Origin of the sequence: Stappia indica, from assembly GCF_009789575.1 — a bacterium.
GTDB classification, from domain to species: Bacteria; Pseudomonadota; Alphaproteobacteria; order Rhizobiales; family Stappiaceae; genus Stappia; species Stappia indica_A.
Window position 1 is genome coordinate 2,447,958 of record NZ_CP046908.1, and the last position, 56,394, is coordinate 2,504,351.

Sequence of the window (56,394 nt, forward strand, 5' to 3'; positions counted from 1 at the left end):
CGGGGGCACCGGCGCATTCGGGTCCGGCGTGCCGTCGGCAGCCTCGGCCTCGTCGCTGCTGCCCCCTGAGAACAGCCGGCTGAAGAACCCGCCGGACGTCTTCTTCTCGGTCGCAGCGAAGGCCGTCTGCTGCGTGGCAGCCTCGGTCGTCGCCGTGGCTGCTGTCGCCGTAGCTTCTCGGGCCGTTGCAGCGGCAGGCGCCGCCGTGGTCGCGGCCACCGCGACGGGCTGGCTGGTGCCGGCCGCCGGGGTCGTCTCGCCCGGCGTCTCTGCCGTCTCGCCGGCCTTGTCCGCCTCGCTGTTGCCGAAGAGCGCGGCGATCTGCGCGCGCCGGCGCTCGGCCCGCTCCTCTGCCGCGGCGATCTCGATGATCTTCTGCTCGTCCTTGCGCTGCTTCTGCGCGACTGCGACCTCGATGGCGTCGGGAATGTCGTATTCCGGGCACTTGGCGGTGGCGCGGAACGGTACGCCCTCCACCAGCGGCACCGCGTCGAAGACATAGCGCTTCTCGCAGACGGCGATCTTCGGCGGCTGCTTGGTCACCTCGAAATGGTCGTAGCCGCTCTTCAGCATCCGCCAGAAGTCATAATGCTCGGACTTGCGGTGCTTGGCCATGTTCTCCGCGGTCATGCGGAAGGGAAAGGCCTGCACCTGGAACGAGCGCTGGCCGCCCTTGAAGCTCTCGCGCGCCAGGCCGTAGATGTCCTGCACCTGCTGGTCGGTCATCGCGTAGCACCCGCGCGAGGAGCAGGCGCCATGCACCATCAGATGCGTGCCGGTGCGGTTGTGCGAGCGGTCGTACTGGTTGGGATAGCCGAGGTTGAACGCCAGGTGATAGCTGGAATTCGGGTTCATCAATGCCGGGGTGATCTCGTAGAAGCCTTCCGGCGCCTGGCGGTCGCCTTCCTTGACCTTCGGACCCAGCTCGCCGGACCACTTGCAGATCTCGAACGTCTCCAGCAGCGCATATCGGCCGTTGCGCGTCTGCTTCCACACTTCAAGGGTGGATTCTTCCTTGAAGATGCGCAGCATGATCGGGCTGGTCGTCGACATGTCGAGGCCCGGCATCTTCTGCCGGATGCTGGCGCTGATCTCGCGCAGGTGCTTCGGCCCGGAGGTGATCATCTCGTCGGCCTGGCAACCGGCGAGCGCGCCGGCAAGCGCCAGCGCCACAAGCGTCCTGCGGGTGTTTGTGCGAAGCCGTGCGATCCCCTGCACCATCATGCCTGTCTGCCTAAAACCCTGCCGAAACTGAGCCCGAACCCTGCCCGAAACCTGTCAGGGACCCTGTTCGAAATCCCTGCCCCGCGACCGTCATGCCTGCCTGCCATGCCGCCACTATCGGTCGGCGCGGCCCGCACTTCCAGTCACTTGGGAGTTACCCCGCCAGCGGTCCTGCCCTCAGCGGCGGCCGGAAACACAACGGTTCCAGCGCCGCCCTGCGGACGGATTTCACAATGCTCGCGTCTTGCTGACGCAAGATTCTGGCGTTTTGGCGGCAGAGCGCGATCGAAGCCCCTGGCGGGCTTACAGCGACCGGCCGATGGCCAGGAACTTGTCGCGGCGATGGGCGCGGATCTCGGCGCCGCTCATCCCGTCGAACCGGGCGAGCGCCTTGTCGATGGCCCCGCCCGCACGGTCGATGACGATGGCCTTGGCCCGGTGCGCGCCGCCCAGCGGCTCCTCGACGATCTCGTCGATCACCTTGAGCTGGATCAGGTCCTGCGCGGTGATCTTCATGTTGGTGGCCGCGTCCTGCGCCCTGGCGCTGTCGCGCCACAGGATCGAGGCGCCGGCCTCCGGCGAGATCACGCTGTAGATCGCGTGCTCCAGCATGGCGACGTGGTTGGCGGTGGCGATGGCGATGGCACCGCCCGAGCCGCCTTCGCCGATGATCAGGGCAAGGTTCGCCGTCCCCAGCGCCAGGCAGGCATCGGTCGAGCGGGCGATCGCCTCGGCCTGGCCGCGCTCCTCGGCGCCGATGCCCGGATAGGCGCCGGCAGTGTCGACGAAGGAAATCACCGGCAGCGAGAACCGCTCGGCCATCTGCATGATGCGCACCGCCTTGCGGTAGCCCTCGGGCCGCGCCATGCCGAAATTGTGCTTGAGCCGCGACTGGGTGTCGGCGCCCTTCTCCTGGCCCAGGATCGCCACCGAGCGGCCGCGGAACCGGCCGATGCCGGCGATGATCGCCGCGTCCTCGGCATAGCTGCGGTCGCCGGCCAGCGGCGTGAAGTCCTCGATCAGCCCGGTGATGTAGTCCGCCGCATGCGGACGGTCCGGATGGCGCGCCACCAGCGTCTTCTGCCAGGGCGTCAGCCGCGAATAGAGGTCGCGCAGCGTCTGCTCGGCCTTCTTTTCCAGCCGTTCGATCTCGCCCGATATCTCGACCGCCTCGCCCGAACCCGCGACCGACCGCAACTCGTGGACCTTGCCCTGCAGGTCGGCGACGGGTTTTTCGAACTCGAGGAAGCTGTGCATCGGTTTACCGGTCCAGAAAGTCTGCGGCGCGGCCTCATGCCGGCGCCGGGTCATTTGCGGCGCGACACTGGCGAGGGAGGCTGCCGCTGTCAAGTTGCCCGCCGCGTCGACATGGCGTGCGCGAGGCGAAAATGCAAGCGCCGGCGGGAGCGATCCGCGCCGGCGCTTGTGAAATCGGGGGCGTCAGAAGCAGTTTTCGCTTCAGCGGGCGGCCTGGTCCTGGCCGGCCTTGAAGTCGAGCTGGCGCGGTTCCACCACCAGCGTGCCGCTGTTGGTGCCCATCTCTATGCGGTAGGGCACGAAGACGCGGCCGGAGCCGAGAGGAGCGAGCCAGGCTTCCATGCGGCGGTTTTCGGCCATGTACTTCACCGACTTGGTGGAGGGGCGATGGCCGGCGACCGGGATCCAGCGCGCCGAGCACACCACCACCTTGCCGTCGTAGCCCTTGCCCGAGACCTCGCGGATTTCCTTGAAGCCGAGCTGGATGTCGAAGCGCGTCCAGCCGTCGAACACCGGGATGCGGCGGTCGCAGACCGAGGCGTCCGGCTGGCCCTTGGCCGCCTTCACCGGCATCAGGATGGCGCTGAGCGGGTCGACGACGTTGCGCGTGTGCTTCTTGGTGACCTCGATCCGCTCCGGATTGGGCTTGAACTTCGGCGTCACGCGCATCGAGCGCACCTTGCCCGAGCCCTGCGCCAGGTCGACGAAGAAGTCGCGGTCGGCCGCACGCGAGGCCATCTTGTAGCTCGACGGCACCACCTTCTTCCCCGACACCCAGCCGGAGGCCTCCGCCCCGCCCTTGCCGGCGGAAAACAGCGTGCCGATGCCGGCCGGCTCCATGCCGACCTTTGCGGAATAGGCGTTGGCCTGCAGCACCAGCGACAGCGAGCCGCGGGCGATCTTGAAGCCGGAGACGGAGATATCGTAGACGCCGCCGAGCCGTGCGGTCTCGGCGCTGGCCGGAACGGACGCCAACGGGGCGGCCAGCATGGCGGCGGCGGCAAAGCCGGCGGGAAGCAGGCGGCGGGCCTGTGACCTTGCAGACGAAAGGAAGAGCCTGGACATCGGAACCTCACACTCCGCGCGGCCGCGGCCGGCCGGACAACACACTCGACTTCCGGCCCTGCCTGCGCACCCGCTTCGGGCGGCCCGTCGCCGATGCACGCGCGCCCTCGAGCTTGAGGACGCGGCGGGCCCGGTGGACCGAAGGAACCGACCCGACAAGACCGACCCGAAGAGCCGAAAAGGGACCCCGGGGGGACGCAAAGCATTTTCCCGCGAGAGGATGGCCTGCGGCCTGAAACCCTGCGGGACGGCGAACCGTTCGTGCTGGCATTCTCGCGAAACACGGTAACCGCATGGTTAACGGACTGCAAATGTCGTCGAGGCCTCTTCCGGCGATGGGCGCGCCGCGTTGCGCCCGCGCCACTCTTGCGGTATCGGGACTTGCGTCCTTGGTCGCCGGCGCGCGGACGGTCCGCCGCTTTCGCGCGATTTCGCGTGCAAGACGCCTTGACGGCGCGTCGCTCGCCCCGTATAGCAAGCCGACTTTTCGACCATTGCCGGACAATGGGCGCCGGGCCGTGCGGGTCCGCGAACGCCCCGGCAATCTCCAGCAGGGGCATCCGCCCCGTCTTGAAACGATCGGGGCTCGCTCCGAGAAGAAAGAAAAAGGTGTCCCATGGCACGCCGTTGCGAACTCACCGGCAAGGACGTGATGACCGGTAACAACGTCAGCCACGCCAACAACAAGTCGCGCCGCCGGTTCCTGCCGAACCTGTGCAACGTGTCGCTGATTTCCGACGCGCTGGGCGAGACCTACAAGCTGCGCATCTCCGCGCATGCGCTGCGCTCGGTCGAGCATCGCGGCGGCCTCGACGCCTTCCTCATGAAGGCTGCCGAGAGCGACCTGTCGCCGAAGGCCCGCATCCTGCGCACCGAGATCCGGCGCCGCCTGGCCGCTTCGGCTGCCGCGGCCTGATACGGCCCGTCTTCGCAACCGTCCGGCAGGCTCGCCCCGCCGGACGCGGCGCGATCATCGACGAACGAGCTTGCAGGAGGCGCCATGGCGCCTCTTTTCGCGTTTTCCGGTCGCGGTTCCGGCATCGGCCGGGCCGTACCGCACCCGGCCGGCACGCGGCCGAAGGTCAGGACCCATCGACATGACGCAGACCCGCTTCGCACCGGCACCCTTCACCCTTTCGCAGGCCGTCCCGGCGGTCCTTGCCATGGCGGTCGTCGTCGTCGCCTCCAACATCCTGGTCCAGTATCCGCTGGAAGCGACGCTGGGCGGGCTGAACCTTGCCGACCTGCTGACCTGGGGCGCCTTCACCTATCCGGCCGCCTTCCTCGTCACCGATCTCACCAACCGCCGCTTCGGCCCGAGCGCCGCACGCAAGGTCGTGCTGGTCGGCTTCGCGCTGGCCGTGCTGCTGTCGATCTGGCTTGCGACCCCGCGCATCGCGGTCGCCTCCGGCTCGGCCTTCCTGATGGCCCACCTGCTGGACATTGCCGTCTTCGACCGGCTGCGCCGCTTCACCTGGTGGCTGGCCCCGGCCGTCTCCTCGACGCTGGCCTCGATCCTCGACACGGTGCTGTTCTTCGGCCTCGCCTTCTCGCTCGCGGCGACCCCGCTGCTCGGCTATGGCGACGAGTTCGCCACCTCGTCCGCGCCCTTCCTCGGCGTCTTTTCCCTGGAACTGCCGCGCTGGCTGTCCTGGGCCGCCGGCGATTTCACGGTGAAGCTGCTGGTCGCCGCCGCCCTGCTCCTGCCCTACCGGCTGATGCTCGCGGTCCTGCTGCCTGCGCCGGCCGGCGGCAACGCCAACCGCGCCTGATCCAGCCCAGCTCAGCCAAACAAAAAGCGCGCCCTCCGGCGCGCTTTTTCGTTTTCGGGGTACTGTTCAGGACGCTCTTTCGGAGCAGCCTCTCTCCCGGCCCTCTCCTGCGTCTTCCCGGGCAAGGCGCAGCCGCGACCCGGGACCGGCCAGCCGACAGCCTCTCCGCAGCGCTCATCCGCCTGTGGAGATCCTCAAAGCGCTGATCTTACAGCGCCGGGGCGGGCAGCCCCCGGCGGGCACAGGCCGCCTGCACGGTGTTGGCCAGCAGGCAGGCGATGGTCATCGGCCCGACGCCGCCCGGCACCGGGGTGATCGCCCCGGCGACCTTCACCGCCTCGTCGAAGGCGACGTCGCCGACGAGCCGCGTCTTGCCCTCGCCGCGCTCGGGCGCCGGCACCCGGTTGATGCCGACATCGATCACCGTCGCCCCCGGCTTCACCCAGTCGCCGCGCACCATCTGCGGCCGGCCGACGGCCGCGACCAGAATATCGGCGCGCCGGCACAGGTCGGCGATGTCGCGCGTGCGCGAATGCGCCATGGTCACCGTGCAATTGGCGTTCTGCAGCAGCAGCGCAACCGGCTTGCCGACCAGGATCGAGCGGCCGAGCACCACCGCGTCGAGGCCGGAGAGATCCCCGCCATGCGCCTCGCTCGCCAGCATCACGCAGCCCTTCGGCGTGCAGGGTACCAGGCCCGGCCGGCCGAGCACGATCCGCCCGGCATTGGTCGGGTGCAGCCCGTCGACATCCTTGGCCGGGTCGATGGCCAGCACCACCTTGTCCGTGTCGATCTGCGCCGGCAGCGGCATCTGCACCAGGATGCCGTCGACCTCCGGGTCCGCATTGAGCCGCGCCACCAGATCCAGCAGCTCCGCCTCGGGCGTCTCCGCCGGCAGCCGGTGCTCGATCGAGCGCATGCCGCATTCCTCGGTCTGGCGCACCTTGTTGGCGACATAGACCTGGCTCGCCGGGTCCTCGCCGACCAGCACCACCGCAAGGCCGGGCATCACGCCGTGACCGGCCTTCAGCGCGGAAACGGCCTCGCGCACATCGCCGCGCAGGCGCGCCGCCCGCGCCTTGCCGTCGATCAGCTTTGCAGTCATGGAACCTCCGGAAGACACCGCCAAAGTAAAGTTGGGTTACTCTAGCCGCCCGCTGCCGGCGATGTCGGCAAGGCGAGCGGCAATCGCTTGCGCATCCGCGTCATCGCGGGCGCCAAGGAGAAACGTCTTGAGCCGCGCCGTCGCGCCCGCGGTCAGCCGCACGTCGCGCTTCGCAAGGCCGAGTTCGGCGGCCAGCACGCTGGCGACGGCCGCATTGGCCGCGCCCTTGTCGGCGACCGCCCGCACCCGCACGCAGAGCACGGCCCGCCCGTCGGACAGCCGCGTCACCCCGTCGATGCCGTCGCGCGCGGCGCGCGGCGTTGCCCGCACCGCAAGGCGCACCCCGTCCCGCGTCACGCTCCACGCCGTCTCCGCATCGCCGGTCATCGCGGCCGGGCCGGCCAAGGCGTCAGAAGACGTTGGGATAGACGTAATAGGCCAGCACCCGCTGCAGCAGGAAGATGCCGAGCAGCAGGATGATCGGCGACAGGTCGAGCCCGCCCATCGACGGCACATAGCGGCGGATCGGCCGCAGCAAGGGTTCGGTCAGGTTGTAGAGCACCTGCCCGATCATCGCGACGAACTGGTTGCGCGAGTTGATCACGTTGAAGGCATAGAGCCAGGAGAAGATCGCGCTGGCGATGATCACCCACGTATAGAGATTGAGGATGAGGAAGATCACGTCGAGGATGGCACGCATGGGCGGCGGGTCTCCGGCTTGGACCGTCGGGGGGCTTGGACAAACGGGCGATTTCCCCTCATGTAGCCGCCGCGCGCGCCCGCCGCAAGGCTCCAGAGACCCGCATCCCGGCCCGCAAGCCGGGCTTGTCTACAGGCTGTCCTCACGCACCGGGGAAATGCTTGACAGGGGCACCTGCCCTCTCCTAAATGCCGCTCACGCTCGAAGAGCGGGGCCGTAGCTCAGATGGGAGAGCGCTGCAATCGCACTGCAGAGGTCAGGGGTTCGATTCCCCTCGGCTCCACCAATTTTCCCCTTCCGTTGAAAACATTGGCCGAAAGCGCCCGCCTCGGGCCTTCGCGATGACCGGCAAGGTCGCCGCGCGGGCATAATCTCCTGCGCCGCGAACGGCTTGGGGACAAGGCCGGGGCAGCCTCTCGCCTTGCATCGCGGCGCAGTGTCCACCGCCCCTTCCGCCGATCCCTAAAATTGCAACGATCCGGTTCAGCCGATGTTCATCCGCCCTCTCCTACTGGGAGGCGACAGGATGACACCCGATGCCCGCTCTCGACTTTCAGACCCTTTATATCCTGATCTTCCTCAACTCGCTGGCCGTGACCGCGGTCTGGGCGGGGTTTGCCTGGATGTACCGCCCGCACACCGCCGCCCGGCACTGGCTCGCCGGTACGCTTCTGTCGCTGGTGGGCGGGCTCGTGCTGGCGACCCAGGGCAATGCGGGCGCGCTGGTGCCCGCCGTCCTCGGCAACACGATCATCCTTTTCGGTTTCGCGCAGTTCTGGATCGGCTTGCGGCGCTTTTCCCGGCAAGACGGCGGACAGGTGCTCGCCGTTGCCTTTTCCCTCGCCGCCGCGGTCGTGATGATCGCCCTGCACGACAGCGGCCGCGGCCGCGCCATCGTCTATGCCTCGGGCCAGTCCGCCGTGATGCTGGCCTGCCTTGTCCAGCTGCTGCGCAACCGGGTCTCGGGCATCGGCGCGGTGATTGCCGCCACCGCCTTCGCCGTGGCGCTTGCCGGCCAGACCCTCATCGTCGCCTCGAACGGGGCGGTGCTCGCGGGCGCGCTGGACTACGAGGTCTATTACGCGCTCGCCTCCTATGCCCTGCTCTGCACGGTGTTCAGCGCCACCGTCTGGAACCTCGGCTTTGCGCTGATGGCCGTCGACAGTCTGCACCGGCAACTGAAGAGCCTTTCGGAAACCGACGCGCTGACGGGCCTTGCCAACCGCCGGGCCTTCGCGGCCCGCATGGACCGGTTGCAGCAACAGGCGAACGAGCGCCCCTGGTGCCTGGTGCTGATCGATCTCAACGACTTCAAGCCCCTCAACGACCGCTTCGGCCATCTGGCCGGCGACCGGGCGCTGGCGCATTTCGCGCAAGTTCTGCTCTCCTGCGCAAGGCCCGGCGACCTGGTCGCGCGTCTCGGCGGCGACGAGTTCGCCCTGCTGCTTCCCGCTGCGCCCCTTGCCGAGGCCGGCACGCTGGCCCAGGCGATCCGCCGGAAGGTGGCCTCGTCGCCGCTGGCCGTGGACGGCGAGACCGTGCCGATGTCCGCCGCCATCGGCCTTGCGGGGTCCGGCGAGGAGCCCGCCAGCGGCGACCGGCTGTTCTCCCTCGCCGACGCGCGGCTTTACGAGGACAAGACGGCGTCGAAGGCGCAGCGCCCGCGCTCGGCTCCGCCGCGGCTCCAGCTCGCCACGCAGGGCTAGGTCGTGAACTCATAATTCTGACGAGAAACGGTATGCCCGAACCCGATCGGATACAAGGAGCAAGGCCGCAGGAAACCATTAGGTTTTCAAGGGCTTGCGACGCTGTTGCCGGCGGGTTCCGGCATACCCGAAGGGCGCCGTTCGAGCTTCGATCTGCGGCGTCGGATCGCTCGGCCGGGGGACTGCCCCGGCCATCGCGCTCCTCCTAGCATATCATTGCCCGACCGGACGCCGTTTCCGGCACAATTATGAGTCCACGACCTAGGTCGTGGACTCATAATTGTGCCGGGCGAGGCTGAGATCGTCCTTCTTCAGCATCAGATAGCGGTACATGACCGAGGAGAAATTCTGGTTGTCCGCGCCCGACGTCATGACGCCGGCAAGAAGGTCCAGATAGTCCTGCGCCCAGCGCGCGGCCCAGCTATCGGTGTCTTCGTCCGGCAAGGCGTCCGCCATGCGCCGCACATCGACCCGCACGTCCGTGCCCGACCGCAGGGCCTGCATCCAGTAGATCGGCACCCCCAGCGCCTGGGCGACCTTCGGCACCGTGTCGAGCAGCGTGCAGCGCACACCGAACAGGCTGCCGGCCGCCTCGCTCCTGAAGCCTGCCTTCGTGTTGGCCTCGGCCGGAAAATCGGGGGTGGAGAAGACGCTCATCCCGCCTTTCAGGCATTTGACGATCCGTGCCGCAGCCAGTCGGTCTGTCGGTAGGATGATCTCGTAATTGCTGTTCAGGTCCTCGTGACGGGTCACCGAGCTCACCAGGAACGCGGTGTTCTGAAAATAACTCCCGCGAAAAATCAGGTTGCCGATACCCAGATGCGTTCCGACGATCAGCGTGGGAACGCGCGACCTCATGCGCTCCTCCAGCTCGGCGAAGGCATCGCTGCGCTCGAATGCGAGCCGGGCATCGCGGCACACATTGCGCGGGCCGATGACCCGGTGGAGGTAAGTCGCGTACTGCGCGCGTGCGAGCCACGCCGCCCGGTCGGCGCGCGCCTCGCCCTGCAGCTGCCATGCAATCAGCCCGGCGGCCGAGGGCGTGCCCGGTTCGGACTGCCCGGCTTCCGCCGCCGCGAACAGATCGTGCAGGTCCTCGCCGCTCAAGGGTCGGTATCGGGGATAGGATGACGGAGCCAGCCTGGTCGGATCGTCCTCGTGGCGCAGAAAGTACCGTGCAAGCCTCGTGGCGTTGGACACGTCCGGGCTCTGCAAGGCCGCATGGCGCGCGATCCACTCGCGAAGCCCGGTCAGGCGATCCACGAGGGGGATGTAGCGCGCCATCCAGATCCAATGCTCGGCAGGCAGCGCGCCGGAGCAGATCTGCTCGATGAGAAACGCCGCCCCGCCCTCGGCATCGCCGAACACGAAGAACAGTTCGTGACGCAGCTTCAATGCCGCGACATCGGCCGGGTTATGCGAAAGGACAGTCTCGGTCGCCGCCAGCGACCTTGCGAACTCTTCCGTCTCGAACTGTGCCCGTGCCTTGAGCGCCAGCAGCTGGATATCGCGGGGCGACTGGCCGCAGGCGCGCCCGGTGCGCGTCAGCAGCTCGGCCCAGGCGCTCGTTCCCATGGCGACCTGCGCCCGCAGGACGCCCAGCGTAAAGTCGGGAAGGCGATGCTCTGCCTCGGCCAGCAGGTGCTCGAGCCTTGCCATCACCGCGCGCGACGGCGCCGTCCCGAAGCCCCACCGCCCCGCGGCCGCCACCAGTCTCCTGACATGGTCCAGAAGCGAGGGGGCGTGCCTTGCATCCTCGATCAGGAGGTCCGTGGAGGTCTCGATGTCACTGAGCGTCAGCGCAAGATGGGCGAGCGCCCGCCTGACCGCGGTGTGGTCTCTCAAGGCGTCCGGCAACCCTGCGGCAAAGGCCTCCGCCTCCTCGATGCGCTCCGTGCTGACGAGGCCGTTCACGACCAGCGCCGCGGCTTCCGGGGATCCGGCGTTCCGGTTCCAATAGGCCAGCATCCGCGCATGGGCGTCGTCGGCACGGCCCTCGTTTCGCAGGAGGCGGATCTCCAGCCGCTGCAGCGCCGGGCTCAAGCCCTCCCCTTTCGCGATCTGCTCGTCGAGCCGGCCCCGCGCATGGTCGAAGTGGCGCAGGTCCAGGTCCAGCCCGATCCACAGGTCGGCATGCGGGTGACGCGAGGCGGCAAGGGCTGCCTGCGCGCCCGTCATGTCGCCCGCCTGCATCAAGGTCGTGACCTTCTGGCGAACGATGCCGTCGTCGTCCGGCCAGCGGGCCAGGCCCTCGTCGCAGAGCCGGAGGGCCGCGGTATGATCGAGGGCGAACCGTTCCAGCTGTATCGCCTGCACCACGGCCTCGCGGCTGCCCGGCGCCTCCTTCAGGGCCGCCCGCACGGCCTCCAGCGCGGCCCGTATCTCGCCCCTGTCGGTGAGACAGCGCGACGCCTCAACGCGCAATCTCGCCCGCGCCTGCGGCTGGAGAGCGTCCGGCCGTGCCAGGATCCGCTCGATGATGCCGCGCGCGCCCAGCGGATCGCCGGCATGGCGCAGCGCCACCGCATGACGCAGCTGCGCCTGCCACTCGTCCGGATGCCGTTCCGACAGTGCCGCGCCGGCGGCGGCGGCCGCGGCGAAGTCCTTCATCCGCGTCAGGATTTCGACCCGGGCATAGAGCGCCGGCTTGTGCGACGGCGCGGCGACGAGGACCTCCTCGGTCAGCACCAGGCTCTCGGCATGCTCGCCGTTCCAGTGCAGCGACACCGCCAACTCGTGCTTGATCGGAAGGTTGTCCGGATGGCGCCGCAAAGCCTCGGAGAGGTGACGGATGCTCTCGTCCACGCGCCGGCCCTGCCGCAATGCCTCGCCCTTTTTTGCGAGCGCGGCGGGATCGCCGGGAAAGCGCGCCAGCATCTGCCGGGCCGCCTCCAGCGCGGCATCGAAATCCCGCGCCTGCATCAAGGTGTCGACCCTCGCGTAGAGCGCCGGCTTGTGGGCCGGCTCGGCCGCGAGGATCTCCTCCACCAGCGCCAGGCTTTGCGCATGCTCGCCCTGCCAGCGCAGGGACAGCGCCAGCTCGTACCTGATCGCGAGGCCGCCGGGATGGCGCAGCATGGCCTTTGAAAGATACCGGACGCTCTCGTCCACGCGCCGGCCCTGCCGCAGCGCGGCCCCCTGTCTGGCGACCGCCGCCGGATCGTCGGGCTCCGGCCTTGCGGCGTCTGGCATGTCTGACATGGAACGACTTCTTGATTGTGCTGCGCCGGCTCAGACTGCTGCCGACTTCTCGATCAAGGTGGTCTCGATCACCACCGCGGACAGGCCCGAGGTCATGAACACCGCCAGGGCATCCTCGACCGAGTGGACGATGGGCTTGCCCATGATGTTGAAGCTGGTGTTGAGGACGATCGGAACGCCGGTCCGCTCGCCGAAGCGTCGCACCACCCCATGCATCCAGGGCGCACTGTTTGGTGTGACGGTCTGCAACCGCCCGGTGCCGTCGGCATGGACGACCGCCGGGACCAGCATCTGCCTGTCCTCGCGCCAGCGAAGTGTCACCGACATGTAGGGCGCGGGCTGCGGGTTGTCGAACCAGTCCGCGACCTCCTCTTCGCAGACCACCGGCGCGAAGGGGCGGTAGGGCTCGCGCCCCTTTACCAGCCGGTTGATCCGGTCCTTCATGTCGGCCGGGCGCGGATCGGCCAGGATGGAGCGGTTGCCGAGCGCACGCGGACCGAACTCCGCCCGCCCGCGCATGACACCGACGATCTTTCCCTCCGCCAGCAGTTCGGCAACCCGGTCCTCGCCATCCGCCGAGATATCGCTCACCCGCGCGATGCCGCCGAGAGTGTCCAGCCTCGACAGCGCAGCCGTGGCGGCGACCGACCCCAGATACGGCGTCGCCGGCAGCAGGGGCACGCAGGTTGTCTTCGCCGTTTCCATCCAGCTCAGCAGCGCCGCACCGACCGCATTGCCGTCGTCGGCGGGCGCGGGCGGCACGAACAGCCGGTCGTAGCCCATGCGCCCGGCGATGGTGCCGTTATAGGACGAGTTGAGCGCGCAGCCGCCGCCGAGGATCAGGTTTCCCTCCGCCCCGTCCGCGCTCTCCGACAGGATCCGGTCGGCGAGGATCGCGTAGGCGGCCTGCCCGCTCGCGGCAAGGTCCGCCGCGCTCATCAAGGGTTCGCCCGCCGGGCGAGCGAAGGTCCTGATCCTCTCCGCAAGGGCCGGAAGCGCGTCCTTGTCGACGAAGCGCAGGCGCCCGCGATCGACCTCCAGCAGCGACAGGAACGCGTCGCGGATCTCCGGCCTCACCGTCCCGTAGGCGGCAAGCCCCATCACCTTCCACTCTTCGCCGAGCCGCCAGTCGAACCCGCACAGCTGCGTCAGCCAGGCATACAGCGTGCCGAGGCTCCCGGGCCCCCAGGAGCGCCAGCGGCGCTTGATCCGTCGCTCGCGCAGGTCGAACATCGACACGGCCCCGGCCTCGCCCTCGCCGTCGATGACCAGGCAGGACGCGGTGTCGACCGGGGCGAAGGCGCAGGCCATCACCGCGTGGCACAGGTGATGGTCGTAGCGGCGCACCTCGGGCATCTGCTGCACCAGGCCAAGCCGCAGCAGCGAGGCGCCCGCATGCGTGTTGATCCCTGCATGCAGCTCCCGCAGCCACAGGGCATCGGTCACGGGCAGCAGGTCGCCCATCAGCTCGACCGGCAGGTCGGCCTTGGTCTTCTTCCAGCTGGCAGCCACCGCCAGCGTGTCGGAGCCGGCATCGAAGCCGATCTGGCTCAAGGCGGATTCAAGATGCGGCACATGGTCGGGAGCGATGCCCCAGGCCCTCTTGTCCTGCAGGAAGCGTTCGGTCGCCTCGGCGAAGACGAGCTGCCCGTCGGCATCGACGATCGCCAGCGCCGGGTCGTGCCCGGACGTCGAAAGCCCGAGGTGAAACAGTGCCATCAGGCTGCCATGCGATCCGCTATCGACCGTGCGAAGTCGCCGAGCGTGTCGTGCTGAAAGATCTCCGCAGGATCGACCTCCACCTCGAAGCGGTCCTCGACCTCGCCGCAGACGAGAACCGCGTCGATCGACTGCAGGCCGAGATCCGACAGGGACATGTCCATGCGGATCTGGTCGGCCGAGGTCTTGGTCCGCTGGGCAACCTGTTCGCGAAGGAAGGAGAACAGCTGGGATTCGCTGGCGTCAGTCATTTTCGGGCTCTGTTCTGCTGAAGATGCACGGAAGCGTGCTGAGGGCGACGGTTTCCGACATGGGGTGATAGCGGTGCGCCTGGACATCGAGCGCAAGGTTGGGGAAGCGACGGAAAATTGCGGGAATGGCCGCCTTGAGGACCATCACGGAGAGCGTTGCACCGACACAGCGGTGCAGGCCCTTGCCGAACGATACATGCCCCTTGCCGGCCGGAGACTGCCGGTTCAACACATGCACGTTCAGCCGCGCCGTGTCACCGGCTTTCATCGCCAGATCCCCGAGGGACAGGTCGGTGCGCGCCACGCGATAGATGAATTTCGGACCGCTGCAGCGCGCGATCAGCTCGTCGATATTCGCCTCCACCCACGCCTGCCCGCTCGCCGCGCTGCGGTCTTCTGGTGGGCGCGAGAGGATCGACAGCAGCGCGTTCGACAGCGTGTGCGAAAGGTTGAAGCTGGCCCCATACAGCACCAGCACCACGGCCTTGAGGTCCGCCTCGTCGAAACCCGCCGGCGCATCGGCAACCAGATGCTCCAGCAGCGACGGCGGCCCTTCGGAGGCGGCAGGCACCTGCATCAGCGACAGCGCCTCGGTGAAGACCGCCTGGACGCGTCGCAGCTTGCGCATCGAAAGCCAGGGCTCCAGGACGTCCTGCAGCTGCGGCGCGATGGCGTCGAACCGCGCCTGGTCTCGGCAGGAGATGCCGAGAATGCGCGTCATCACGCTCCGGCGGAGCGGATCGGAATAGCCCGACACCAGGTCCGGCCGCGCCATTGCCGACAGTTCCTGCAGCGCCTTGTCCAGCGCCGCATCGACGACGCTCCGCCAGGGCTGCAACTGCGCGGCGCCCAGGAAGCGCATCAGGACCTGCTTCAGCACCTCGTGCCGTGGCCCGTCCATGAAGAACAGGGCGTTGCGCGCGATCCGCGTCGCCTCGTCCAGGTCCTCGCCGCTCGCCTGCGACAGCAGCGTCAGATGGCTTTCCATCGGCGGGGGCGCGAAGGCGTCGTTGTCCTTCAGGATCCGGTGGGCGCTGCCCATGTCCCGGATGTCGCAAAGGCGCGCGCTCACCCGCCGCGAGGTCTTGTCGAGGGAGCACGGCAGCGCCGTGGGGGCCTGCATCATGGGCGTGACCACGAACCGGCATTCGTCGGTCTTGAGGGTGATGTCGGGAAAGGTCCGCGCCAGGATCGGGATCGCCGTCTCGATCAGCATCTCGCTGAGGAACACGCCGGGGCATCTGTGCGCGCCGCTGCCGAAGCTCATATGGCTCTGGCGCGTCCCCCTGTCCGCGCGCAGGCTGTCCGCGCGCAGGCAGGCGTTCGCCGCCACGATGTCGACCACGGCGGACTGCCCCTTGTGATAGGGGCAGCCGGCGACGTCCGTCGCCTCGTTCGCCACCCGGACCAGGGTGCGGGTCGACTGGTAGAGGCCCAGCAGCTTCTGGGTCTCCTGCGCGCCCCACGCGGGCCCTCCCGCATCGGCCCAAAGCTGCGCCGGCCCGCTGAGCAATCCGTGCAGGGCGAAGGCCAGCGATTGCGTTGCCGAATTGGAGCCGGCCAGCAGGCCGACGACGAAATACTCCGGCTCCAGCCCGTCCGGCAGGTCGCCCCGGCGGCGACGCAGACAGGCCAGCAGGCTTTCGGGCGCCGAGCCCTCGCCCGCCCCGGTCTGCGGGCAGGTCGAGACCAGCAGGCGCGCCGCCTGGTTCAGCGCCCTCAGGGTCGGCAGCGACAGATAGGGTTCCGTCAGGCGCTGCGCGGTTTCAGCGGCTTGAAAATGCTCCGGCGTCGGCGGCAGGTCGAGGCCGAGGATCCGCGGCATGACCTTGAGAAACAGCGGGATCGTGACATCCCGCACGAGATCCGGGTCGCTCGCGTTTTTCAGCTCCTCGCAGACGCTGCGGCACGCCTCTTCCATCATCGGCCGCCACGGCGCCAGGCCCGACTGGCTGAAGAACGGGGCGATGACCCGGCGCACCCTGAGATGGGCCTCGCCGCTCATCGCCACCAGCGTGTTGGCCGACAGCCGGCGCAACGCATCCAGATCCACGCCGCCGCGCTCGGCGATTTCGTCGAGATAGCGGTCGATGCGCGGCAGCTCCAGGTCGCGCAGCACGGCGACGGCCATCGCCGGCGTCTTCACGAAGCTGTCGGGATCCGACCAGACATGCCGGCTCACGATGCGGCCCCCGCGACGTGTGCCTTGTCGAGGCAGATGGCTGCGCCGTGCAGGCAGGCGAGATCGCGCGCCGCCTGCTGACGCCTGATCTTGCCGCTGCTGGTGCGCGGCAGCGTGCCGCGGGGAAGCAGGGCGATGCGCTCCAGCCAGACGCCGGAACTCGCCGCAACCGACTTGCGGATGCGCGCGGCGAGCAAGGCAGGATCGTCCATCGGCGCGGCCCCGGCCCGCAATTCGATCAGCAGTTCGGCATGGCCGGGCGCCAGGCCGTCGCTCGCGAACGCCGCCGCCCCGGACGGGCTGAGGTCGCCGTGTTCGCGCGCCGCCAGCCATTCGACTTCCGCCGAGGCGACATTGCGGCCGTTGACGATGATGACGTCCTTCGCGCGCCCGGTGATGTGGAGATACGCGCCGGAAATGCCGCCGAGGTCTCCCGTCCTCAGCCACCTTGTGCCGTCGGGGTCCGTGGCGAAATCCTCAGTCTCCTCGGCGTCGCGGCCAAGATACCGCTCGCAGACCGAGGGGCCTTTCAGCCAGATCTCGCCGGTCGCGCCGTCGGGCAGCGCCCGGCCCGTCTGCGGATCGGCGATCCGGATGTGTTCGCGCGTTGCCTGCGACAGCAGGCAGCCCTCGAACCCGGCCCACGGCTCGGGAACCGTGTCCTTGTCGCGCAAGGGGCCCGCTTCGCCGGCCGCGAACAGCGTGCATTCCGCCATCCCATAGCAGGCGAACACCGCCTCCCTCGCAAGGCCGCTCGCCGCAAAGCGCTGGTGAAAGCGGTCCAGCAATCCGCTCGGAACCGGCTCGGCGCCGCAGAACGCCCTCTCCCATGAGCTGAGGTCGAGCCCGCGCGCCTCGTCCTCGGATATCCGGTTCAGGCATTCGAGAAAGGCGAAGGTCGGACCGCCGCTGAAGGTGCCGTGCCAGGTCGAGATCGCCTCCAGCCAGGCGGCCGGGCGGCGGATCATGTCGAACGGGCTCATCTGCACCGAATGCGCGCCCGACAGCAGCGGATAGAGGATGCAGCCCATCAGCCCCATGTCGTGATAGTGCGGCAGCCAGTTGACGATGACGCTGTCGGCGTTCATGCCCCAGAGCGAGCGGATCATCCCGCAATTGGCGCGGATCTGGTCGGCCGTCACCGGCACCGCCTTGGGAAAGCGGGTCGAGCCGGACGTATGCTGGATCACCGGGAAGGCGCACGGCCCCCCGGCAGCAAAGGCTTGCCGCACTGGAACAGGGTCGTCGACGGCCAGAACCGGGCAGGCCGGCTCCCCGTCCCGTTCTGCCGACCCGCCGGCCAGCTGCTCCGCCACCATGGCGCGGTTGTTCGTGGTGCAAAGGACTGCCCGCGCGCCGCAGGTCCGCGCGATGCGCGCCAGCCGGCCCGGCGGATCGGCAGCGCGCGGCGGGGCGATCGGCACCAGGGTTCCGCCGCCGAGCAATGTTGCCACCAGCGTCAGGAGAAAGTCCTCGCCGGCCGGCAGCGCCGCAATCAGCACATGCGGCCCCTCGCCGAGGCAGCGATCCCAGAGCGCCTGCACGTCCCTCGCGCGCGCCGCGAGTTGCGCGCCGTCGAACGTCCTGTACTGGCCGCGCCGTCCCAGGACCGTGATCAGCGGCGCGTCATGGCGCTGCTCGAGCACCGCCGCGATCTCGCGTTGAAGGCTTGTTTCGCTCACGCGCCTGTCCATCGGATTGCTTGGTCTTGCCGTCGCGGGCCTCAGGCCGGTTGCGCGAGGGCTTGCTCGCTGCCCAGGTGGACCTGCCTGGTGCCCTGCTGCGACAGCCGGTGAAGCGAGGTGAACGAATTGAGGAAGATGGCGAGTGCGGACGACAGGTCCCGCGCAATTTCGGGACGCTGGTGCGACAGGTCGTTGACGGCGTCGATGACGCGTCGCCCGCGCCGGTCCCTTGCGGCCTGCCGGAACAGCTTCAGCACTCCGGAAGCGCCCTTGCCGGGCGTCACCATGTGGTCGCTCGCCCGCAGGTGCTCCGGCGGCGGCGCCAGCAATGCGGCGAGATGCTCGAAACGCTTGATCGCATTGTCGGGATCGTGCAGCGCCTCGACCAGCCAGATGGCGCCTTCGGCCAGTTGGCGGCGGGTCATCTGCCGCGGCTCGATATTCGTCCACAGATTGCCGCCGGGGAAGCTGCTCTGCTTGCCGTCCGCAACCAGCCGGCCTTCGGCCGCCATCTGGTCGTAGAGCGGGGTGGCGACCGGCGCGACCAGCACCGACACCCGCAAGTTCACGACCGGCAAGGCCATGCCGAATTCGAACTGGCGCTCGAAACATCCCAGGTCGTCCTGGTCGAAGCCGACCATCATGCCGCCGGTAATCGTCAGCCCGCCGGCGACGATGCGGCTGATCTCGGTCACGAGGTCCCGGCGCATGTTCTGGCGCTTCTTGACCTCCTTGAGGGCGTCCTCGTTGCTGGTCTCGATGCCGACGAAGATGTCGCGCAATCCCGCCTTGTTGCACAGCTCGATGAGTTCCGCGTCCCGCGACAGGTCGATCGAGGCCTGGGTGGCGAACTGGACCGGCTGGCGGCCGTCGCGCCCGTTCCAGCCGGCAAGCCCTTCCAGCAGAACGCGGGACTTCTTGCGGTTGACCGTGAAGTTGTCGTCGGAAAGATTGATGCTGCGATAGCCGAGATCGTAGAGCACCTGCGCTTCCGCGAGCACCTTCTCGATCGGCTTGTGCCGCTGCACGCGCCCCAGATACTGGATCACGTCGCAGAAGCTGCATTCGAACGGACAGCCGCGGCTCGTCTGGATCACGCCGCTGATCGCGCGGTCGTTGCGGTAGAGATCCCAGCGCGGCACCGGCGAACGCCCCAGATCGGCCTGGCCGCACAGGTAGCGCGGCTTCAGGGTATCGGCCAGCAGATCGCGGCTCAGCTCGCTCGCCACGGTCTCGAACTCGCCGATGATCAGGCTGTCCGCCTCCCCGTCGAAGTCGCCGGGCGCCAGCGACACATGCGGGCCGCCCATGACCACGCGCCGTCCCTTGGCGCGGAACCTGCGGGCGATCTCGATGCCGCGGGACGCCTGGGCAACGTTCATGCTGATGGCGACGACGTCGGACGGATCGTCGAAATCGACATCCTCGGTCATCTCGTCGCACAGCCGGATGTTGAAATCGCCCTCCAGCAGCGCGGCGACGGTGGTGATCCCCGCCGAGGCCAGCAGGGCATAGCGTTCGTCGATGTTCAGGACCTTGTCGGCCACGAGCGCTTCATCGCCGAAGCTCGGCAACGGAGCGATGAGATAAATGTCCATCTGTATCCTGATCCTCGCCGCCCCCTTGAGTGGCGCGGCACACCATACACAACTCGCTCGGGCTTCGTCAGGGGGGCGGCCATGTTTTTCGCGGCCCGTCCCTTCCGTGCGCCGCCCTATCCCGTTGGCCTTGCAGCGCTTCTTCGCCCTCACGAGGCCGAGAGCAGGATGACGCCCGCGATCAGCACCGCGCAGCCGGCGAGCCGCCAGGGGCCGACGCTTTCGCGCAGGATCACCATGCCCATCAGGGCGCCGACCATCATCGACATCTCCCGCAAGGGCGCGACGAGGCTGAGCGGCGCGCCCTCGCTCAGGGCGGCGAGCACCAGGATATAGGACGCCGGCGCCAGCAGCCCGACCCCGACCGCCGTCCACCAGTGCCCGCGCATCGCCGCCATCGCCTGGCGCGGGCGCGCCAGCACCACGGGCAGCAGCATCAGGAAGCGCAACAGGTTCGACACCCATTCCAGCACCACCGGCGCGATGCCGAGCGACTTCACCGCCACCGCGTCGACCACCGTGTAGCCGGCTATGAACCCGCCGGTGACCGTGCCCCAGCGCAGGCCCGCCTGGCCGCCGGGGCGGGTGAAGGCGGCGATCTTCCCTTGCGTCGAGATCAGCAGGATGCCGGCGACCACCAGCAGCAGACCCGCGACCCCCGTGCCGGTCGGCACCTCGCCCAGCAGCACGAAGGCCCCGAGGCTGGAGAGCATCGGCCCCGTCCCGCGCGCCACCGGATAGACGACCGACAGGTCGGCCACCTGGTAGCCGCGCTGCAGGCAGAGGCTATAGGCGAGATGGATCAGGCTGCTCAGCACGATGAAGGCGGCGCCCATCGCCGTCCAGGCGATGCCGCCCTCGATCAGCAGGTAGATCACCCAGGGCGCATAGGCGATGCAGGCGACGACGTTATAGGCGAAGACGAAGGCCGCGCCGGCATGGGCCGCCCGTTTCGCCAACAGGTTCCAGGTGGCATGGATGAAGGATGCGAGAACGACGAGAAGCAGAGAGGCAAGCGTCATTGAGACCCCCTTGCGCGGTGCGCGGTTGATCTCGACGTCTCCTCCCCTGGGCTTTTGTCCCTTGGGTGCAGCCGGGAAACTCCCCCGGTTTCTGCAACGCTCGGTCCTGCGGCGATCTGCCCGGATCCCGGGTGTGGTGGATTTGAAATACGCCTCATTCTGGCAGCCCCCTCCAGGGCGTATTTCAAATTCGAAAACCACACCGGAAAACTAAACCTGCTCGTCACCCTTTTGAATCTGAAGTTCGTACAGAGCATGCCGCGAAATGTGACGAACTTCAGATTCGGGTGACGAGTTGCCACTCGGTCGATGGCCCATCCTAGCCGGGGCCTGTCCGCCATCGCAACCCGGCTAAGCAGTTTGCCACCGGAAGATGCGCAACCCTTGCAGGAAAATTCCGGCTGGCTGCACCGGCGACCTCTCGTATATGAAGACGGGAAGTCTGGTGGGCAACGGAAGCGGGAGAGACCTATTGGGCGCGGACGGCGGACACCCAAGTGAGCCGTGCATCTGGTTGGTGCAGGGATCTACCGCGCTGGAAAACATGCGTGGTTGGCGGTCCCGTGAAACACTCGAAAATGACGGAAGAACGCCGGAGCCGATCCTGAAAGCGATGCGGCAGACCGGTGTCGGCTGGTTCCTGCCGCGGGAGAGCTTTCCGACAGACAATTATCCGCTCCCGAACAGCCATCCGTCTGCACACGAACAGCCTGTGCCACAGATCTTTTCCAACGGCTTCATTTTCCTGGCAGGCGAAAGCGCCGAGGTGGTGCGGAGCTTCGACATGGGCAAGGGCGCGCTCTATCCCGCGCGCCTGTGGCATCCGGACGGCAAGACCTTGATGCCGGGGGAATTCTTCTATCTCAGTCAGGGCAACAAGAAGGACGCCCTCCTGCTGGAGAAGAGCGTGAACCTGCGGCAACAACCTGGCACAGGTCGCTGGCACGTATCGATGGCACGTCCCCAAAAGCCGCTGGCTGTTTTCTCCGAGGCGGCGCTCGAAGGCCCAGATCTTTGGTGGGACGAGTGCATTGCCAGCGATTTCTTCATCAGCGACCGGCTGAAGCGCGCGCTCGACAGTCGCGGCCTGTCGGAAGACTGGCACCTCACGCGCTGCCCGGTCGTCTTCGACTGAGACTGCGCCGCTCGGACGGCGGTGCCCCCCAAAAAAAACGCGCGCGAACCAGACAGCCCGCGCGCGCCAGTCGCCATCCCCGCCGGAAGGGCCGGCGGAAGCTGCTTACATCTTGCAGTCCTGGGCCAGGCTGTCCTTGTAGTCCGAGACGACCTTGCGCACGAAGGACGTGGCGTATTTGCCGTCGTCCCGCTTCACCACCGTCAGCATGTGGAAGTCCTGGATCGGATAGTGGTTGGTGTTGAAGGAGAACTTGCCGCGCACCGAGGCGAATTCGGCCGCCTCCAGCGCCTTGCGCATGGCCTCCTTGTCGTCCGTGTTGCCGCCGGTCTTCTCCAGCGCGCTGGCGATCAGCAGCGCCGCGTCATAGGACTGGGCGGCATAGGAGCCCGGCACATAGCCGTATTTCTCCTCGAAGGCGGCGACGAAGGCCTTGTTGGTCTCGTTGTCGAGATCCGGCGCCCAGGAGCCGGCGGACAGGAAGCCGACCGCCGCGTCCTGCTGGCCCGGCAGCGTGGATTCGTCCGTGGTGAAGACCGAGAGGAACTTCATCTTGTCGGACAGGCCCGCCGCGTCGAACTGCTTGACCAGCCGCACGCCCATGCCGCCCGGCATGAAGGCGAACAGCGCGTCGGCGCCCGAGGTGGAGATGCGGGCGATCTCTGCCGAGAAGTCCTGATGGCCGAGCGGGGTATAGACCTCGTCCGCCAGCGTGCCGGCAAAGCCCTGCTTGAAGCCCGCGACATTGTCCTTGCCGGCCTGGTAGTTCGGCACCATGGCGAAGACGTTCTTGAAGCCTTCCTCCGTCGCGATCATGCCGCTGACTTCGGCCGGCTGGTTGTTCTGGTAGGAGGTGACGAAGAAATACGGGTTGCAGTTGCGCCCGGCGAAGGTCGACGGGCCGGCATTCGGGCTGATCAGGAAGGTCTCGGCCTCCACCACCGGCTTGAAGATCGCCTGCAGCATGTTCGAGAACACGGTGCCGACGACGAAGTCGACCTGCTCGCGCTCCAGCAGCGAACGCGCCTTGAGCAGCGCCACGTCCGGCTTCAGCTCGTCGTCCTCGACGATCAGGCTGACTGGCTGGCCGCCGAGCTGCCCGCCGTTCTGCTCCAGCGCCAGCTGGAAGCCGTCGACGATCTGCTGGCCGAGCGCGGCCGGCGGGCCCGACAGCGTCACCACCATGCCGATCTTGATGTCCTCGGCCAGTGCCGCCGAGCTCATCAACGCGCCCAGCGCGACGCCCGCGGCAAGGCCGGTCAGTTTACGCGTCCACGTGCAAGTCATGGTCATTCCCCTCTTTTCGCCCCTTTGTCGGGGTCGATTTGCCTCTGGCGGCATCAAGGCGCGCAGCGCCCCTGCCTGCCGTATCGTCCTGCCGGCCTCCCGTCCGCCGGTCTTCTTCTGTCGTCTCTTCTTGTCGTGTGTCTTCTTGTCGGTTCTGTCTCGTGCCTCAGCCCGCCTTGCGCGCGGCAAAGCCAGCCATCTTGGCATATCCTTCGACGATTGCCTTACGGTCCTCGTAAGACAGCACATGGTCGATATTGTCGAAGCGGCGCGGGCTCAGCCGCTCCACCTCGTCGATCACCCGCTCCGGTCCGCCGCGCCGGTTGGTGCGCACCACCTCCGCCGTCTTCGGCAACCGCTCTTCCTCGTAGCGGTACAGCGCCTCGCGCGGATGCTCGGCCGCCGCCATGTGGTCGGCAAGGCACCGTGCATCGAGGATCGCCTGCGCCGCCCCGTTGGAGCCGACCGGATACATCGGGTGCGCGGCATCGCCGAGCAGCGTCACCCGGCCATGGGTCCAGCGCGGCAGCGGGTCGCGGTCCGCCATCGGATATTCGAAGATCGTGCCGCTGGCGCGCACCAGCGCCTCCACGTCGAAACCGGGAACCGTGAAGCGCCGCGCATAAGGCAACACCCGCGACAGCGGCGCCTGGCGCGACCAGCTCTCGGGCGGCGGCGGCGACACCGAGCCGTCGGCAACGCGCACATTGACCACCCAGTTCATCAGCTGCCGGCCGTCCTTCGCCGGGGCGATGGGGTAGAGCACCAGCTTGGCGCCGAGACCGCCGGCGATCGCCATGGTCTCGCCGTCCTCCCAGACCGGCCATTCGGCCGCCCCGCGCCACATCACGACGCCGGCCCAGCTCGGCGGGCCCTCGTTCGGGTAGAAGCGCTTGCGCCCCACGCTGTGGATGCCGTCGGCGCAGATCAGCACCTCGCCGCGCAGCGTGCGCGAGGTCACGCCCTCCGCCGCATCGGTGAAATGCGCCGTGACGCCGGCCTCGTCCTGCACGAAGCCGGACAGCCGCAGCCCGGTCAGCACCGCATCCTTGCCCATCCGCTCCACGGCCGCATCATAAAGCACCTTCTGCAGCCGGCCGCGATGGATCGAGAATTGCGGGAATGTGTGGCCGGCATGCAGGCCGCGCAGCTCGCGCCACACTTCCTGCCCCTGCCGGGTCAGGTAGCGCAGCTCGCGCGTCCTCAGGCCCACCTCGTCCAGCCGGTCCAGCAGTCCCAGCCCTGCCAGCTCGGCGATGGAATGCGGCAGCGTGTTGATGCCGACGCCCACCTCGCGCACCTGCGGCGCCTGCTCCACCACCGTTGCCTTGATGCCGCGCTCGTGCAGCATCAACGCGGTGGTGAGCCCGCCGATGCCTGCGCCCGCGATGAGGACGGTCATTGTCCCGCCCCGCTGTCTTCCGGCGGCAGGAAGTCGATGGCATGGGCGGCCGACACCGCGACGATCTCGGCCGGATCGGCACCCGGCCCCATGTTGTGCAGCGCCCAGAACAGGTCGTAGAGCTGCAGGGTCGGCGTCACCCAGAACAGCGTCTTGATGGTGCTGTCCGACTTGTTGAAGATCCCGTGCGGCACGCCGCGCGGCAGCTTGACCAGATCGCCCGGCTCGCCGATCACCTCCTGGCCGTCCAGCAGGAAGCTGAAGCGCCCTTCCAGGATATAGAGGAATTCGTCCTGGTCCGGGTGGATATGCGGCGGCACAAAGGTGCCGGGCGGCAGCGAGGCGTGCCAGGAAAAGCACTCCTCGGTCATCTGCTTGGGCACGTAGGTCTGGCCGAGGATATTCCAGCGGATCTGGTCCAGGCTCTCGCGGGACTTGACGATACCGGGCTCCATCGCACTCGTTCTCCGTTCTGTCTTGCGCGCGCCCACAGCTCCCGCCGGGGAGCCGACAAAGGCGTCGGTGATCGGCGATGCCGGGTCCTTCAGGGCCTCCAGCACCGTGAAATGATTGTGTTCGCCGTCGACATGGGCACGCGCCGGCACGTCCAGCCCGCCCCAGATGTCGGCAAGCAGCTTCGCCTGGCGGATGAATTCGGGCCGCTCGCCGCCGCCCACCCAGCAGGTCAGGGGCGCTGCCAGCCCCGGCTCGGCGAGCGCGGCGCTCTCGGCCCGCGCCTCGGCAAGGTCGAGATGCAGCGTGTCGTTCATGCCCGTGTGCAGCAGCGGACGCAGGTCGTGCAGGCCGCTGATCGACAGCGTGTGCTCGATGCGGTTGCGCACGCCCGCCTCCAGCGGGCTGTCGGCACAGACCATCCGCGTCACCAGATGGCCGCCGGCCGAGTGGCCCGACAGGCGGATCGGCCCCTCCACCCGCGCCGCCGCATGGGCGATCGCCCGGGCGATCTGGCCGGTGATCTGCGAGATGCGGGCCTCGGGTGTCAGCGTGTAGCTCGGCAGGCACACGGCCCAGCCGCGCGCCCGCGCCCCTTCGGCAAAGTCGGTCCAGTAGGACTTGTCGAGCCGCATCCAGTAGCCGCCATGCACGAAGACGGCGAGGCCGCGCGGCGTGCCTTGCGGCCAGACGATGTCGTAGGTCTCGCGCGGATGCGCGCCATAGGGGATGTCGAGGTCGAGCCGGTGGCCGGCCGCCTGCATGGCGGCGCGGTAGTCGGCCGCACGCGCGGACCAGAAGCCGGGCAGCTCGTGCGAGTTCGCCACATGGGCCATGTTGGCGAAGGCGTCGTCCCAGTCTCGGGCGGGGGGCAGCAGGGGCATGGGTCTCGCGTCTTGGATCTCGGGTGAAGACTGCGGCGGGCGCGGCGGCACAACCTCAGGCGGACCGCCCGCCACCGGGCCAACCAGCCGGGCGATCAGGCGGCGCAGCACGCCGCCCGCTTCCCGGCCCGGCGCGTCTATGGTCAGGCGCCCTCCGGCGGCGGCAGGAAGTCGACCTCGTGCAGGGCCGACAGGCGCACCAGCTCGGCCGGGTCCTTCACCCCGTCCAGCACGGTGAACAGCTCGTAGAGCCTGCGCGCCGGCGACACGCCGAAGACGCAGCGCGCGGTTGCGCCCGAGCGGTTGAAGATGCCGTGGGCGATGCCCATCGGCATGCGCACCGTGTCGCCCGGCCCGGCACGCACCACGTCGTCGCCGAACTCGACCTCCAGATTGCCCTCGATCAGGTAGATCCATTCGTCCTGGGTCGTGTGGATATGCGGCGGAACGAAAGTCCCGTCCGGGATCGTCGCATGCCAGATGAAGGCATCGTCGCTCTTCAGCTTGGGCACATAGGTGTGCCCCACCACGTTCCAGGAATGTCCGTTGAGGCCGGTATCGGCCTTTGTCACGCCAGGTTGCATCATTGAGGCTCCGTCTGGACAGGGTTTTTTGCGTTCTTGTTCACCCGAGCCTGCACCGGAACCGCAAAATCCCTTATCCAGAAAACGAACGCGTGTTGCGGCGAAATATTTTAGACTTGAAATATCAGAAGGAACTTGCGTTGATCATGTCCTGAGAGGCTAAAGCCCCGGGGAACGCCATGACCGCCGAACGGACACTGCCGCCGAGGGAGTACTTCGCGAGCCATCCGGTGCTGCGCACCAGCGACCTCGACGAGGCCCGCCACCGGGTCGGCCAGAAATTCTGCGACCACCGGCTGGAGATCGGCAACCGCCGCTCCAGCCTTTCCGTCCGCCACAACGCGGTGCGCGGGCTGAACCTGTCGGTCAACTATCTCTCCTACGGCGCCGAGGTCAGCATCGATCCGGGCCTGCTCGGCTCCTTCTATCTCTTCCACCTTCCGCTTTCGGGCCGCACCCGCGTCCAGCATCGCGGCGAGGAGATGATGGCGACGCCCCAGGCGGCGGCGATCCTCAATCCGGACCGCACCGCGCGGCTGGACTGGGGCGAAGGCTGCAGCAAGGTCCTGGTGCAGATCGACCGCACCCATCTGGAGAACGTCGCGCGCGATCTCGTCGGCGCGCCGCTGCCCGGCCCCGTCCGCTTCGACATGAAGGTCGACCTGACCTCGCCGCAGGGCCGGCAGCTGCACCGCATGGTCACCGCCTGCGTCGAGGCGGTGGAGGGCGGCCGCCTGTTCCAGCGCCCGCTCGGCGGCGGCGACCTGCGCGCCGAGCACGATCTCGCCCACGCGCTGTTGATGCTCCAGCGCAGCAACATCACCCACATCATCGAGCGCGCCGACAGCCAGGCGCGCCCGAGGGCGATCCGGCTGGCGCTCGACTACATCCACGCCAATCTCGCCGAGCCGATCACGCTGGCCGACATCGCCCGCGCCGCCGGCATCAATGTCCGCACCCTCCAGAAGGGCTTCCAGCGGGTCTTCGGCCTGTCGCCGATGCAGGTGCTGCGCAATGCCCGCCTCGACACCGCGCATTACCAGCTGCTCGCCCATCGCGATGCGCCCAGCGTGACCGAGGCGGCCTTCTCCTGCGGCTTCTCCCATCTCGGGCGCTTCTCGCGCGACTACAAGGAGCGCTTCGGTCACTCGCCGAGCGCGCGGCGGAGCTTGTCCCCGGCCAGCGCCTGAGCGCCGACACGCCAGCCCCGACACGGCGCGTGTGCAGGATTGAGAGCGGAAACTCGAAATTTCGCGAGATTGAGACGGAATTTTGCAAAATTCCGCGCAAGATCCCGCAACCGCTTGTCCCCGTCAGGCCCCCGCGCTCCGCCGCGGCGTTCCGCGGCGGCTGCGCCTTGCGCGCTCTCCCTGTCCCCGCTGCGCAATCAAATTGATTTTTGACGTGAGTTTGCTATCAAGCGCGGCGGGAAACATGGTTTTCCCCGCCGCATCGGCAGCATGGTCCCGTAGCTCAGCAGGATAGAGCATCAGATTCCTAATCTGAGGGTCACAGGTTCGAATCCTGTCGGGATCACCACTTGTCCCCGCACGCCGGGGCCAAGGCCGCCTCGGCCGGGCCGACCCGGCGGGCGATCTCCAGAAAGCCTTGCAGATAGTCGGTCGCAAGCTCCGCCCGGCGCACGCCGATATTGATGCTTTTGCCGAGGCCGTCCCGCCCGATGCCGATCCGGGCAAGGTCCAGCCCCGCCGCGCTCTCGGCCAGCAGCCAGTCCGGCAGCACCGTTACTCCCCGCCCGGCCATCACCATCTGCAGCGTCAGCTCCACGCTCTCCACCGTCACCCGGCGGCGCGGCCGGTAGCCGGCCGGAATGAGAAAACGGGTAAACAGATCAAGGCGTTCGGCCGCAACCGGCACGGTCAGGAGGTCCTCGCCCAGAAGGTCTTCCGGCGTGATGAAGGCGCGCTGCGCCAGCCGGTGATCTGCCCGCACCGCCAGCTTCAGCTCGTAGTCGAAGACCGGCTCGAACTCCAGCTCCGGCACGTTGACCGGGTCGGGCGTCACCAGCACGTCGATCTCGTGCGCCGCCAGCGCCGCGACGCCGTCGAAGCGGAAGGCGGTGCGGATCTCGATATCGACGTCCGGCCAGGCCGCCAGGAACGGCCCCGTCGCCCGCATCAGCCATTTTTCGCAAGGATGGCACTCCATTCCGATGCGCATCGCCCCGCGCCGGCCCTGCGCGATGTCGGCCAGAACCTGCTCCGCATGGTCGAGTTCGGGCACCAGCCGGTCGGCCAGCCGCAGCAGATATTCCCCCGCCTGGGTCAGCTGCAGACTGCGGCCCTTGCGGTGCCAGACCTTTATTCCGTAACGGCTTTCAAGCTTGGCGACCGCATGGCTGATCGCCGACTGGCTGAGGTTCATCCTCTCCGCCGCGGCGGTGACGCTGCCCGCCCGCACGACCTCACGGATGAAGACGAGATGCTGCCGGTCGAGCATGTATGCAGATCCTTCATGGACGTGTGAAATATCATCATTTCTGCTCATATTCCCGATCTGCTATGCGATGGTCAATGCTTGGCGCGTCGTCTCGCGTGCCGGATTTTGCCCACCAGTCAGGTTCAAGCCCTCATGTCCGACGCCGCGGCGGCCCAGCCCGCTCCTTCCGAGCACTCGTCCCTCTACCCGTACGCCCGCGGCAATGTCGTCCGCCTCGCCATCGTCCAGGCGCTGGCCGGCGCGAACTCGGTCGTGGTCTTCGCCACCGGCGCGATCGTCGGGCATACGCTGGCGCCGACCCCGGCGCTGGCGACGCTGCCGATCACCATCTTCGTCGTCGGCATGGCCGCCTGCACCCTGCCCTCCGGCGCCATCGCCCAGCGCTACGGACGGCGCGCCGCCTTCCTCGCCGGCACGGTCTGCGGCGTGCTGGTCGGCCTGCTCGCGGCGCTTGCCGTCTTCATCGGCTCGTTCTGGCTGTTCTGCGCGGCGACCTTCTTCGGCGGCGCCTATGCAGCGGTTGTCCTCTCCTTCCGCTTCGCCGCCGCCGATTGCGTGCCGGCCGACAAGCGGCCCCGCGCCCTGTCGCTGGTGATGGCCGGCGGCGTCTTTGCCGGCGTCATCGGGCCGCAGCTGGTCACCTACACGATGTATCTGTGGATGCCCTACATGTTCGCCGCCACCTTCGTGGCGCAGGCGGGCGTGGCGGCGCTGTCCGCCTTTATCCTCGCCGGCATCCGCCTGCCGAAGCCGACCGCGGCGGAGCGCGCCGGCGGCCGGCCGCTCGGCCTGATCGCCCGCCAGCCGCGCTTCATCGTGGCGGTGGCCTGCGGCGTCGTCTCCTATCTCCTGATGAATTTCCTGATGACCGCCGCCCCGCTCGCCATGCAGCTGTGCGGCCTGTCGCAGGAATCCGCCAATCTCGGCCTGCAGTGGCACGTCATCGCCATGTATGCGCCGAGCTTCTTCACCGGCAGCCTGATCGCCCGCTACGGCGCCACCACCATCGTCGTCACCGGCCTTGCGCTGATCGGCGCCTCCGCCGTCGTCGGCCTGACCGGCATCGAGGTGACCCAGTTCTGGGTGACGCTTGTCCTCCTCGGCGTCGGCTGGAACTTCGGCTTCATCGGCGCCTCCGCCATGGTGCTGGAGTGCCACCGGCCGGAAGAGAAGACCCGCGTCCAGTCGCTGAACGACTTCGTCGTCTTCGGCACCATGGCCTTCGGCTCGCTGCTCTCCGGCGGCCTGCTCACCGCCTATGGCTGGACCACGGTCCTGTGGTTATCCTTCGTGCCGCTGACCCTTGCCTTCATCGCCATCGCCGCCTCGCGCAGCCTGTCTCCCGCGCGGGGCTGACCGGCAGGCAGGCCTGCCAAGGCCCAAGAGGTCTTGCGGTCCGGCCGATCACCGGATCGTGATCCCGCGCCTCGCGCGCGCGGGCTCCCCTTGCGTCCATACCCTTGCTCCTGCACGCAGACCGCACGGAAAATTAAGCCCCCAGGGCTAGATTTTCGCGGTTGACCCGAGAAGGAGCTCCCGGCGTTGCGCCTGTCGCCAGTGACATGGGCCGAAAGGATCCTGCCCGCCGCCCTTTTCGCGCGCGTGCAGCCTGTGCTTGCCCGCTGCGAGCTTATCCTCAACGGCGAGCCGGACGCCTCGCGCGCCCAGCGCATGGCGCTCACCGTGTTCGCGATCCGCGTTCTCGGCGCCGTTCTCGCCTATGTCATGCAGGTTATCCTCGCCCGGCTGATGGGCGGCCACGAATACGGAATCTACGTCGTCGTCTGGACCCTGGTGGTGGTGCTGGGCATCTTCGCCCCGCTCGGCTTCTCGTCCTCGGTGCTGCGGCTTATCCCCGAATACCGGGCTGAGGGACGGCACGGACGGCTGCGCGCCCTGCTCGTCGGCAGCCGGCTTGCCGGCGGTCTTGCCGCCACCGGCATCGCCCTTGCCGGCATCCTTGCCGTGTGGCTCGCCGGCGACCTCATCGCCTCCCACTATATCCTCCCCCTCGCCCTCGGCGCCGTCTGCCTGCCGCTCTTCACCATCGGCAGCATCCAGGACGGCATCGCGCGTGCCCACGACTGGCCGCTTCTGGCCATGTTGCCGACCTTCATCTGGCGCCCGCTGGCGATTCTCGCCGGCATGGCGGCGGCCGTTTGGACCGGCGTTCCGGCCACGGCGACCAATGCCTGCATCGTCACAATCCTCGCCACATGGGCCGTCGCGCTGGTGCAGATGCTGGTTCTTTCCCGCTCCCTGCCGCGCGCACCGGCGGGCCGCCCGGCACGCGGCGACTGGACCTTTCGCGACTGGCTGCGGATCTCCCTGCCGATCCTCTTGGTGGAAGGCTTCTTCCAGCTTATCACCAGCGCTGACGTGGTGATGGTCAGCCTGTGGGAGGACCCGCATCAGGTCGCGATCTACTTCGCCGCATCCAAGACGCCGGCGCTCGCGCACTTCGTCTATTTCGCGGTGCGCTCGGCCACCGCCCACCGTTATTCCCGTCTCTATCACGCGGGCGAGCACGCCGAACTCCGCGCCTTCGTCGCCGACACCGCCCGCTGGACCTTCTGGCCGACGCTGGCCATGTGCGCGCTGCTGGTGCCGGCCGGCCCGCTGCTGCTGTCGCTGTTCGGCCCCGGCTTCACCAGCGGCTACCCCGCGATGCTGATCCTGCTGGCCGGCGTGCTCGCCCGCGCCTGCGTCGGCCCGGCCGACGCGCTGCTGACCATGGCCGATCAGCAGGGGCGCTGCGCCCGGATCTACGCCCTCGCCTTCGCCCTCAATCTTGCGCTCAACGTGACCTTGATCCCGCTGCTCGGCATCAACGGCGCGGCGATCGCCACCGCCGGGGCGATGATCTTCGAGGCCTGCGCCCTGCGCCACCAGGCCCGCCGGCATCTTGGCGTCGACCCGTTCATCCTTGCCCCCCGCGCACCGCAGGCCGCGCCGTGACCCCTCCCCCGATGCAGGCCGGCGCCCTGCAAAGGTTAACCAAATATCAACGAAACACGTTCAATTGCCCGCATGCTGTGGCATCTTCCGTGCCTGAAACCGACGGTTGCCCCCGACAAGGATCGGGACCGGCAGGCCGGCGGTCGAGGGGGCCGGCATGGCAATCGCCGAAGACATCAGGACGGACGGCACAGCCGAGACGGGACGTTCGGGCGAGACGGCAGCCCGTCCGCATGAGGCCCGTTCCCGTCGCCGCAAGGCCCCCCGCCAGCCGATCAAGGATGCCCGCCCGTCCAAGCGAGGGGACAGGGCGATGACCGTCCTCGTCTTCCGGGCCGGCGAGGCCGAGGCGCATCTGCCGCACTGGCGCGCGCTCGCCGAGACGGCGCTGGAGCCGAACCCCTTCTTCGGCCCCGATTTCCTGCTGTCCTACCTTGCGCACATGCAATCCGGCGAGGTGCATATCCTCGCCGTGCGCGATGCAGGCGACGGCAGCTTCCTCGCCCTCGTGCCCTTCCTGCGCCGCCGCGCCGGCCTTGCCGTTCCGATCGTTGCCGCCTGCGCCGGCGACTACGGCCCGCTGGGAACGCCGCTTCTATCCCCGTCCGCCGACAGCGCCGTCCTGTCGCTGCTGCTGGATACAGCGGCGCAAGAGTTCGGCACCCGCACCTTTCTTATCCCCTATCTGCGCACCGACGGGCCGGTCAGCGAACTCTTCGACGATCTTGCCGCAGAAACCGGCTGGCACGTCGCGCGCACGGCGAAGGCCCTGCGCGCCGGCCATGCAGCGGGACCGACCGGTGAGGAGCAGTTCCGCCTGATCGGCACCCGCCGCCGCAAGGAGCTGGACCGCCAGCTGCGCCGGCTGGAAGAAGCGAACGCCTCGGCCGAGTTCGGCAGCGTATCCGGCGCAGAAGAGGTGAAGGCCGCTTTCGAGCAATTTCTGGCGCTGGAGGCTGCGGGCTGGAAGGGCCGGCGCGGCACCGCGCTGGCAAGCACCCCGGAGCGCGCCGCCTTTGCCCGCGCCTTCATCTCCTCGCTCTCCGCCAGGGGACGGGTGCGCATCGACACGCTGGGCGCCGGCGAGGCGCCGGCTGCCATGCTGGTGACGCTGCGCGACCGCGACCGGGTGTTTTCCTGGAAGATCGCCTATGACGAGCAGCTGGCCCGCTTCTCGCCGGGCGCGCAGGTGGCCCGCCAGGCGATGCGCCGCAATCTCGACGAAGCGGGCTTTTCCGACGCCGACTCGCTTGCCATTCCCGACCACCCGATGATCGCGCCGCTGTGGCGCGGTTCGGTGCCCTTTGCCACGCTGGTCGTCTCGAAAGGCGCGGCCGGCGCCGTGCGCGGTGCACTTGCCAGGCTCGACATTGCCGCCGACCGCCGGCTGCGCAAGCTGGCCCGGACACTGCTCGCACGCCTGCGCAAGGGGCGCGACTGAGCGCAGGCAAGGCGAGTTCCGGGGAGGATTACTCCTCGGTCTCCAGACCACCATGCAGCGCGTCCTCGCGCAGCAGCCGGCGGATCACCTTGCCCGTGGTCGTCATCGGCAGTTCCTCGACGAAGGCGATTTCCCGCGGATATTCGTGCGCGGAAAGCCGCGTACGCACATGGTCGCGGATTTCCTCCTCCAGCGCCGCATCGGGCGCAACGCCGCTCGCCGGCACAATGAAGGCCTTGACGATCTCCGTGCGCAGCGGATCCGGCTTGCCGACGGCGGCGGCCAGCGCCACCGCCGGATGCGACAGCAGGCAATCCTCGATCTCGCCGGGGCCGATGCGATAGCCGGCCGAGGTGATGATGTCGTCGTCGCGCCCGACGAAATGAACATAGCCGTCCTCGTCGACCACGCCCTGGTCGCCGGTGGTCATCCAGTCGCCGACGAATTTCCCGACCGTCGCCTCGTCCTGTTCCCAGTAGCGCAGGAACATCACCGGGTCGGGCCGGCGTACGGCGATCTGCCCCTGCTGCCCCGCAGAGAGAACGCAGCCGTCCGCATCGATCACCGCCACCTCGTGGCCGGGCACCGGCTTGCCGATGGCGCCCGGACGGCTGACGCCGAGGGCAGCGCAGGATGCCAGGATCGCGTTGCACTCGGTCTGGCCGTAGAACTCGTTGACCGTGAGGCCGAGATCCTCTCGCGCCCAGTCGTAGGTCTCCCGGCCCAGCGCCTCGCCGGCCGAACCGACGGTGCGCAGCGCCAGATCGAAGCGCGCGCGCGGGTTGGCGACCGCGCGCATCATCTTCAGCGCCGTCGGCGGAATGAAGGCATTGCGCACGGCAAAGCGCTCGAGCAGCGCGAAGGCGCGCTCGGGGTCGAACTTCTCGAAGCGGTAGGAAACGACCGGCACACCGAGCGTCAAGGCCGGCAGCAACGCGTTGAGCAGCCCGCCCGCCCAGGCCCAGTCGGCCGGGGTCCAGAACAGATCGCCCGGCTGCGGCAGGAACTCGTGCGCCATCTGGATGCCCGGCAGATGGCCGGGGAGCACCCGGTGGCCGTGCAGCGCGCCCTTGGGCTGGCCCGTGGTGCCGGAGGTGTAGATCATCATCGCCGGATCGTCCGGCCCGGTCGCCGCGGCCTCGAAGGAGGCCGCCCCTTGCGCCATCAGCGTCTCGAAGCACAGCGCGCCCGGCGCTGCGCCCTCGGTGGAGACGATCAGGCGTAGCATGCCGAGCTCGTCGCGGATCTCCGACAGCTTGGAATGCCCGGCCGCATCGGTGACCACGGCCGCCGCGCCGCTGTCGGCGAGCCGGTAACGCAACGCATCGACGCCGAAGAGATTGGCGAGCGGCACCGCGACGGCGCCGAGCTTGTAGACGGCAAGGTGGCTGAGAAGGGTCTGCGGCGACTGCGGCAGCAGCAGCGCCACCCGGTCGCCGCGGGCAACGCCCTGCGCCCTCAGCGCGTTGGCAAGCCGCGAGGAGGCCTCCTCGAGCCGGCCATAGGTCCAGCGCTCGATGCTGCCGTCCTCGCGAAGATGCAGCAGGGCCTCGCGTTCCGACTCACGGGCGGCGAAGGCGCTGCAGGCGGCGTCGGCGATGTTGTAGCGCGCCGGGATCCGCCAGCGGAATCCGGAAACGAGAGCCTCGTAGCTGTCGGCGCGCTCCAGCATCGTTCAAGCCGCCTCAGGGCTGCCCGGCCGGCCCGGCAAGCACCAGCGACCAGTACACCTTGTGCCGGGACCCGGGCGCGTAGGCCGTGGCGATGCCCATGCGGGTCGCCTTGCCGTCGAGCATCACAGCGTTGTGCCTGGGCGAATCGCGCCAGCCGGAAAACGCCTCGGCGATGGTGCGGTAGCCGGCGCTGACATTCTCCACCGCGTAGGTCTTTTCCTCGCCGGCGGCGGCAAGGCGCACCGCCAGGCTGTTGCCGCGCTGAAGCGAGGCTTGGATGTCCTGGGCGCGGGCCATGGCGAGGGCCTGCTTCTGCGCTACCTGCATCAGGGCCGGATCGATGGCGAGCGAGCCGGCGCCGTTGGACTGGCGGTAGCTGTCGATCATCTGCTGCGCCGAGGCCGCATCGACGGAGGCGTCGACCCGGGCAAGGTCCTTGTAATAGGGCGGAACGACGGTGCGCTCCGGCATGCAGGCGGCGGCAAGCAGCCCGACAAGGGCGACACAGCCGATACGAAGCCGAAAGGTCATGGGAATCTCATAGCGTCCCGCGCGGCGCGGGGCGAGGAAAAACGAAGGAGCGGCGGCCGCGCGGCGCCCCTCAGGCCATGCTGTCCGGCCCTGCCGGCCATGGTCAGGGGCGCAAGGATAGGCCCCTCCTCTTGAGAAAGCGTTGATGGGCATGACGCCTCGGCCCTGCCGCGAGAAATCCCCGCGGCAGGACCAAAGAGAGGGTTTCTCGCCGTCAGCGTTCGCTTGCCGCCAGCACGTCCTCGAAGGTGCGCAGGCCCGTGGTCGGTGCGCAGACCAGCACCGCCATGTTGCCGGGCGCGTGCTGGTTCTTCCACATCTTGGTATGGGCACGCGGAATGTCTTCCCATGGGAAGACCTCGCTCATGCACGGGTCGATCCGCCGGTCGATGACCGCGTTGTTGGCCTCCGAGGCCTGCTTGAGATGGGCGAAATGCGAGCCCTGGATGCGCTTCTGCCGCATCCAGACATAGCGGGCGTCGAAGGTCAGGTTGAAGCCGGTCGTGCCGGCGCAGAACACCACCATGCCGCCGCGCTTGACCACCAGGCAGGAGACCGGGAAGGTCGCCTCGCCGGGATGCTCGAACACCATGTCGACGTCGTTGCCCTTGCCGGTGATCTCCCAGATCGCCTTGCCGAAGCGCCGGGCTTCCTTCAGCCACTCGTTGTATTCGGGCGAGTTGACCTTGGGCATCTGGCCCCAGCAGTTGAAGTCCTTGCGGTTGATGACGCCCTTGGCGCCGAGCGAGAGCACGTAGTCGCGCTTGTCCTCGTCGGAGATGACGCCGATGGCATTGGCGCCGGCTGCGGCCGCCAGCTGGATGCCGAAGACGCCGAGCCCCCCCGAGGCGCCCCAGACCAGCACGTTCTGGCCCGGGCGCAGCTGGTGCGGCGCGTGGCCGAACAGCATGCGATAGGCGGTCGCCAGCGTCAGCGTGTAGCAGGCCGCCTCTTCCCAGGTCAGGTGCCTGGGACGCGGCATCAGCTGCTGCGACTGCACCCGGCAGAACTGCGAGAACGAACCGTCCGGCGTCTCGTAGCCCCAGATCCGCTGGGTCGGCGAGAACATCGGGTCGCCGCCATTGCACTCCTCGTCGTCGCCGTCGTCCTGGTTGCAATGGACGACGACCTCGTCGCCGACCTTCCAGCGCTTCACCTTGGAGCCGACCGCCCAGACGATGCCCGAGGCATCGGATCCGGCGATGTGATAGGCCTCGTCATGCACCTTGAAGACCGAGATCGGTTCGCCGAGGCCGGCCCAGATGCCGTTGTAGTTGACGCCGGCGGCCATCACGAGGACCAGCACCTCGTTGCTGTCGAGCTCCCAGGTGGGAACCACTTCCAGCTTCATCGCATCTTCCGGCGGCCCGTGCCGGTCGGGCCGGATGGTCCAGGCATACATCGACTTCGGCACATGGCCGAGCGGCGGGATCTCGCCGATCTCGTAAAGGTCCTTCACCAAGCGATCCTCCGCCTCGCGATTGTCGTTTGCCTGCTGAGCATTGCCCATATCGCGCATGTCCTCCCGTTATGTCGCCGGCCGTTATGTCGCCGGCAGGTGCAACAGGGACCATCGCCGCCGCCGCACCGCCTTTCTGGTTCCCGCCCCCGCGTCCTCTCCGGCGCCCCGTCCGCCCGTCCCTGCGAACCCAAGGCCATGTTGCCGGCGCGAAGGCCGTCGGCCGCCCGTCCCTTGCGGCCGATTGCTGCGACGCATCATTCCGAAAGAGGAAGATACGCCCCACTCGCGAAACTATCGTACCAAAAACAGGCGTTCCGCTATTGGACTATTGCTTAATTGGCGCGTTTGCCCAAGAGTGTTTTTGCATCGCACCTAGAAATAGTGCGTTGCGGGCGCGGGAGGCGCGCTTGATTTCGGGAGGACGGCACCCCGCCGCAACGCGGGGAGCTTGAGGAAAATCAGGAAGATGCCCGGTCATGCGGCCCCTGATGGGCACCGCCGCGGGCACGAAGCTTGCGAGGAGTGTTTCCATGGGCGACAGAGCGACCCCCGGCACGGAACCGGCGACGAAGCACGCGGGCGGGGCGGCAACGGTCCGGCGCGACAAGCCCTGGATCTTCCGCACCTATGCCGGCCATTCGAGCGCGCAGGAGTCCAACGAACTCTACCGGCGCAACCTTGCCAAGGGTCAGACGGGCCTCTCCGTCGCCTTCGACCTGCCGACCCAGACCGGCTACGACCCGGACCATCCGCTGGCGCGCGGCGAGGTCGGCAAGGTCGGCGTGCCGATTGCCCATCTCGGCGACATGCGGGCGCTGTTCGACCGCATTCCGCTGGAAAAGATGAACACGTCGATGACGATCAACGCCACGGCTCCCTGGCTGCTGGCGCTCTATGTCGCGGCCGCCGACGAGCAGGGCGCCGACCGGGCCGAGCTGGCCGGCACGACGCAGAACGACATCATCAAGGAATACCTGTCGCGCGGCACCTACGTGTTTCCGCCCGCGCCCTCGCTGCGGCTGACCCGCGACGTCATCGCCTGGACCTACGGCGCCATGCCGAAGTGGAACCCGATGAACGTGTGCTCGTACCACCTGCAGGAGGCCGGCGCGACGCCGGTGCAGGAGCTGTCCTTCGCGCTGGCGACCGCGATCGCCATTCTCGACGAGGTGAAGGCATCGGGCGCGATCCCGCCGGGCGACTTCCCGCAGGCGGTCGGCCGCATCTCCTTCTTCGTCAATGCCGGCATGCGCTTCATCACCGAGATCTGCAAGATGCGCGCCTTCGCCGAGCTGTGGGACGAGATCTGCCAGACCCGCTACGGCGTCGATGACGAGCGCTACCGCCGCTTCCGCTACGGCGTGCAGGTCAACTCGCTCGGGCTCACCGAGCAGCAGCCGGAAAACAACGTCTACCGCATCCTCATCGAGGCGCTGGCCGTGGTGCTGTCGAAGAACGCGCGCGCCCGCGCGGTGCAGCTGCCGGCCTGGAACGAGGCGCTCGGCCTGCCGCGCCCCTTCGACCAGCAATGGTCGCTGCGCGTCCAGCAGATCCTCGCCTACGAGACCGACCTGCTGGAGTTCGAGGACATTTTCGACGGCTCCTCGGTGATCGGCGAAAGGGTCGAGGCGCTGAAGAGCGAGGCACGCGAGGAACTCGCCCGGATCGAGGAGATGGGCGGCGCCGTCGCGGCGGTGGAATCGAGCTACATGAAGCAGGCGCTGGTCGCCTCGAACGCCGCCCGTCTTGCCGCCATCGAGGCGGGCGAGCAGGTGGTGGTCGGCGTCAATCGCTTCACGGAGAGCGAGCCCTCGCCGCTCGCCACCGGCGAGGACGGCGGCATCCTGACCGTGCCCGAGCATGTGGAGGCGGACGCCGTCGCCACGCTCAAGGCCTGGCGCGAGGCGCGCGACGAAGGCGCCGCGGCGGGCGCCATCGCCGCGCTGAAGCAGGCGGCGAGCGAGGGCACCAACATCATGGAGCCGTCGATTGCGGCGGCGAAGGCCGGCGTCACCACCGGCGAATGGGGCGCGGCGCTGCGCGAGGTGTTCGGCGAATACCGGGCGCCGACCGGCGTCGGCAAGGCGGCGCGCGCCGATGCGCAGGACCTTGCCCCGGTGCGGGCAGCGGTGGAGAGCGTGTCGGCGAAGCTCGGCCGCCGGCTGAAGTTCCTGGTCGGCAAGCCCGGCCTCGACGGCCATTCCAACGGCGCCGAACAGATCGCCGTACGCGCCCGCGACTGCGGCATGGAAGTCGTCTACGAGGGCATCCGCCTGACCCCGGCGCAGATCGTCAACGCCGCGCTGGAAGAGGACGTCCATGTCATCGGCCTGTCGATCCTGTCCGGCTCGCACCTTGCCCTGGTGCGCGACGTGATGGACCGGCTGCGCGCGTCCGGCATCGACGATATCCCGGTGGTCGTCGGCGGCATCATTCCCGAGGAAGACGCCGCCAGTCTGCGGGCGATGGGCGTTGCCGCCGTCTACACGCCGAAGAACTTCCAGCTCACCGACATCATGAAGGAAGTGGTGGAGATCGTCGGCTCACGCGCCGAAGCGGCTGCGTGAGGGGTCTGGGACCGGAACGCCCCTGCGGTTAAGCCTGTCTGCACTATTTGCAACCGCACGCAAGGGGTGTAGCGCTACACGTCTTGCGCGCATCGCTCCGGCACGGCATGAAGGAAGGAGTTCGCTCCACCATCAGACCGCCATGCCCTTGCGAGACAACCAGAAGACCCGTCGCCCACGCCTCGCTCTGCCGCCCCGCACGGTGGCCGCCCTCAGCCTTGCCGCCCTGCTGCTGGCAGCGGCATGCGATGATCCGCGATTTCCTGCCTACTTTCGGTATGCGGTGGATGTGAAAGTCGACGGCGCGCCGGTCACTATTGAGCGGGTGGTGAAATGCGCGGGAACCCGTTCGTGGGGCACGTCTGCAAACCCGGGAGGCTGGACCCACCACAGCTACGTCAATCCTCCTGCAATCGGTGCCAAGGTTCCCGGCAGTGATGCAGCCGTCTATGTCCGCGTGCCGTTGGCGTGTACCTGGGCAGCCAGTCCTGAAGATGCGCAGCAGCGGCCCCCACCTCTCGTCCCTGGCGACGTCGTGCCTGTGCTCTGGACCAGCAACTGGCGGCGCCTGGAGCAGATTGAATACTATTCGACCCGTCCAAGTCTTGCGGGACAGGACAGTCATGTGGAGTTTGTTCGCGTTCAGCCGCTGGAACGGGCGGACAAAAAGGCATTCGAGATGTCTGAGGTGCGAGCCGCTAGGGAAAGTCCCGATCTGCGCTCCGTGGCCCGAGTTCGAGCGAAAGGACACGACGAACCCATCTCCGCCCCCTCGTGGCTGGACCCTGATCGACCTAAGACACCCGCACCCGGTATGACTTGCTTTGCCGCCCTATCCCTGGACCGTGACAACTGGGACCAATGGCCGGCGTTGAAGCCGTGGGTGGACAGCCTCCCAAATGATGGACGATTTTACGAAGTCCGCCCCGCATTGGGAGATGTCGCCACCAGTCTGAACTTTGAAGGAGGGTTCTTCGCTGCGCAAAGTTTGCACAGGACATCTTTGAGAGCAGAAGTCACCTCGGGAGAAGGCGCGCAACGGGCACTACACCTGTATAATTCCATGCACCCCATAGTTCCTAGCAGGGGCGGTGCATATATCGACAAGTCAAGGAAAGGGATCTCAAGTTGCTCATTCAATTTATGGCACTATGATAGATCCTACGAATACCATGTGAAACAGCCAGCCGGCAAGCGAGAAAATCACGAGCGCATTGAAATATACTCAGACGCGAAGAGATTTGAACTAATGATCGCACCTGATAGAGAGTCAGTAATGCTTATTTTTCAATTTGGGCCAATTTACTCTGATTTGGATGAGCCTGTTGCCATGGACACCATTGACTGACAGTGCGTCATAAAGACAGGAGTTCGCTCTACCGTCAGGCCGTCATGCCCTTGCGAGACAACCAGAAGACCCGACGCCCACGCCTCGCTCTGCCGCCCCGCACGGTGGCCGCCCTGAGCCTTGCCGCCGTGCTGCTTGGCACGGCGTGCACGCAAGACGATCCGCGATATCCTGCCTATTTTCGGTATGCGGTGGATGTGAAAGTCGACGGCGTGCCCGTCACCATCGAGCGAGTGGTGAAATGCACCGGAACCCGTTCGTGGAACACGTCTGCGGATCCAGGCGGCTGGAGCGGCCAAGTTTACGCCAACCCTCCGGTGATAGGCGCCAAGATTCCCGGCAGCGACGCGGCGGTGTATGTACAGACGCCTGACGCGTGCCGCTGGGCTGCCGAATACGAAGGCGACGCATGGAAGAACCCACCGCTCCAGCCCGGCGATCTCGTACCCGTGCTGTGGACCGACAACTGGCAGCGGCTGGAGCAGATCGAGTACTATCTGACCCGCTCAAGTCTTGCCGGTGAAGACAGCCATGTAGAGTTTGTCCGCATTCAGCCGATGACCCGAACGGACAAGAAAGCGTTCAAGGCTTCCGAAAAACGGGCAGCGACAGAAAGTCCGGATCTGCGCCCTTTTGCGAGTGTCAAAGCGAAAGGTGTTGAGAGCCGAGTGACGGACACTGAACGAACACGGTCGGACCGACCAGAGGAGCCCGCGCGCAAAACCATGTGCCAATCTGCATTGGTGCTTGGTCGCGGCGATTGGGGCCGTTGGCCCGAACTCGCCCCCTGGGTAGAAGGCTTGCCGGATGATCACAGATTCCATCCAATCAAGCCGGTATTTGGGAATGTGGCCTGGGACGTCTATCGGAATGGCGGGTTTAGTGAAGCGGAAAGTTTGATCACCTCGGGAGCGCTCCTCAAGCGAGAACAGACGCGATCGATAACCAATGTCGCCCGGAACCTAGCAATACAAATGCACCCGCTGTCTTATGATTCCTCTGGTGTTTTTATAGATAATAAGCGCAAAGGGCTCATGTCCTGCGTCTTCCAGGCGCGGCGCCCTGAAAGGACTTATTTCAGTGCGCGAGATAAGAGGCGCAATACCTTGCCAAAAAACACTGATGAAAAGATATATATTGCTGACGATTATGATCATCGTGGAATGAGTGTAATGAAGAAGGAAGGCGCAATATTTTATATATTGTCATTTAATCCGTTCCTTGGTCAGCCTAATTCAAATGAGCCTGTCGCCATGGACACCATTGACTGACAACGCGGGCGGAGCAGCCTCTGTTACCCGCCCCGCGTTAGCGCAATTCCGCACGCCTAGCGCGTGCGGTGGCCTTCGAGCCAGCGCTGCCACTGGCGCCGCGTGCCGTGGAAGGCGTTGCGGTCGACATTGCCCTTGATGCCGTCGACGCGGCCTTCGGCCGTATACTGCCAGAACACCCAGTCGCGGCGGTCTTCGTAGCGGCGGTCGGGATGTGCGGCGACCGAGCGCAGCCAGAAATCGAAGCCGCGCTTCGCCCCGACCAGCCGGTCGCGGTGGAAGTCGACGGAGGAATAGATCACCGGCCGCTTGCCGTAATGGCGCTCCACCGCCTGCAGGAACAGGTTCATGTCGTGCAGGACCTGCTCGCGGCCCGGTCGCTCCCGGCACGACGAATGGCCGTTCCATTCCATATCGAGCACCGGCGGCAGCGCTTCCGGGTCGACCGGCACGTTGGCGATGAACCAGGCGATCTGATCCTCCACCGGACGGCAGAAGAAATAGAAGTGATAGGCGCCGCGCCGCACGCCGGCAGCCTTGGCCTGCACCCAGTTGTCCATGAACTTCGGGTCGAGATAGTCGCCGCCTTCGGTCGCCTTGATCCAGGCGAACTCCGTGCCGGCCCGCTTCACCCGGTGCCAGTCGATATCGCCCTGGTAGCGCGCCACGTCGATGCCGTGAATGGGATAGTCCTGCGGCTTCGGATCTTCGAAATCGAACGCCGCGCAGGAAGCCACAAAAAGGGTACAGAACAGGATCAGCACGCGCGCAATCATCGCTCTCTCTTCGGTCCAAAGCCCCCTTTCAACCGGGACTGGACACTATGACCAAAGCGTTAAGGAAGCGCTTAGCAATCGAGCGAAGCGAAAATGAGATGAGGCCGAACGCCGGTCGCCCGAACCTGAAGTTCGCCGCGTTTCGCGGCATGCTTTGAACGAACTTCAGGTTCACCAGAGGCGACCGGCAAACCTATGTTTCCAGAGCGGTTTTCGAATTTGAACTACGCTCTGGGAGCGCGCCCGAGGTCAGGCTTGTTCACATTCGCCGCTCTGGCGGTCCGGCCTCACAAGATCGTGATCCGGAGGGCCCGAAAGCCTCAGCCGAGCTGAGGAATGCGCAGCACCTGGCCCGGGTAGATCTTGTCCGGGTCCGACAGCATCGGCTTGTTGGCCTCGAAGATCGCGGTGTACTTGGAACCGTCGCCGTAAGCCTTCTTGGCAACGGCCCACAGCGTGTCGCCCTTCTCCACCGTGTGGAAGCCGGCTTCCGGCGCGCTGTCCGCGACCGCGATCTCCTCTTCGACCTTGGCGACGCCCAGCACGTTGCCGGCGGCCAGGATCAGCTTCTCGCGCGCCTCCTGCGTGGGAGCTGCGCCGGCGATCTTCACCGTGTCGCCGGACACCTCGACCTTGACGTCGCCGTCGAGACCGAGCGCGGCCACTTCCTTCTCGATCGCCGCGGCCGCATCGGCCTCGGGCTCGTCGCTGCCCCACAGGGACTTGCCCGCATCCTTCACGAAATCAAAAAAGCCCATGTGACGGCTCCCCTTGTCCTGCCTCGGCGCGGCTCCTGCCGCGCTTTCTCACATGACGCGGCTCCTGCCGCGCCACTCAAACGACGCGGCCCATGATGCCGCGCCTTTCGACACCAGTGTCGGATGCAGTCATTACCGCCCGCAAGCGCCAATTCATGTGACACGCAGCACAGAAATCCGCCTCGCGCCCGAAAGCCCGGCCTTGCACGCCGGGTCCGCAACTGGCAATCAGGCAGGACGCCTCTCAGGCTCGCCCTTTCCTGCCCAGATCCGGATCGCCCATGACCGACCGCCTGACCATCGCCACCTGGAACATCAACTCGGTGCGGCTGCGCCTGCCGATCGTCGAGAAGCTGATCCTCGACCATGCGCCGGACGTGATCTGCCTGCAGGAAACCAAGTGCGCCGACGGCAACTTCCCGCTCTCCGCCTTCCGCAAGCTCGGCTACGAGCATATCGCGATCAAGGGCCAGAAGGGCTATCACGGCGTCGCGACGATCTCCCGCCGCCCCTTCCTCGACGAGGAGCGGATCGACTACTGCACCAAGGGCGACAGCCGGCATCTTGCGACCGGCATCCCCTTTGCCGGCGACCGCTTCACGCTGCAGAATTTCTACGTGCCGGCAGGCGGCGACGAGCCGGACCCGGAGATCAACGACAAGTTCGCCCACAAGCTCGCCTTCCTCGACGAGATGGCCGACCGCTTCGCCTCGATGGCCGGCAATGCCATGGTCGTCGGCGATCTCAACGTCGCGCCCTACGAGCATGACGTGTGGTCGCACAAGCAGCTCTTGAAGATCGTCAGCCACACGCCCATCGAATGCGAAAAGCTGGAGGCGGTGCGCACCGCCGCAGGGCTCACCGACGTGATGCGCGCCTTCGTGCCGCTGGAGGAAAAGCTCTACACCTGGTGGAGCTACCGGGCGAAGGACTGGTCGGCCGCCGACAAGGGCCGCCGGCTCGACCATGTGTGGGCGAACCCGGCCCTGGCCGGCCAGGCGGTCTCCATGCAGGTGCTGCGCGATGCCCGCGGCTGGCAGCAGCCGTCCGACCACGCGCCGGTGCTGGTGCGGCTGGAGGCTTGAAGCCGCCTCCAGCCTCCTCGGAGCGCCTTGCCCTTACGGGCGGATGATCACCTTGCCCTGGACCTTGCGGTCGGCAAGCTCGCGCAAGGCCTTCGCCGTTTCCTCGATCGGATAGACCGCATGCAGGTGCGGCCTGATCCGCCCCTCGCGCATCCAGGCGAGCAACTGCTCCATATTGTCGCGATGCGCTTCCGGCTCGCGCACGATGGCATCGCCCCAGAACACGCCGAGCACGTCGCAGCCCTTCAGCATGACCAGGTTGAGCGGCAGCTTCGGGATCTCGCCTGCAGCAAAGCCGATGACCAGATAGCGGCCGCGCCAGCCGGTGGCCCGCAGCGCAGCCTCCGAAAGATCGCCGCCGACCGGGTCGTAGACCACATCGACGCCGCAACCGTCGGTCAGCTGCTTCAGCCGCGTCTTCAGGTCTTCTTCCGCGTAGTTGACCAGCACGTCGGCGCCGTGGGCGCGGGCCAGTTCCAGCTTTTCCGCGCTGGAAGCGCAGGCGATCACCCGCGCGCCCATCGCCTTGGCGATCTCCACCGCGGCAAGGCCGACGCCCCCCGAGGCGCCGAGCACGGCAACGGTCTCGCCCGGCTCCAGATGCGCCCGGTCGCGAAAGGCATGCAGCGAGGTGCCGTAGGTGACCGACAGTCCGGCCGCCGCCTCATCAGTGATCTCATCCGGCAGGGCGACCAGGTCGTCCTCGCTGGTGATCACCGCGCCGCGCACCGCGCCCCAGCGCACATAGCCCATCACCCGGTCGCCCGGCTCGAAGGCCTCGATCCCCTCGCCCGTCTCCAGCACCCGGCCGGCGAACTCGGCGCCCGGCGAGAACGGCAGCTCCGGGCGGAACTGGTACTTGCCCTCGATGATCAGCGTATCGAAGAAGTTGAGCGCCGCAGCGCTCACCTCCACCAGCACCTCTCCCGGCCCGGGCGATGGCATCTCGATGTCCCGCAGGACAAGGTCCTCGGGCGCGCCGAGGCGTTCGCACAACACAGCTTTCACACACGTTTCCCCCAATGTTTCCCCAAGGTTCGCCTAGCACGGGATCAAGGTCCGGGAAAGCCGCGAAGCTCGTCAATCTTGTCAGGGCGCCGCCCAGCCGCTATCTCCGGACACCTGCGGTTGCCCGCAGGGTTGCGGGCACAACGACAAGGAGGTCGCAAGGACCATGCGCGGTTATTTCGCCGTCGGGGCGGAAGGCATTTCGAAGCAGATGAACCTGGGCAACCTGATGCGCTCGGCGCATGCCTTCGGGGCGAGCTTCTTCTTCACCGTCGATGCCGACAAGCGGATCCGCAAGGCTCCCGCGTCCGATACCTCCAAGAGCACCGGCCATCTGCCTCTGTTCCACTGGCCCTCGATCGAGGAGATGGACCTGCCGCAGGGCTGCCAGCTGGTCGGCGTCGAGCTGACCGACGAGGCGGTCGACCTGCCGAGTTTCATGCACCCGCTGCAGGCGGCCTATATCCTCGGCCCCGAGCGCGGCTCGCTCTCGCCACAGATGCAGGCGGCCTGCCAGCACATCATCAAGATCCCGACGAAGTTCTGCCTGAACATCGCGATTGCCGGTGCCATCGTGCTCTACGACCGCCACCGGGTGCACGGGCAATATGCCGCACGCCCGCTGACCGCCGGCGGCCCGAAAACTCCGCGCCCGGCACACAAGCATGGCGGCCCGATCATGCGCACGGGGCGCAAGATCCCGGGCCTGCCCGGCTGAGACGGAAGACAGCAGAAAAGATGAGGGCTCAGCGCCGGGCGCGCGAGCGCGCCACCCGGCCGAGCGTCAGCAGCACGTCGCCGACCAGCGCCTCGGCCAGCGCCGGCGACTTGCGCGCCGCCGCCACCGCATCCGCCAACCGCTCGCCCGCCTTGGCAAGGTCCTCTCCCGACCACAGCGACAGCTGGCGCGAGACGAGATCCCGGCGCTTGTAGAAGACCGGCGGGCGCGCCTGCTCGACCACGCGGGCCGGCGGCACGCCGCGGTCGACCTCCGCCCGTGCCCGGGCGAGAAACTGGAAGTGGCGCAGGGCCGCCGAGGCGATCATGTCCGCGCGCTGGCCGCTGGCCGACAGGCGCTCCAGCCCGTGGTCGAGCTTGCCGAGATCGCCGAGCGCAGCCGCATCGATCAGCTCGTCGACGGCAAAGGCCGAGGCATCGCCGATCACCGCCTCGACATCGGCAAGATCGATCCGCTCGCGGCCATGGGCATAGAGACAGAGCTTGCGCACCTCGCCGCGGCTCGCCAGCCGGTCGGCGCCGAGCAGGCCCATCAGCGCCTGCCGTGCCTCGCGGCTGATCGCAAGGCGGGCCTCGCGCAATTCGCCGTCGATGACCCGCTCCAGATCGCGCGCCTCGTCGCCGTAGCAGGGGATCGCCACCGCCTTGCGGTCGCGCTCGAACTTGCCCCGCAGGCCGGTGCCCTTCTTCAGGTCGCCCGCCTCGATGACCACCAGCGCGCTTTCCGCGCGCTGCTCGCCGAACAGCGGATCGACGGCCGGCGTCAGGTTCTTGCCCGCCCCGTCGCGCAGCCACACCACCCGGCGGCCGCCGAACAGCGGCACGGTGGAGGCCTCGTCGATCAGCCGCGCCGGGTCCGAGACCACCTCGCCGGCATCGAGACGAACGAGCGAGAACGGATCATCGACGCCACCGGATGCACGCGTCACCAGCGCCTGGGCACGCTCCGACACGAGCCCGGTATCGGGCCCGAACACGAGGATCAGGGAGACGTCGGCCGGGGGATCGGCGATGAAACGGTCGATCTCGCCGGCCTTGAGCGCCACCATCGCGGATCAGCCGCGGGACGCGAAGAAGCCGGCAAGCCGCGTCTGGATGTCGCCGGCGACCGTCTTCGCCGCCCGGTCCTCCGCATCGCGCTCGGCGCGCAGGTTGGCGAAGCGCTGGCTGGAGAAGTCGAAGGAGGCGGAGCCGAAGGCGCGGCCCGTGGTCACCGTGCGGCCGGTGCCGATCTCGCTCAGCACATAGGTCGCATTGACCGTCACCGTGTAGGCCGACGGCACGTCGGCGAGCCGCTCGACGCCGACCTCGTTGAGCGGCCGGTCGATCAGGATCCGCAGCCGGTAGCGCGGCTCGCCGGCCTCGCGGCCGCGGCGGAAGCCGAAGATCAGCTCGTTGCGCAGCACCTGTCCGACCCGGTCGAGATCCTCGCTCGAGGCGGTCTCCACCGTATCGATGTCGATGGCCGCAAGCTCGGTGGTCACGGCCGGCGTCGATCCGCCCACGCCGCCGATCGTGCCGTAGAGCGGGCGCACCTGGCAGGCACCGGCCAACAGCGCCGCCCCCATGACGAGAACGGTCAGCGCCCGCCGGCGGGTGGGTTGCTGCGGTTGCGGATGGTCACACGACGACATTCACGATCCTCTGCGGAACCACGATGATCTTGCGGGCGGGCTTGCCGTCCAGCGCACGCTGCACGGCGTCGAGCTGCAGGGTAGCCGCTTCGACCTCCTCTTTGGAAGCCTCGCGTGAGACGACGAGGTCGGCGCGCTTCTTGCCGTTGACCTGCACCGGCAGGGTGACTGTCGCCTCGACCAGGAGGTCGGCCTCGATTTCCGGCCAGCCGTGCGTCGCCAGCATGCCCTCGCGGCCGAGCGCATTCCAGCATTCCTCGGCCAGATGCGGAGCCATCGGCGCCATCATCTGCACCAGGAAGCCGGCCGCCTCGCGCTGCGCGAAACGCATGTCGTCGCCCTCGGCCCCGCCCTGCGCGGCGCGCGACAAGGTGTTGACCAGCTCGTAGATGCGGGCGACGGCCCGGTTGAACGACAGGGCCTCGATATCGGCCGAAACCGCCTGGCAGGCCTTGTGGGTGGCGCGGCGAAGGGCGGTTGCCGCCTCCCCGAACGCCTCCGGGCGCGCCGTCTGCGGCACGCTCTCGCCGATCTCGCAGATCAGCCGCCACACGCGCTGCATGAAGCGCCAGGCGCCCTGCACCCCGTCCTCGGTCCACTGCACGTCGCGCTCGGGCGGGCTGTCGGACAGCATGAACCAGCGGGCCGTGTCAGCGCCGTAGGTCTCGATGATGTCGGTCGGGTCGACGGTGTTCTTCTTCGACTTCGACATCTTCTCGATGGAGCCGATGGCGACCTTCTCGCCGGTCTCCAGCAGGAATGCCTGGCGCTCCTCGCCGTCGCCTTCGATGCGCACCTCGGCCGGCGAGACCCAGCCGCCACCCGGCGCCTTGTAGGTCTCGTGCGTCACCATGCCCTGCGTGAACAGGCCGCGGAACGGCTCCTTGACGCTGAGGTGACCGGTCACGCTCATCGCCCGGGCGAAGAAGCGCGAATAGAGCAGGTGCAGGATCGCGTGCTCGATGCCGCCGATATACTGGTCGACCGGCAGCCACGCATCGGCGACGGCCTTGTCGGTCGGCGTCTTGGCGCGCGGATCGGTGAAGCGGGCGAAATACCACGAGGAATCGACGAACGTGTCCATCGTGTCCGTCTCGCGCCGCGCCGGCTTGCCGCAGGTCGGGCAGGCAACGTTGCGCCAGGTCGGGTGACGGTCGAGCGGGTTGCCCGGCTTGTCGAAGTCGATGTCGTCGGGCAGCTGCACCGGCAGGTCGGCGACCGGCACCGGCACCACGCCGCACTCGTCGCAGTGGATGACCGGGATCGGGCAGCCCCAGTAGCGCTGGCGCGAGATGCCCCAGTCGCGCAGGCGGTAATTGACCTGGCGCTGCGCCTGCGGCGCCCCGTCCAGCGTCTCCGCCTCGAGCCGCGCGGCGACCGCTTCCTTGGCATCCGTGATCGACAGGCCGTCCATGAAGGCGGAATTGTAGATCGTGCCGTCGTCGGTATAGGCCTCGTCGCGGATCTCGAACGTCTCCGGGTCCGCCCCGCTCGGCAGCACCACCGGGCGCACCGGCAGATGATACTTGCGGGCGAAGTCGAGGTCGCGCTGGTCATGCGCCGGGCAGGCGAAGATCGCGCCGGTGCCGTAGTCCATCAGGATGAAGTTGGCGATGTAGACCGGCAGCGTGATCGAGGGATCGAGCGGATGGACGACCGTCAGCCCGGTGTCGACGCCGATCTTCTCCGCCGTCTCGACGGCCTCTGCCGACGTGCCGATGCGCCGGCACTCCTCGACGAAGGCCGCGATCTTCGGATCGTTCTCGGCGAGCTTGCGCGAGATCGGATGGTCCGGCGACAGGCCCATGAAGGACGCGCCGAACAGCGTGTCCGGCCGGGTGGTGAAGATCTCCAGCGACGTGTCGCCGGTCGGCGCGGGCGTCGAGAAGGCGAAGCGCACGCGCAGGCCCTCGGACCGGCCGATCCAGTTCTTCTGCATCAGGCGGACCTTGTCCGGCCAGCGGTCCAGCGTATCGAGCGCCGACAGCAGCTCTTCCGACCAGTCGGAGATCTTGAAGAACCACTGGGTCAGCTCGCGCTGCTCGACCAGGGCGCCGGAGCGCCAGCCGCGCCCGTCGATCACCTGCTCGTTGGCCAGCACGGTCATGTCGACCGGGTCCCAGTTGACCTTGGAATTCTTGCGATAGGCGAGACCCGCCTGCAGGAAGTCCAGGAACAGGTGCTGCTGCTGGGTGTAATACTCGACGTCGCAGGTCGCGAACTCGCGCTCCCAGTCGAGCGACAGGCCCATGATCTTCAGCTGGCCGCGCATCGTCGCGATGTTCTGGTAGGTCCAGTCGCGCGGGTGGACCTTGTTCTGCATGGCGGCGTTTTCGGCCGGCATGCCGAAGGCGTCCCAGCCCATCGGATGCAGCACGTTGAAGCCGCGCGCCCGCTTGTAGCGGGCCACGACATCGCCCATGGCGTAGTTGCGCACGTGGCCCATGTGGATGCGCCCCGACGGATAGGGGAACATCTCGAGCACGTAATACTTCGGCCGGGGATCCTCGTTGCGGGTGGCAAAAACCTTCGCCTCGTCCCAGACCTTCTGCCAGCGGCTTTCCGCTTCGCGGGCGTTATAGCGCTCCGTCGCCATGATCTCGTGTGCTTCGCTCGTTTCAGTGAAAAGAAATGATGTGGCGCGACTGTCACCAGAAATCGCCGGCCCGGTCAACCTGCAAGGGCGGCCCCGCGCGCCTCTCCCCTCCAGGACTTGCATTCGCGCCGCGCCCGTCGCATGTCCATGGCAGGAACCCGAACGCCAAAGCACGAAGAGGCAGCACGATGTCCCCGCACGCCGCAGAACCGACCCGAACGGATGCCGCCGGCCGGATCGCCGGGATCCGCGACCGGATCGCGGCCGCCGAGCAGGATGGCGCGCGCGAGGCAGGCTCCGTGACGCTGATCGCCGTCAGCAAGACCTTCGACGCAGATGCCATCCGCCCGGTGATCGCGGCCGGCCAGCGCGTCTTCGGCGAGAACCGGGTGCAGGAGGCGCAAGGCAAGTGGCCGGCGCTGCGCGCGGAATTTCCCGATATCGAGCTGCACCTGATCGGGCCGCTCCAGTCGAACAAGGCGAAGGATGCCGTCGCCCTGTTCGACGTGATCCACACGCTCGACCGTGAGAAGATCGCCCGCGCGCTGGCCGCCGAGTGCGCCGAGCAGCAGCGGCAGTTGCGGTTCTTCATCCAGGTGAACACCGGCGAGGAGCCGCAAAAGGCCGGCATCGCCCCTCGCGAGACCGACGATTTCGTCGCCTTCTGCCGGGATGAGCTGCACCTCCCGCTGCTCGGCCTGATGTGCATTCCCCCGGTCGACGATACGCCGGGACCGCATTTCGCGCTGCTGCGCAAGATCGCGGAGCGCAACGGCCTTTCCGGCCTGTCGATGGGCATGTCCTCGGACTTCGAAAGCGCCGTGCGCGTCGGCGCCACCCATGTGCGCGTCGGCTCGGCGATCTTCGGCTCGCGCGACTACCCGTGAGCCGGCCTGCCGCGCATGCGGCGTTTTGCGCGGGCATGCCGCGCTTGCGGCGTTTTGCAAGGGAATGCGCCAGCTCCCTTGACTTTCGGCGGCGTTTGCGCCTATTTCCCCGTCAACTCCGAAAGAGTGACGACAGTACGATCCGCCGCCCGGGACCCGCAAAGGTATAAAGAGATCCCGGAGGTTCACACCCGACAGCGCGATGCGCCCTCGGGTGCCACACCGCTTTGCGGATCGCGCTCCGTCCCGCACGGGGGACACGGAAGCAGCGACAGCCGCTGCCTCGAAAGGGTTTAAGGAGACGGCATGTTCGAAAGTCTGTCAGATCGCCTCAGTGGCATTCTCGACAAGCTGACGCGGCGCGGTGCGCTGTCGGAGGCCGATGTCTCCGAGGCGCTGCGCGAGGTCCGGCGTGCCCTGATCGAGGCGGACGTCGCGCTGCCCGTGGTCAAGTCGTTCACCGACAAGGTGCGGGCCCGGGCCATCGGCCAGGAAGTCCTCAAGTCGGTCACGCCGGGCCAGCAGGTCGTCAAGATCGTCCACGACCAGCTCGTCGAGATGCTGGGCGGCGCCGGCGAGCCGATCGACCTCAACGCGGCCGCGCCTTTCGCCATCATGATGGTCGGCCTGCAGGGCTCGGGCAAGACCACCTCGACCGCCAAGATCGCCCTGCGGCTGACGAAGAACGAGCGCCGCAAGGTGTTGATGGCCTCGCTCGACACCCGCCGCCCGGCGGCGCAGGAGCAGCTGAAGGTCCTCGGCGAGCAGACCGGCATCGACACGCTGCCGATCGTCGCCGGCCAGACGCCGGTGCAGATCGCCTCGCGCGCCATGACCGCGGCGCGGCTCGGCGGCTACGACATCGTCATGCTCGACACCGCCGGCCGCACGCATATCGACGAGCCGCTGATGGTCGAGATGGCCGAGATCAAGGCGGCTGCCGATCCGCACGAGATCCTGCTCGTCGCCGACAGCCTGACCGGTCAGGACGCCGTCAATCTCGCGACCTCCTTCGACGAGCGCGTCGGCATCACCGGCATCGTGCTGACCCGCATGGACGGCGACGGCCGCGGCGGCGCGGCCCTGTCCATGCGCGCGGTCACCGGCAAGCCGGTCAAGCTGGTCGGCACCGGCGAGAAGTCCGACGCGCTGGAGGAATTCCACCCGGCGCGCATCGCCGACCGCATTCTCGGCATGGGCGACATCGTGTCGCTGGTGGAGAAGGCGGCCCGCGAGCTCGACCAGGAAAAGGCGGCCAAGATGGCCGCCCGCATGCAGAAGGGCAATTTCGACCTCGAGGACCTTGCCGAGCAGCTTCGCCAGATGGAGAAGCTCGGCGGCATGTCCGGGATCATGGGCATGATGCCCGGCGTCGGAAAGATGAAGAAGCAGCTCGATGCGGCCAATATCGACGACCGCGTGATCAAGCGCCAGGTCGCGATCATCCAGTCGATGACCCCGCAGGAGCGCCGCAAGCCCGACCTTCTCAAGGCCAGCCGCAAGAAGCGCATCGCCACCGGCTCCGGCGTCGACGTCGCCGATGTCAACAAGCTGCTGAAGATGCACCGGCAGATGGCCGACATGATGAAGCAGATGGGCAAGGGCAAGGGGCTGCTCGGCAAGATGATGGGCGGCATGGGCATGCCCGGCGGCGGCATGCCGAACATCGACCCGAAGGAACTGGAGCGCATGGCCCAGTCCGGTCAGCTGCCCGGACAGCTTCCGGGTCAGATGCCGAGCCTGCCCGGCGGGCTTGGCGGTTTGGGTGGCCTGGGCGGCCTCGGCGGACTGGGCGGGGCAAAGCTGCCCGGCGGTCTCGGCGGCCTTCCGGGTCTGGGACGGGGGAAGAAGAAATGACCGACAGCGCCGAGGAGATCCTTGCGCCGGCGTCCGCCGCGATGGACGAGCTGCTGCGCCTGCGCGGCTCCATCGACAACATCGACGCCGCACTCGTTCACATGCTTGCGGAGCGCTTCAAGTGCACGCAGAAGGTCGGCCTGCTCAAGGCCACCCACAGTCTTCCGCCCGCCGATCCGGCGCGCGAGGAACGGCAGATCGCGCGGCTGCGCGCGCTTGCCCGGGACGCCAATCTCGATCCCGATTTCGCGGAAAAGTTCCTGAACTTCATCGTCAAGGAAGTGATCCGTCACCACGAAGCCATTCGCCGCTGATCCCGGCGTCGCACTGAAGTACTAAAGGAGACTACCATGGCCCTGAAAATTCGTCTTGCCCGCGGCGGCGCCAAGAAGCGTCCGTTCTACCGCATCGTCGTTGCCGACGTCCGCTCGCCGCGCGACGGCCGCTTCATCGAGAAGGTCGGCCTCTACAACCCGATGCTGCCGAAGGACCATGCCGACCGCATCGTCCTCGACATGGAGCGCATCCAGCACTGGATGAGCCATGGCGCCCTGCCGACCGACCGCGTCCTGCGTTTCCTCGACGCGGCCGGCGTGATGAGCCGCGAAGCCCGCAGCAACCCGAAGAAGGCCGAGCCGGGCACCAAGGCCAAGGAGCGCGCCGAGGCCAAGCGTCAGGCAGCCGAAGAGGCCGCTGCGGCCGCAGCCGAGGCGGCTGGCGGCGGCGAGGAAGCTGCTGCCGAGTAATCGGCGCGCTGCCTTCATGCACCTTCAGGACCCGCGCCGCATCGGTGCGGGTCCGCCGGGCCCTCCGCTAGGGACGGGTTTCGGCACGAGGTCCGCGCACCCTTTCCGGGTCCGGCCTCGGCGCATACGTATCGGGGACATCCGCCCCGCCTCCCCCGCCAGGAGCACTGCCGCGTGAGCGAGGACCGCATTCTCATTGCCCGCATCGGCGCCGCCCACGGCGTGCGCGGCGAGGTTCGCGTCAAGCCCTTCGGCGACGACCCCCTCTCCTTCTGCGACTACGGCCCGCTGGAAACCGCCGACGGCAAGCGCCGGCTGGTGGTCAAGTCCGCGCGCCTGCAGAAGGCGATGGTCGTCACCCGTTTCGAAGGCATCGACGACCGCAATGCCGCCGAGGCGCTGAACGGCCTCGACCTCTACATCCCGCGCGATGCCCTGCCCGAGCTGGATGACGAGGACGAGTTCTACCACACCGATCTTCTCGGCCTCGAAGCCGTCTCGCCGGACGGCGAGACCCTCGGCAAGATCGTCGCCCTGCCCGATTTCGGCGCCGGCACGCTGGTGGAAATCCGCCCGGAAGGCGCGGCGTCCTTCTACGTCCCCTTCACCCGCGAGGCGGTACCGGAGATCGACCTGGCCGCCGGCAAGGTGCTCATCGTCGTGCCCGAAAGCACCGACGCCGAACCTCAGGACGACGAGCCTCAGGACGGCGAGGAGCGGGACCCGCGCGCGGACGACGACGGCGCGGCCGGCTGAGCCAGCGGCGCATCAGTGGCCTCGTCGTCTTCCCGGACCGGGGGTCCGCCGGACAGGGCGGCCCGCACCTCGAGGCGCAGCAGCATGATCGCCGCGACCACCAGGGTCACGCCGAGCATGTTGGCCGCGATGTCGCCCAGCGAGAACTCGCGGTGGGGCACGAGCGCCTGAACGAGTTCGGCCGTCAGGCCCAGCCCCGCGGCGATGCCGGCGGAGATGCGCAAGCGGCAGCAGAAGAAGGCGTGGATCGACAGCGTCAGCAGGCCGAAGAAGACAAGATGCTGCAGCTTGTCGAAAGGGTGATCCATCCCCGGATTGTAGATGAAGCCGGCGACGATCCCGTAGGCGACGAGCACGCAGAGCGGCCAGACGCGGGCCGCCGACAGGTCGAGATAGTGCCGCTGCACCAGGGCGCGGACGAATTCGGCAAGGCGGGCAACCGGCTGCAGCATGAAGATCTCCGGGGATCGGCCTTCCTTGCTACACGGGAAAGCCTTAAGCGGGGGTTGCGAGAGACATCCGAAAGGCCGACGGCCTGCCGATCCAGGGAGTATGCGATGACGTTCCGGGCGTCGATCCTCAGCCTTTATCCGGAAATGTTCCCCGGCCCCCTCGGCACCTCGCTGGCCGGCCGGGCGCTGGAGCGCGGCGATTGGGATCTGGAGCTCCACCAGATCCGCGACCATGCCACGGATCGCCACCGTTCTGTCGACGACACGCCCGCCGGGGGCGGCGCCGGCATGGTCCTGCGCGCCGATATCCTGGCCCTTGCCATCGATGCGGCAAGCCCCGCCGGCGACACGAGACCGCGCCTCTTGATGAGCCCGCGCGGCCGCCCGCTCGACCAGGCGCGGGTCCGCGAGCTGGCGCAAGGGCCCGGCGCGGTGATCGTCTGCGGCCGGTTCGAGGGCATCGACCAGCGGGTGATCGAGGCGCGGGACCTCGAGGAAGTCTCGATCGGCGACTATATCCTGTCCGGCGGAGAGCTGGCCGCCATGGTCCTGCTCGACGCGGTCGTCCGCCTGCTGCCCGGCGTCATGGGCAATGCCGAGAGCGGCGCCCTGGAAAGCTTCGAGACCGGCTTGCTGGAGCATCCGCACTATACGCGGCCGCGCGAGTTCGAGGGACGCGCCATCCCCGACGTCCTGACCTCCGGCGACCATGCCCGCATCGACCGGTGGCGGCGCGAGGAGGCCGAACGGCTGACCCGCGAGCGTCGGCCCGACCTGTGGCAGCGCCTCAACGACGACTAGGGCGCAGGTTTCTGCGCCGAACGGGCGCAAAAGGGCATGACAAACGCGGCGAGTTGCGCTAGACAGCGGCCACTCGGGCGCCTGCCGGCGCGAGCCGTGCCGTTTGTCGTTTGCCTTTGCCCCGACAGGGCGCAAAGACAGGGATACGAACGGCGGCCGTCTCGCAAGCAGGAAGACTCGAACCGAATTCCGCGGCCGGATGCGTCCGGCCAGGCCAAAAACGCGGTGAATTCGCCCCTACGGCTCGACCGTCAGCGGACGCTCTGACCGACACGAACCAAAAGGTAGTGCCATGAACATCATCGAACAGCTCAACGCCGAGGAAATGGCGAAGGTCGAAGCCCAGCGCAAGCTGCC

The 56,394-nt window shown here is 67.7% G+C and carries 48 protein-coding genes, 2 tRNA genes and 1 pseudogene (2 of these 51 running past the window's edge); 22 read left to right on the forward strand and 29 right to left on the reverse strand.

The window, feature by feature from the left end:
• From GH266_RS11440 to GH266_RS11450, 3 genes are all read right to left on the reverse strand, one after another.
• A protein-coding gene (locus GH266_RS11440; protein WP_199270508.1) for a L,D-transpeptidase family protein crosses the window boundary here: on the reverse strand, positions 1-1,224 show its 5' portion. 12 nt of this gene lie to the left of the window's left edge; 1,224 of the gene's 1,236 nt are visible here — the first part of the coding sequence; it begins with the start codon at positions 1,222-1,224; its stop codon lies off the left edge, out of view.
• A gap of 303 nt (positions 1,225-1,527) precedes the next feature.
• A complete protein-coding gene (locus GH266_RS11445) occupies positions 1,528-2,481 on the reverse strand; it encodes an acetyl-CoA carboxylase carboxyltransferase subunit alpha (protein ID WP_158194019.1) in 954 nt (317 codons plus the stop codon).
• Positions 2,482-2,682: 201 nt separating this feature from the next.
• On the reverse strand, positions 2,683-3,546 hold the full coding sequence (locus tag GH266_RS11450; protein WP_158194020.1) for a DUF3108 domain-containing protein: 864 nt from the start codon (positions 3,544-3,546) through the stop codon (positions 2,683-2,685).
• Between the two features lie 616 nt (positions 3,547-4,162).
• Here GH266_RS11450 and rpmB point away from each other — a divergent pair.
• Complete coding sequence (gene rpmB, locus GH266_RS11455) at positions 4,163-4,462, forward strand: 50S ribosomal protein L28 (protein WP_158194021.1); 300 nt, start codon at positions 4,163-4,165, stop codon at positions 4,460-4,462.
• A 181-nt stretch (positions 4,463-4,643) separates the two neighbouring features.
• The gene (locus tag GH266_RS11460) at positions 4,644-5,318 is read left to right on the forward strand and encodes a VUT family protein (RefSeq protein ID WP_158194022.1); all 675 of its coding nucleotides are present in this window, start codon (positions 4,644-4,646) and stop codon (positions 5,316-5,318) included.
• Between the two features lie 208 nt (positions 5,319-5,526).
• On the opposite strand, the gene folD is transcribed toward GH266_RS11460, so the two are convergent.
• Genes folD through GH266_RS11475 form a run of 3 tightly spaced genes read right to left on the reverse strand, consistent with a single transcriptional unit; the run spans position 5,527 to position 7,123 of the window.
• The gene (gene folD, locus GH266_RS11465) at positions 5,527-6,423 is read right to left on the reverse strand and encodes a bifunctional methylenetetrahydrofolate dehydrogenase/methenyltetrahydrofolate cyclohydrolase FolD (protein WP_158194023.1); all 897 of its coding nucleotides are present in this window, start codon (positions 6,421-6,423) and stop codon (positions 5,527-5,529) included.
• Positions 6,424-6,459: 36 nt separating this feature from the next.
• Positions 6,460-6,810, reverse strand: a complete 351-nt coding sequence (locus GH266_RS11470; RefSeq protein WP_158194024.1) for a DUF167 family protein — start codon at positions 6,808-6,810, stop codon at positions 6,460-6,462.
• Positions 6,811-6,832: 22 nt separating this feature from the next.
• Positions 6,833-7,123, reverse strand: coding sequence for a YggT family protein (locus GH266_RS11475; protein WP_120270095.1), 291 nt, complete (start codon positions 7,121-7,123; stop codon positions 6,833-6,835).
• Between the two features lie 210 nt (positions 7,124-7,333).
• Between GH266_RS11475 and GH266_RS11480 the strand changes: the two genes are divergently transcribed.
• Both GH266_RS11480 and GH266_RS11485 read left to right on the forward strand, forming a co-directional pair.
• Positions 7,334-7,409 (forward strand) — tRNA-Ala (locus GH266_RS11480).
• A gap of 250 nt (positions 7,410-7,659) precedes the next feature.
• Positions 7,660-8,829 (forward strand): GGDEF domain-containing protein, encoded by a 1,170-nt coding sequence (locus GH266_RS11485; RefSeq protein WP_158194025.1) that lies wholly within the window; start codon positions 7,660-7,662, stop codon positions 8,827-8,829.
• A gap of 261 nt (positions 8,830-9,090) precedes the next feature.
• Here GH266_RS11485 and GH266_RS11490 read toward each other — a convergent pair whose 3' ends face one another.
• The 7 genes from GH266_RS11490 to GH266_RS11520 form a co-directional block, all read right to left on the reverse strand.
• Positions 9,091-12,030 (reverse strand): tetratricopeptide repeat protein, encoded by a 2,940-nt coding sequence (locus GH266_RS11490; RefSeq protein ID WP_158194026.1) that lies wholly within the window; start codon positions 12,028-12,030, stop codon positions 9,091-9,093.
• A gap of 30 nt (positions 12,031-12,060) precedes the next feature.
• Complete coding sequence (locus GH266_RS11495) at positions 12,061-13,749, reverse strand: carbamoyltransferase family protein (protein WP_158194027.1); 1,689 nt, start codon at positions 13,747-13,749, stop codon at positions 12,061-12,063.
• Positions 13,749-14,000: an acyl carrier protein gene (locus tag GH266_RS11500; RefSeq protein ID WP_158194028.1), complete on the reverse strand. Its 252-nt coding sequence runs from the start codon at positions 13,998-14,000 to the stop codon at positions 13,749-13,751. Before GH266_RS11500 ends, GH266_RS11495 begins: the two co-directional genes overlap by 1 nt.
• Positions 13,993-16,182, reverse strand: a complete 2,190-nt coding sequence (locus GH266_RS11505; RefSeq protein ID WP_158194029.1) for a cytochrome P450 — start codon at positions 16,180-16,182, stop codon at positions 13,993-13,995. Before GH266_RS11505 ends, GH266_RS11500 begins: the two co-directional genes overlap by 8 nt.
• A complete protein-coding gene (locus GH266_RS11510) occupies positions 16,179-17,864 on the reverse strand; it encodes an AMP-binding protein (protein ID WP_158194030.1) in 1,686 nt (561 codons plus the stop codon). The genes GH266_RS11505 and GH266_RS11510 overlap by 4 nt, the downstream gene beginning before the upstream one ends.
• 41 nt (positions 17,865-17,905) lie before the next feature.
• Complete coding sequence (locus GH266_RS11515) at positions 17,906-19,465, reverse strand: B12-binding domain-containing radical SAM protein (protein WP_158194031.1); 1,560 nt, start codon at positions 19,463-19,465, stop codon at positions 17,906-17,908.
• A gap of 149 nt (positions 19,466-19,614) precedes the next feature.
• A complete protein-coding gene (locus GH266_RS11520; RefSeq protein ID WP_158194032.1) occupies positions 19,615-20,487 on the reverse strand; it encodes a DMT family transporter in 873 nt (290 codons plus the stop codon).
• 472 nt (positions 20,488-20,959) lie between these two features.
• Between GH266_RS11520 and GH266_RS11525 the strand changes: the two genes are divergently transcribed.
• Positions 20,960-21,622, forward strand: coding sequence for a hypothetical protein (locus tag GH266_RS11525; protein WP_158194033.1), 663 nt, complete (start codon positions 20,960-20,962; stop codon positions 21,620-21,622).
• A gap of 105 nt (positions 21,623-21,727) precedes the next feature.
• Here GH266_RS11525 and GH266_RS11530 read toward each other — a convergent pair whose 3' ends face one another.
• The 5 genes and pseudogenes from GH266_RS11530 to GH266_RS11550 form a co-directional block, all read right to left on the reverse strand.
• Complete coding sequence (locus GH266_RS11530; protein WP_244953813.1) at positions 21,728-22,915, reverse strand: ABC transporter substrate-binding protein; 1,188 nt, start codon at positions 22,913-22,915, stop codon at positions 21,728-21,730.
• 160 nt (positions 22,916-23,075) lie between these two features.
• Positions 23,076-24,311 (reverse strand): flavin-dependent oxidoreductase, encoded by a 1,236-nt coding sequence (locus tag GH266_RS11535; RefSeq protein WP_158194034.1) that lies wholly within the window; start codon positions 24,309-24,311, stop codon positions 23,076-23,078.
• On the reverse strand, positions 24,308-24,766 hold the full coding sequence (locus tag GH266_RS11540) for a cupin domain-containing protein (protein WP_158196173.1): 459 nt from the start codon (positions 24,764-24,766) through the stop codon (positions 24,308-24,310). Before GH266_RS11540 ends, GH266_RS11535 begins: the two co-directional genes overlap by 4 nt.
• 51 nt (positions 24,767-24,817) lie before the next feature.
• Positions 24,818-25,648, reverse strand: a pseudogene (locus tag GH266_RS11545) (alpha/beta hydrolase); the annotation flags it as partial.
• A gap of 143 nt (positions 25,649-25,791) precedes the next feature.
• Positions 25,792-26,232 carry a cupin domain-containing protein gene (locus tag GH266_RS11550; RefSeq protein WP_158196174.1) on the reverse strand — a complete coding sequence of 147 codons (441 nt, stop codon included), beginning with the start codon at positions 26,230-26,232 and terminating at the stop codon, positions 25,792-25,794.
• A 179-nt stretch (positions 26,233-26,411) separates the two neighbouring features.
• On the opposite strand from GH266_RS11550, the gene GH266_RS11555 reads away from it, so the two are divergent.
• Together GH266_RS11555 and GH266_RS11560 are read left to right on the forward strand one after the other, a co-directional pair.
• Positions 26,412-27,422 (forward strand): AraC family transcriptional regulator, encoded by a 1,011-nt coding sequence (locus tag GH266_RS11555; RefSeq protein ID WP_158194035.1) that lies wholly within the window; start codon positions 26,412-26,414, stop codon positions 27,420-27,422.
• Between the two features lie 272 nt (positions 27,423-27,694).
• Positions 27,695-27,771: transfer RNA gene (locus GH266_RS11560), tRNA-Arg, on the forward strand.
• On the opposite strand, the gene GH266_RS11565 is transcribed toward GH266_RS11560, so the two are convergent.
• Positions 27,766-28,692 carry a LysR family transcriptional regulator gene (locus tag GH266_RS11565; protein WP_158194036.1) on the reverse strand — a complete coding sequence of 309 codons (927 nt, stop codon included), beginning with the start codon at positions 28,690-28,692 and terminating at the stop codon, positions 27,766-27,768. The genes GH266_RS11560 and GH266_RS11565 overlap by 6 nt on opposite strands.
• 132 nt (positions 28,693-28,824) lie before the next feature.
• Here GH266_RS11565 and GH266_RS11570 point away from each other — a divergent pair, with 132 nt between their 5' ends.
• The 3 genes from GH266_RS11570 (at position 28,825) to GH266_RS11580 (ending at position 33,091) form a co-directional block, all read left to right on the forward strand.
• On the forward strand, positions 28,825-30,048 hold the full coding sequence (locus tag GH266_RS11570; protein ID WP_158194037.1) for an MFS transporter: 1,224 nt from the start codon (positions 28,825-28,827) through the stop codon (positions 30,046-30,048).
• A 186-nt stretch (positions 30,049-30,234) separates the two neighbouring features.
• Positions 30,235-31,650, forward strand: a complete 1,416-nt coding sequence (locus GH266_RS11575; protein WP_158194038.1) for a lipopolysaccharide biosynthesis protein — start codon at positions 30,235-30,237, stop codon at positions 31,648-31,650.
• Between the two features lie 157 nt (positions 31,651-31,807).
• Entirely contained in the window at positions 31,808-33,091 is a 1,284-nt protein-coding gene (locus GH266_RS11580) for a GNAT family N-acetyltransferase (protein ID WP_158194039.1), read from the forward strand.
• A 28-nt stretch (positions 33,092-33,119) separates the two neighbouring features.
• Here the strand turns inward: GH266_RS11580 and GH266_RS11585 are convergent, their stop codons facing one another.
• The 3 genes from GH266_RS11585 to ccrA all read right to left on the reverse strand — a co-directional run bounded on the left by GH266_RS11585 (position 33,120) and on the right by ccrA (position 36,805).
• A complete protein-coding gene (locus GH266_RS11585) occupies positions 33,120-34,763 on the reverse strand; it encodes an acyl-CoA synthetase (RefSeq protein ID WP_158194040.1) in 1,644 nt (547 codons plus the stop codon).
• 13 nt (positions 34,764-34,776) lie between these two features.
• Entirely contained in the window at positions 34,777-35,295 is a 519-nt protein-coding gene (locus GH266_RS11590) for a CAP domain-containing protein (RefSeq protein WP_209001589.1), read from the reverse strand.
• Between the two features lie 214 nt (positions 35,296-35,509).
• Positions 35,510-36,805, reverse strand: a complete 1,296-nt coding sequence (ccrA, locus tag GH266_RS11595; protein WP_158194041.1) for a crotonyl-CoA carboxylase/reductase — start codon at positions 36,803-36,805, stop codon at positions 35,510-35,512.
• 482 nt (positions 36,806-37,287) lie between these two features.
• Between ccrA and GH266_RS11600 the strand changes: the two genes are divergently transcribed.
• The 3 genes from GH266_RS11600 (at position 37,288) to GH266_RS11610 (ending at position 41,943) form a co-directional block, all read left to right on the forward strand.
• The gene (locus tag GH266_RS11600) at positions 37,288-39,324 is read left to right on the forward strand and encodes a protein meaA (protein WP_158194042.1); all 2,037 of its coding nucleotides are present in this window, start codon (positions 37,288-37,290) and stop codon (positions 39,322-39,324) included.
• A 142-nt stretch (positions 39,325-39,466) separates the two neighbouring features.
• Positions 39,467-40,672: a hypothetical protein gene (locus GH266_RS11605; protein WP_158194043.1), complete on the forward strand. Its 1,206-nt coding sequence runs from the start codon at positions 39,467-39,469 to the stop codon at positions 40,670-40,672.
• 44 nt (positions 40,673-40,716) lie between these two features.
• Positions 40,717-41,943, forward strand: coding sequence for a hypothetical protein (locus tag GH266_RS11610; protein ID WP_158194044.1), 1,227 nt, complete (start codon positions 40,717-40,719; stop codon positions 41,941-41,943).
• A 56-nt stretch (positions 41,944-41,999) separates the two neighbouring features.
• Here GH266_RS11610 and GH266_RS11615 read toward each other — a convergent pair whose 3' ends face one another.
• Together GH266_RS11615 and lysM are read right to left on the reverse strand one after the other, a co-directional pair.
• A complete protein-coding gene (locus GH266_RS11615; protein WP_158194045.1) occupies positions 42,000-42,719 on the reverse strand; it encodes a glycoside hydrolase family 25 protein in 720 nt (239 codons plus the stop codon).
• A 320-nt stretch (positions 42,720-43,039) separates the two neighbouring features.
• The gene (gene lysM / locus GH266_RS11620; protein WP_158194046.1) at positions 43,040-43,477 is read right to left on the reverse strand and encodes a peptidoglycan-binding protein LysM; all 438 of its coding nucleotides are present in this window, start codon (positions 43,475-43,477) and stop codon (positions 43,040-43,042) included.
• A gap of 281 nt (positions 43,478-43,758) precedes the next feature.
• Here lysM and GH266_RS11625 point away from each other — a divergent pair, with 281 nt between their 5' ends.
• Positions 43,759-44,562 (forward strand): exodeoxyribonuclease III, encoded by an 804-nt coding sequence (locus GH266_RS11625; RefSeq protein WP_158194047.1) that lies wholly within the window; start codon positions 43,759-43,761, stop codon positions 44,560-44,562.
• Positions 44,563-44,595: 33 nt separating this feature from the next.
• Here the strand turns inward: GH266_RS11625 and GH266_RS11630 are convergent, their stop codons facing one another.
• Positions 44,596-45,570 carry an NADPH:quinone oxidoreductase family protein gene (locus GH266_RS11630; RefSeq protein ID WP_158194048.1) on the reverse strand — a complete coding sequence of 325 codons (975 nt, stop codon included), beginning with the start codon at positions 45,568-45,570 and terminating at the stop codon, positions 44,596-44,598.
• 166 nt (positions 45,571-45,736) lie between these two features.
• Here GH266_RS11630 and GH266_RS11635 point away from each other — a divergent pair, with 166 nt between their 5' ends.
• On the forward strand, positions 45,737-46,288 hold the full coding sequence (locus GH266_RS11635; protein WP_158194049.1) for an RNA methyltransferase: 552 nt from the start codon (positions 45,737-45,739) through the stop codon (positions 46,286-46,288).
• A 28-nt stretch (positions 46,289-46,316) separates the two neighbouring features.
• On the opposite strand, the gene holA is transcribed toward GH266_RS11635, so the two are convergent.
• The 3 genes from holA to leuS are packed head-to-tail and all read right to left on the reverse strand — an operon-like array spanning position 46,317 to position 50,538.
• The gene (gene holA / locus GH266_RS11640) at positions 46,317-47,357 is read right to left on the reverse strand and encodes a DNA polymerase III subunit delta (RefSeq protein WP_158194050.1); all 1,041 of its coding nucleotides are present in this window, start codon (positions 47,355-47,357) and stop codon (positions 46,317-46,319) included.
• A gap of 6 nt (positions 47,358-47,363) precedes the next feature.
• Positions 47,364-47,942 carry an LPS assembly lipoprotein LptE gene (gene lptE, locus GH266_RS11645; protein ID WP_158194051.1) on the reverse strand — a complete coding sequence of 193 codons (579 nt, stop codon included), beginning with the start codon at positions 47,940-47,942 and terminating at the stop codon, positions 47,364-47,366.
• The gene (gene leuS / locus GH266_RS11650; protein ID WP_158194052.1) at positions 47,929-50,538 is read right to left on the reverse strand and encodes a leucine--tRNA ligase; all 2,610 of its coding nucleotides are present in this window, start codon (positions 50,536-50,538) and stop codon (positions 47,929-47,931) included. The genes lptE and leuS overlap by 14 nt, the downstream gene beginning before the upstream one ends.
• 188 nt (positions 50,539-50,726) lie before the next feature.
• On the opposite strand from leuS, the gene GH266_RS11655 reads away from it, so the two are divergent.
• From GH266_RS11655 to rimM, 5 genes are all read left to right on the forward strand, one after another.
• A complete protein-coding gene (locus tag GH266_RS11655) occupies positions 50,727-51,425 on the forward strand; it encodes a YggS family pyridoxal phosphate-dependent enzyme (protein ID WP_158194053.1) in 699 nt (232 codons plus the stop codon).
• Positions 51,426-51,731: 306 nt separating this feature from the next.
• Positions 51,732-53,282, forward strand: a complete 1,551-nt coding sequence (gene ffh, locus GH266_RS11660; RefSeq protein ID WP_158194054.1) for a signal recognition particle protein — start codon at positions 51,732-51,734, stop codon at positions 53,280-53,282.
• Entirely contained in the window at positions 53,279-53,596 is a 318-nt protein-coding gene (locus GH266_RS11665; RefSeq protein WP_199270509.1) for a chorismate mutase, read from the forward strand. Before ffh ends, GH266_RS11665 begins: the two co-directional genes overlap by 4 nt.
• A gap of 36 nt (positions 53,597-53,632) precedes the next feature.
• Positions 53,633-54,028 (forward strand): 30S ribosomal protein S16, encoded by a 396-nt coding sequence (gene rpsP, locus GH266_RS11670; RefSeq protein ID WP_158194055.1) that lies wholly within the window; start codon positions 53,633-53,635, stop codon positions 54,026-54,028.
• Positions 54,029-54,202: 174 nt separating this feature from the next.
• Entirely contained in the window at positions 54,203-54,784 is a 582-nt protein-coding gene (gene rimM, locus GH266_RS11675; RefSeq protein ID WP_158194056.1) for a ribosome maturation factor RimM, read from the forward strand.
• Here the strand turns inward: rimM and GH266_RS11680 are convergent.
• Positions 54,730-55,236: a VanZ family protein gene (locus tag GH266_RS11680; protein WP_158194057.1), complete on the reverse strand. Its 507-nt coding sequence runs from the start codon at positions 55,234-55,236 to the stop codon at positions 54,730-54,732. The genes rimM and GH266_RS11680 overlap by 55 nt on opposite strands.
• 105 nt (positions 55,237-55,341) lie before the next feature.
• On the opposite strand from GH266_RS11680, the gene trmD reads away from it, so the two are divergent.
• Together trmD and rplS are read left to right on the forward strand one after the other, a co-directional pair.
• Positions 55,342-56,037 (forward strand): tRNA (guanosine(37)-N1)-methyltransferase TrmD, encoded by a 696-nt coding sequence (gene trmD / locus GH266_RS11685; RefSeq protein WP_158194058.1) that lies wholly within the window; start codon positions 55,342-55,344, stop codon positions 56,035-56,037.
• A 292-nt stretch (positions 56,038-56,329) separates the two neighbouring features.
• A protein-coding gene (gene rplS / locus GH266_RS11690; protein ID WP_158194059.1) for a 50S ribosomal protein L19 crosses the window boundary here: on the forward strand, positions 56,330-56,394 show its beginning. It continues 400 nt past the right edge of the window; only the first 65 of its 465 coding nucleotides appear in the window; it begins with the start codon at positions 56,330-56,332; its stop codon lies beyond the right edge, outside the window.

What these genes read in the sequence shown, in the direction of transcription:
- GH266_RS11445 (WP_158194019.1), bottom strand. Translation starts at nt 2,481, where the DNA reads ATGCACAGCTTCCTCGAGTTCGAAAAACCCGTCGCCGACCTGCAGGGC.
- GH266_RS11450 (WP_158194020.1), bottom strand. Translation starts at nt 3,546, where the DNA reads ATGTCCAGGCTCTTCCTTTCGTCTGCAAGGTCACAGGCCCGCCGCCTG.
- rpmB (WP_158194021.1), top strand. Translation starts at nt 4,163, where the DNA reads ATGGCACGCCGTTGCGAACTCACCGGCAAGGACGTGATGACCGGTAAC.
- GH266_RS11460 (WP_158194022.1), top strand. Translation starts at nt 4,644, where the DNA reads ATGACGCAGACCCGCTTCGCACCGGCACCCTTCACCCTTTCGCAGGCC.
- folD (WP_158194023.1), bottom strand. Translation starts at nt 6,423, where the DNA reads ATGACTGCAAAGCTGATCGACGGCAAGGCGCGGGCGGCGCGCCTGCGC.
- GH266_RS11470 (WP_158194024.1), bottom strand. Translation starts at nt 6,810, where the DNA reads ATGACCGGCGATGCGGAGACGGCGTGGAGCGTGACGCGGGACGGGGTG.
- GH266_RS11475 (WP_120270095.1), bottom strand. Translation starts at nt 7,123, where the DNA reads ATGCGTGCCATCCTCGACGTGATCTTCCTCATCCTCAATCTCTATACG.
- GH266_RS11485 (WP_158194025.1), top strand. Translation starts at nt 7,660, where the DNA reads ATGCCCGCTCTCGACTTTCAGACCCTTTATATCCTGATCTTCCTCAAC.
- GH266_RS11490 (WP_158194026.1), bottom strand. Translation starts at nt 12,030, where the DNA reads ATGTCAGACATGCCAGACGCCGCAAGGCCGGAGCCCGACGATCCGGCG.
- GH266_RS11495 (WP_158194027.1), bottom strand. Translation starts at nt 13,749, where the DNA reads ATGGCACTGTTTCACCTCGGGCTTTCGACGTCCGGGCACGACCCGGCG.
- GH266_RS11500 (WP_158194028.1), bottom strand. Translation starts at nt 14,000, where the DNA reads ATGACTGACGCCAGCGAATCCCAGCTGTTCTCCTTCCTTCGCGAACAG.
- GH266_RS11515 (WP_158194031.1), bottom strand. Translation starts at nt 19,465, where the DNA reads ATGGACATTTATCTCATCGCTCCGTTGCCGAGCTTCGGCGATGAAGCG.
- GH266_RS11520 (WP_158194032.1), bottom strand. Translation starts at nt 20,487, where the DNA reads ATGACGCTTGCCTCTCTGCTTCTCGTCGTTCTCGCATCCTTCATCCAT.
- GH266_RS11530 (WP_244953813.1), bottom strand. Translation starts at nt 22,915, where the DNA reads ATGACCATGACTTGCACGTGGACGCGTAAACTGACCGGCCTTGCCGCG.
- GH266_RS11535 (WP_158194034.1), bottom strand. Translation starts at nt 24,311, where the DNA reads ATGACCGTCCTCATCGCGGGCGCAGGCATCGGCGGGCTCACCACCGCG.
- GH266_RS11540 (WP_158196173.1), bottom strand. Translation starts at nt 24,766, where the DNA reads ATGGAGCCCGGTATCGTCAAGTCCCGCGAGAGCCTGGACCAGATCCGC.
- GH266_RS11550 (WP_158196174.1), bottom strand. Translation starts at nt 26,232, where the DNA reads ATGCAACCTGGCGTGACAAAGGCCGATACCGGCCTCAACGGACATTCC.
- GH266_RS11555 (WP_158194035.1), top strand. Translation starts at nt 26,412, where the DNA reads ATGACCGCCGAACGGACACTGCCGCCGAGGGAGTACTTCGCGAGCCAT.
- GH266_RS11565 (WP_158194036.1), bottom strand. Translation starts at nt 28,692, where the DNA reads ATGCTCGACCGGCAGCATCTCGTCTTCATCCGTGAGGTCGTGCGGGCG.
- GH266_RS11570 (WP_158194037.1), top strand. Translation starts at nt 28,825, where the DNA reads ATGTCCGACGCCGCGGCGGCCCAGCCCGCTCCTTCCGAGCACTCGTCC.
- GH266_RS11580 (WP_158194039.1), top strand. Translation starts at nt 31,808, where the DNA reads ATGGCAATCGCCGAAGACATCAGGACGGACGGCACAGCCGAGACGGGA.
- GH266_RS11585 (WP_158194040.1), bottom strand. Translation starts at nt 34,763, where the DNA reads ATGCTGGAGCGCGCCGACAGCTACGAGGCTCTCGTTTCCGGATTCCGC.
- GH266_RS11590 (WP_209001589.1), bottom strand. Translation starts at nt 35,295, where the DNA reads ATGACCTTTCGGCTTCGTATCGGCTGTGTCGCCCTTGTCGGGCTGCTT.
- ccrA (WP_158194041.1), bottom strand. Translation starts at nt 36,805, where the DNA reads ATGGGCAATGCTCAGCAGGCAAACGACAATCGCGAGGCGGAGGATCGC.
- GH266_RS11600 (WP_158194042.1), top strand. Translation starts at nt 37,288, where the DNA reads ATGGGCGACAGAGCGACCCCCGGCACGGAACCGGCGACGAAGCACGCG.
- GH266_RS11605 (WP_158194043.1), top strand. Translation starts at nt 39,467, where the DNA reads ATGCCCTTGCGAGACAACCAGAAGACCCGTCGCCCACGCCTCGCTCTG.
- GH266_RS11610 (WP_158194044.1), top strand. Translation starts at nt 40,717, where the DNA reads ATGCCCTTGCGAGACAACCAGAAGACCCGACGCCCACGCCTCGCTCTG.
- GH266_RS11615 (WP_158194045.1), bottom strand. Translation starts at nt 42,719, where the DNA reads ATGATTGCGCGCGTGCTGATCCTGTTCTGTACCCTTTTTGTGGCTTCC.
- lysM (WP_158194046.1), bottom strand. Translation starts at nt 43,477, where the DNA reads ATGGGCTTTTTTGATTTCGTGAAGGATGCGGGCAAGTCCCTGTGGGGC.
- GH266_RS11625 (WP_158194047.1), top strand. Translation starts at nt 43,759, where the DNA reads ATGACCGACCGCCTGACCATCGCCACCTGGAACATCAACTCGGTGCGG.
- GH266_RS11635 (WP_158194049.1), top strand. Translation starts at nt 45,737, where the DNA reads ATGCGCGGTTATTTCGCCGTCGGGGCGGAAGGCATTTCGAAGCAGATG.
- holA (WP_158194050.1), bottom strand. Translation starts at nt 47,357, where the DNA reads ATGGTGGCGCTCAAGGCCGGCGAGATCGACCGTTTCATCGCCGATCCC.
- lptE (WP_158194051.1), bottom strand. Translation starts at nt 47,942, where the DNA reads ATGTCGTCGTGTGACCATCCGCAACCGCAGCAACCCACCCGCCGGCGG.
- leuS (WP_158194052.1), bottom strand. Translation starts at nt 50,538, where the DNA reads ATGGCGACGGAGCGCTATAACGCCCGCGAAGCGGAAAGCCGCTGGCAG.
- GH266_RS11655 (WP_158194053.1), top strand. Translation starts at nt 50,727, where the DNA reads ATGTCCCCGCACGCCGCAGAACCGACCCGAACGGATGCCGCCGGCCGG.
- ffh (WP_158194054.1), top strand. Translation starts at nt 51,732, where the DNA reads ATGTTCGAAAGTCTGTCAGATCGCCTCAGTGGCATTCTCGACAAGCTG.
- GH266_RS11665 (WP_199270509.1), top strand. Translation starts at nt 53,279, where the DNA reads ATGACCGACAGCGCCGAGGAGATCCTTGCGCCGGCGTCCGCCGCGATG.
- rpsP (WP_158194055.1), top strand. Translation starts at nt 53,633, where the DNA reads ATGGCCCTGAAAATTCGTCTTGCCCGCGGCGGCGCCAAGAAGCGTCCG.
- GH266_RS11680 (WP_158194057.1), bottom strand. Translation starts at nt 55,236, where the DNA reads ATGCTGCAGCCGGTTGCCCGCCTTGCCGAATTCGTCCGCGCCCTGGTG.
- trmD (WP_158194058.1), top strand. Translation starts at nt 55,342, where the DNA reads ATGACGTTCCGGGCGTCGATCCTCAGCCTTTATCCGGAAATGTTCCCC.